Annotated in this window: 56 protein-coding genes and 1 pseudogene (2 of these 57 cut by a window edge); 44 read left to right on the plus strand and 13 right to left on the minus strand. The window is 36.8% G+C overall.

The features are described 5' to 3' along the window. From C4B60_RS19295 to C4B60_RS19305, 3 genes are all read left to right on the plus strand, one after another. Nucleotides 1-89, plus strand: partial view of an enoyl-ACP reductase FabI gene (locus C4B60_RS19295; protein WP_104059679.1) — the final stretch only. Its footprint begins 682 nt before the window's first position; the window shows 89 of its 771 coding nt (coding positions 683-771); the start codon falls outside the window, past its left edge; the stop codon is at nt 87-89. Between the two features lie 2 nt (nt 90-91). After that, complete coding sequence (gene acpS / locus C4B60_RS19300) at nt 92-499, plus strand: holo-ACP synthase (RefSeq protein WP_104059680.1); 408 nt, start codon at nt 92-94, stop codon at nt 497-499. A gap of 123 nt (nt 500-622) precedes the next feature. Beyond that, nucleotides 623-1,006 carry a DJ-1/PfpI family protein gene (locus C4B60_RS19305; protein ID WP_280632289.1) on the plus strand — a complete coding sequence of 128 codons (384 nt, stop codon included), beginning with the start codon at nt 623-625 and terminating at the stop codon, nt 1,004-1,006. Nucleotides 1,007-1,406: 400 nt separating this feature from the next. On the opposite strand, the gene C4B60_RS19310 is transcribed toward C4B60_RS19305, so the two are convergent. Then, the gene (locus C4B60_RS19310; protein ID WP_104059682.1) at nt 1,407-2,018 is read right to left on the minus strand and encodes a recombinase family protein; all 612 of its coding nucleotides are present in this window, start codon (nt 2,016-2,018) and stop codon (nt 1,407-1,409) included. Between the two features lie 277 nt (nt 2,019-2,295). Here C4B60_RS19310 and C4B60_RS21770 point away from each other — a divergent pair, with 277 nt between their 5' ends. The 9 genes from C4B60_RS21770 to C4B60_RS19355 all read left to right on the plus strand — a co-directional run bounded on the left by C4B60_RS21770 (nt 2,296) and on the right by C4B60_RS19355 (nt 12,241). Further along, nucleotides 2,296-3,282, plus strand: a complete 987-nt coding sequence (locus tag C4B60_RS21770) for a CHAT domain-containing protein (protein WP_245154059.1) — start codon at nt 2,296-2,298, stop codon at nt 3,280-3,282. A gap of 332 nt (nt 3,283-3,614) precedes the next feature. Continuing rightward, nucleotides 3,615-4,892, plus strand: a complete 1,278-nt coding sequence (locus C4B60_RS19320) for a hypothetical protein (RefSeq protein WP_104059683.1) — start codon at nt 3,615-3,617, stop codon at nt 4,890-4,892. Next, nucleotides 4,885-5,976 (plus strand): hypothetical protein, encoded by a 1,092-nt coding sequence (locus C4B60_RS19325; protein ID WP_104059684.1) that lies wholly within the window; start codon nt 4,885-4,887, stop codon nt 5,974-5,976. The genes C4B60_RS19320 and C4B60_RS19325 overlap by 8 nt, the downstream gene beginning before the upstream one ends. Before the next feature lie 170 nt (nt 5,977-6,146). Continuing rightward, nucleotides 6,147-7,271: a protein kinase family protein gene (locus C4B60_RS19330; RefSeq protein ID WP_104059685.1), complete on the plus strand. Its 1,125-nt coding sequence runs from the start codon at nt 6,147-6,149 to the stop codon at nt 7,269-7,271. Nucleotides 7,272-7,636: 365 nt separating this feature from the next. Next, nucleotides 7,637-8,275 carry a potassium channel family protein gene (locus tag C4B60_RS19335; RefSeq protein ID WP_104059686.1) on the plus strand — a complete coding sequence of 213 codons (639 nt, stop codon included), beginning with the start codon at nt 7,637-7,639 and terminating at the stop codon, nt 8,273-8,275. Nucleotides 8,276-8,293: 18 nt separating this feature from the next. After that, nucleotides 8,294-9,373, plus strand: coding sequence for a DUF4236 domain-containing protein (locus C4B60_RS19340; protein WP_104059687.1), 1,080 nt, complete (start codon nt 8,294-8,296; stop codon nt 9,371-9,373). After that, complete coding sequence (locus C4B60_RS21920; RefSeq protein WP_280632288.1) at nt 9,370-10,551, plus strand: thermonuclease family protein; 1,182 nt, start codon at nt 9,370-9,372, stop codon at nt 10,549-10,551. Before C4B60_RS19340 ends, C4B60_RS21920 begins: the two co-directional genes overlap by 4 nt. A gap of 835 nt (nt 10,552-11,386) precedes the next feature. Beyond that, complete coding sequence (locus tag C4B60_RS19350) at nt 11,387-11,965, plus strand: lasso peptide biosynthesis protein (protein ID WP_167578715.1); 579 nt, start codon at nt 11,387-11,389, stop codon at nt 11,963-11,965. 18 nt (nt 11,966-11,983) lie between these two features. Continuing rightward, nucleotides 11,984-12,241 (plus strand): hypothetical protein, encoded by a 258-nt coding sequence (locus C4B60_RS19355; RefSeq protein WP_104059689.1) that lies wholly within the window; start codon nt 11,984-11,986, stop codon nt 12,239-12,241. A gap of 227 nt (nt 12,242-12,468) precedes the next feature. Here the strand turns inward: C4B60_RS19355 and C4B60_RS21785 are convergent. After that, nucleotides 12,469-12,781 (minus strand): annotated as a pseudogene (locus C4B60_RS21785) (recombinase family protein); the annotation flags it as partial. A gap of 145 nt (nt 12,782-12,926) precedes the next feature. Between C4B60_RS21785 and C4B60_RS19365 the strand changes: the two are divergent. Both C4B60_RS19365 and C4B60_RS19370 read left to right on the plus strand, forming a co-directional pair. After that, nucleotides 12,927-13,208, plus strand: coding sequence for an AbrB/MazE/SpoVT family DNA-binding domain-containing protein (locus C4B60_RS19365; protein WP_425331182.1), 282 nt, complete (start codon nt 12,927-12,929; stop codon nt 13,206-13,208). A gap of 25 nt (nt 13,209-13,233) precedes the next feature. Beyond that, nucleotides 13,234-13,653, plus strand: coding sequence for a type II toxin-antitoxin system death-on-curing family toxin (locus C4B60_RS19370; protein WP_104059706.1), 420 nt, complete (start codon nt 13,234-13,236; stop codon nt 13,651-13,653). 290 nt (nt 13,654-13,943) lie between these two features. Here the strand turns inward: C4B60_RS19370 and C4B60_RS19375 are convergent, their stop codons facing one another. The 3 genes from C4B60_RS19375 to C4B60_RS19390 all read right to left on the minus strand — a co-directional run bounded on the left by C4B60_RS19375 (nt 13,944) and on the right by C4B60_RS19390 (nt 16,676). Next, nucleotides 13,944-14,579, minus strand: coding sequence for a DUF6088 family protein (locus C4B60_RS19375; RefSeq protein WP_104059690.1), 636 nt, complete (start codon nt 14,577-14,579; stop codon nt 13,944-13,946). Nucleotides 14,580-15,958: 1,379 nt separating this feature from the next. Then, nucleotides 15,959-16,174 (minus strand): helix-turn-helix domain-containing protein, encoded by a 216-nt coding sequence (locus C4B60_RS19385; protein WP_104059692.1) that lies wholly within the window; start codon nt 16,172-16,174, stop codon nt 15,959-15,961. Between the two features lie 10 nt (nt 16,175-16,184). Continuing rightward, nucleotides 16,185-16,676, minus strand: coding sequence for a DUF2975 domain-containing protein (locus tag C4B60_RS19390; protein ID WP_104059693.1), 492 nt, complete (start codon nt 16,674-16,676; stop codon nt 16,185-16,187). 1,035 nt (nt 16,677-17,711) lie between these two features. Here C4B60_RS19390 and C4B60_RS19395 point away from each other — a divergent pair. Together C4B60_RS19395 and C4B60_RS19405 are read left to right on the plus strand one after the other, a co-directional pair. Beyond that, complete coding sequence (locus tag C4B60_RS19395) at nt 17,712-18,551, plus strand: ArdC family protein (protein WP_104059694.1); 840 nt, start codon at nt 17,712-17,714, stop codon at nt 18,549-18,551. Between the two features lie 1,321 nt (nt 18,552-19,872). Next, nucleotides 19,873-20,142 carry an AbrB/MazE/SpoVT family DNA-binding domain-containing protein gene (locus C4B60_RS19405; RefSeq protein WP_104059696.1) on the plus strand — a complete coding sequence of 90 codons (270 nt, stop codon included), beginning with the start codon at nt 19,873-19,875 and terminating at the stop codon, nt 20,140-20,142. Here C4B60_RS19405 and C4B60_RS19410 read toward each other — a convergent pair. The 4 genes from C4B60_RS19410 to C4B60_RS19425 all read right to left on the minus strand — a co-directional run bounded on the left by C4B60_RS19410 (nt 20,139) and on the right by C4B60_RS19425 (nt 24,048). Continuing rightward, nucleotides 20,139-20,354, minus strand: a complete 216-nt coding sequence (locus C4B60_RS19410) for a hypothetical protein (protein WP_104059697.1) — start codon at nt 20,352-20,354, stop codon at nt 20,139-20,141. The genes C4B60_RS19405 and C4B60_RS19410 overlap by 4 nt on opposite strands. An 878-nt stretch (nt 20,355-21,232) precedes the next feature. After that, nucleotides 21,233-22,660: an alkaline phosphatase family protein gene (locus C4B60_RS19415; protein ID WP_245154060.1), complete on the minus strand. Its 1,428-nt coding sequence runs from the start codon at nt 22,658-22,660 to the stop codon at nt 21,233-21,235. A 287-nt stretch (nt 22,661-22,947) separates the two neighbouring features. Continuing rightward, nucleotides 22,948-23,223 carry a hypothetical protein gene (locus tag C4B60_RS19420; protein ID WP_104059699.1) on the minus strand — a complete coding sequence of 92 codons (276 nt, stop codon included), beginning with the start codon at nt 23,221-23,223 and terminating at the stop codon, nt 22,948-22,950. Between the two features lie 633 nt (nt 23,224-23,856). Then, nucleotides 23,857-24,048 carry a hypothetical protein gene (locus tag C4B60_RS19425; RefSeq protein WP_104059700.1) on the minus strand — a complete coding sequence of 64 codons (192 nt, stop codon included), beginning with the start codon at nt 24,046-24,048 and terminating at the stop codon, nt 23,857-23,859. Between the two features lie 426 nt (nt 24,049-24,474). Between C4B60_RS19425 and C4B60_RS19430 the strand changes: the two genes are divergently transcribed. The 7 genes from C4B60_RS19430 (at nt 24,475) to C4B60_RS19465 (ending at nt 32,497) form a co-directional block, all read left to right on the plus strand. Continuing rightward, entirely contained in the window at nt 24,475-24,816 is a 342-nt protein-coding gene (locus C4B60_RS19430) for an AbrB/MazE/SpoVT family DNA-binding domain-containing protein (RefSeq protein ID WP_245154061.1), read from the plus strand. 977 nt (nt 24,817-25,793) lie between these two features. Then, on the plus strand, nt 25,794-26,258 hold the full coding sequence (locus tag C4B60_RS19440) for a JAB domain-containing protein (protein ID WP_104059625.1): 465 nt from the start codon (nt 25,794-25,796) through the stop codon (nt 26,256-26,258). 423 nt (nt 26,259-26,681) lie between these two features. Then, on the plus strand, nt 26,682-28,004 hold the full coding sequence (locus C4B60_RS19445; protein ID WP_104059626.1) for a hemolysin family protein: 1,323 nt from the start codon (nt 26,682-26,684) through the stop codon (nt 28,002-28,004). Nucleotides 28,005-28,074: 70 nt separating this feature from the next. Beyond that, nucleotides 28,075-29,076 (plus strand): sodium:calcium antiporter, encoded by a 1,002-nt coding sequence (locus C4B60_RS19450; protein WP_104059627.1) that lies wholly within the window; start codon nt 28,075-28,077, stop codon nt 29,074-29,076. Nucleotides 29,077-29,357: 281 nt separating this feature from the next. Next, on the plus strand, nt 29,358-29,765 hold the full coding sequence (locus tag C4B60_RS19455; RefSeq protein WP_104059628.1) for a MerR family transcriptional regulator: 408 nt from the start codon (nt 29,358-29,360) through the stop codon (nt 29,763-29,765). 38 nt (nt 29,766-29,803) lie between these two features. Then, nucleotides 29,804-31,114, plus strand: a complete 1,311-nt coding sequence (locus C4B60_RS19460) for a hemolysin family protein (protein WP_104059629.1) — start codon at nt 29,804-29,806, stop codon at nt 31,112-31,114. A 75-nt stretch (nt 31,115-31,189) separates the two neighbouring features. After that, nucleotides 31,190-32,497 (plus strand): hemolysin family protein, encoded by a 1,308-nt coding sequence (locus C4B60_RS19465; protein WP_104059630.1) that lies wholly within the window; start codon nt 31,190-31,192, stop codon nt 32,495-32,497. A 777-nt stretch (nt 32,498-33,274) separates the two neighbouring features. Here C4B60_RS19465 and C4B60_RS19475 read toward each other — a convergent pair. Further along, entirely contained in the window at nt 33,275-34,075 is an 801-nt protein-coding gene (locus tag C4B60_RS19475; protein ID WP_104059632.1) for a DUF2935 domain-containing protein, read from the minus strand. A gap of 311 nt (nt 34,076-34,386) precedes the next feature. Here C4B60_RS19475 and C4B60_RS19480 point away from each other — a divergent pair, with 311 nt between their 5' ends. The 4 genes from C4B60_RS19480 (at nt 34,387) to C4B60_RS19495 (ending at nt 36,383) form a co-directional block, all read left to right on the plus strand. After that, entirely contained in the window at nt 34,387-34,767 is a 381-nt protein-coding gene (locus C4B60_RS19480) for a hypothetical protein (RefSeq protein WP_104059633.1), read from the plus strand. Nucleotides 34,768-34,980: 213 nt separating this feature from the next. Next, nucleotides 34,981-35,376 (plus strand): DUF6075 family protein, encoded by a 396-nt coding sequence (locus C4B60_RS19485; RefSeq protein ID WP_104059634.1) that lies wholly within the window; start codon nt 34,981-34,983, stop codon nt 35,374-35,376. Nucleotides 35,377-35,400: 24 nt separating this feature from the next. Continuing rightward, nucleotides 35,401-36,162 carry a hypothetical protein gene (locus C4B60_RS19490; RefSeq protein WP_104059635.1) on the plus strand — a complete coding sequence of 254 codons (762 nt, stop codon included), beginning with the start codon at nt 35,401-35,403 and terminating at the stop codon, nt 36,160-36,162. Next, a complete protein-coding gene (locus C4B60_RS19495) occupies nt 36,162-36,383 on the plus strand; it encodes a hypothetical protein (RefSeq protein WP_104059636.1) in 222 nt (73 codons plus the stop codon). Before C4B60_RS19490 ends, C4B60_RS19495 begins: the two co-directional genes overlap by 1 nt. Before the next feature lie 188 nt (nt 36,384-36,571). Here the strand turns inward: C4B60_RS19495 and C4B60_RS19500 are convergent, their stop codons facing one another. From C4B60_RS19500 to C4B60_RS19510, 3 genes are all read right to left on the minus strand, one after another. Next, the gene (locus tag C4B60_RS19500) at nt 36,572-37,138 is read right to left on the minus strand and encodes a MerR family transcriptional regulator (RefSeq protein ID WP_104059637.1); all 567 of its coding nucleotides are present in this window, start codon (nt 37,136-37,138) and stop codon (nt 36,572-36,574) included. 251 nt (nt 37,139-37,389) lie between these two features. Continuing rightward, complete coding sequence (locus C4B60_RS19505) at nt 37,390-37,821, minus strand: CopG family ribbon-helix-helix protein (RefSeq protein WP_104059638.1); 432 nt, start codon at nt 37,819-37,821, stop codon at nt 37,390-37,392. Beyond that, nucleotides 37,793-38,587 (minus strand): ParA family protein, encoded by a 795-nt coding sequence (locus tag C4B60_RS19510; RefSeq protein WP_245154055.1) that lies wholly within the window; start codon nt 38,585-38,587, stop codon nt 37,793-37,795. The genes C4B60_RS19505 and C4B60_RS19510 overlap by 29 nt, the downstream gene beginning before the upstream one ends. Nucleotides 38,588-38,988: 401 nt before the next feature. Between C4B60_RS19510 and C4B60_RS19515 the strand changes: the two genes are divergently transcribed. The 17 genes from C4B60_RS19515 to C4B60_RS19595 all read left to right on the plus strand — a co-directional run. Beyond that, nucleotides 38,989-39,480, plus strand: coding sequence for a hypothetical protein (locus tag C4B60_RS19515; protein ID WP_104059640.1), 492 nt, complete (start codon nt 38,989-38,991; stop codon nt 39,478-39,480). 213 nt (nt 39,481-39,693) lie between these two features. Next, on the plus strand, nt 39,694-40,680 hold the full coding sequence (locus C4B60_RS19520) for a Kiwa anti-phage protein KwaB-like domain-containing protein (protein WP_167578709.1): 987 nt from the start codon (nt 39,694-39,696) through the stop codon (nt 40,678-40,680). An 18-nt stretch (nt 40,681-40,698) separates the two neighbouring features. Then, entirely contained in the window at nt 40,699-41,370 is a 672-nt protein-coding gene (locus tag C4B60_RS19525; protein ID WP_104059642.1) for a hypothetical protein, read from the plus strand. A gap of 437 nt (nt 41,371-41,807) precedes the next feature. Next, nucleotides 41,808-42,638: a ParA family protein gene (locus tag C4B60_RS19530; RefSeq protein ID WP_104059643.1), complete on the plus strand. Its 831-nt coding sequence runs from the start codon at nt 41,808-41,810 to the stop codon at nt 42,636-42,638. Then, nucleotides 42,631-42,996: a DUF5388 domain-containing protein gene (locus tag C4B60_RS19535; RefSeq protein ID WP_104059644.1), complete on the plus strand. Its 366-nt coding sequence runs from the start codon at nt 42,631-42,633 to the stop codon at nt 42,994-42,996. Before C4B60_RS19530 ends, C4B60_RS19535 begins: the two co-directional genes overlap by 8 nt. A gap of 870 nt (nt 42,997-43,866) precedes the next feature. Further along, nucleotides 43,867-45,252 (plus strand): primase C-terminal domain-containing protein, encoded by a 1,386-nt coding sequence (locus C4B60_RS19540; protein ID WP_104059645.1) that lies wholly within the window; start codon nt 43,867-43,869, stop codon nt 45,250-45,252. A 582-nt stretch (nt 45,253-45,834) separates the two neighbouring features. Continuing rightward, the gene (locus C4B60_RS19545; RefSeq protein WP_245154056.1) at nt 45,835-48,468 is read left to right on the plus strand and encodes a helicase HerA domain-containing protein; all 2,634 of its coding nucleotides are present in this window, start codon (nt 45,835-45,837) and stop codon (nt 48,466-48,468) included. A gap of 11 nt (nt 48,469-48,479) precedes the next feature. After that, nucleotides 48,480-49,370, plus strand: coding sequence for a replication-relaxation family protein (locus C4B60_RS19550; RefSeq protein WP_104059646.1), 891 nt, complete (start codon nt 48,480-48,482; stop codon nt 49,368-49,370). A 28-nt stretch (nt 49,371-49,398) separates the two neighbouring features. Continuing rightward, the gene (locus C4B60_RS19555; RefSeq protein ID WP_104059647.1) at nt 49,399-49,734 is read left to right on the plus strand and encodes a hypothetical protein; all 336 of its coding nucleotides are present in this window, start codon (nt 49,399-49,401) and stop codon (nt 49,732-49,734) included. 11 nt (nt 49,735-49,745) lie between these two features. Next, a complete protein-coding gene (locus C4B60_RS19560; protein ID WP_104059648.1) occupies nt 49,746-50,657 on the plus strand; it encodes a conjugal transfer protein in 912 nt (303 codons plus the stop codon). Between the two features lie 23 nt (nt 50,658-50,680). Next, nucleotides 50,681-50,902 (plus strand): hypothetical protein, encoded by a 222-nt coding sequence (locus C4B60_RS19565; RefSeq protein ID WP_104059649.1) that lies wholly within the window; start codon nt 50,681-50,683, stop codon nt 50,900-50,902. 3 nt (nt 50,903-50,905) lie between these two features. Continuing rightward, nucleotides 50,906-51,334: a conjugal transfer protein gene (locus tag C4B60_RS19570; RefSeq protein ID WP_104059650.1), complete on the plus strand. Its 429-nt coding sequence runs from the start codon at nt 50,906-50,908 to the stop codon at nt 51,332-51,334. Further along, nucleotides 51,312-53,885 (plus strand): ATP-binding protein, encoded by a 2,574-nt coding sequence (locus C4B60_RS19575; RefSeq protein ID WP_104059651.1) that lies wholly within the window; start codon nt 51,312-51,314, stop codon nt 53,883-53,885. Before C4B60_RS19570 ends, C4B60_RS19575 begins: the two co-directional genes overlap by 23 nt. After that, nucleotides 53,882-54,319, plus strand: a complete 438-nt coding sequence (locus C4B60_RS19580) for a hypothetical protein (RefSeq protein ID WP_104059652.1) — start codon at nt 53,882-53,884, stop codon at nt 54,317-54,319. The genes C4B60_RS19575 and C4B60_RS19580 overlap by 4 nt, the downstream gene beginning before the upstream one ends. After that, entirely contained in the window at nt 54,312-56,714 is a 2,403-nt protein-coding gene (locus tag C4B60_RS19585) for a CD3337/EF1877 family mobilome membrane protein (protein ID WP_209020117.1), read from the plus strand. The genes C4B60_RS19580 and C4B60_RS19585 overlap by 8 nt, the downstream gene beginning before the upstream one ends. Before the next feature lie 11 nt (nt 56,715-56,725). Beyond that, nucleotides 56,726-57,352: a hypothetical protein gene (locus C4B60_RS19590; protein ID WP_104059653.1), complete on the plus strand. Its 627-nt coding sequence runs from the start codon at nt 56,726-56,728 to the stop codon at nt 57,350-57,352. Continuing rightward, nucleotides 57,339-57,671: the 5' portion of a bifunctional lytic transglycosylase/C40 family peptidase gene (locus C4B60_RS19595; protein ID WP_104059654.1), read on the plus strand. It continues 861 nt past the right edge of the window; the window shows 333 of its 1,194 coding nt (coding positions 1-333); it begins with the start codon at nt 57,339-57,341; its stop codon lies beyond the right edge, outside the window. Before C4B60_RS19590 ends, C4B60_RS19595 begins: the two co-directional genes overlap by 14 nt.

Genomic DNA, 57,671 nt, shown 5'->3' on the forward strand with positions numbered 1-57,671 from the left:
CAGCTTTATTTTTAATAAGTGACCTTTCTAAGGGGATAACTGGCCAAACAATTTACGTTGATCATGGTTTTAACATTGTTGGTGTGTAATCATGAAGATCGGTACAGATATTGTTAATATTAAAAGGTTTGAATCTCTTTTAAACAATAGATTGTTTTTAGAAAAGGTTTACTCTAACCAAGAACTCAAAAATATTTATAGTCAAGGTAATCCCCAAAGGAAGTTAGAGCTACTAGCCGGTAGATTTTCGGCAAAGGAGGCATTTCTAAAAGCTATAGAGATTGGAATTATGAGTGGTATTCCTCTTAAAAATATAGAAGTCTTATCTACAGTAAGCGGAAAACCTTATATTAGTTTAGATAAATCTACTCTAATGTCATTAAAACAAAAAAATATTTTAATCAAAAATTTGGACTTGAGTATATCACATACTAAGGAAACAGCATTAGCAGTTGTTATATTAAATTTAGAAACGCAAAACCCGAAGGGAGCTGCTTAATGAAAATTGGAATAATTGCTTTTTCTGGTATTACTGTTTAAACTTTATAGGATTTCATGACATTCTTCTTCGAATTAAAGAAAAAGGATTCTTGATCATTATGAAATATGCAGTCGTGAAAAAATCTGTAAGACTTCTAACATAACTATCAGAATAGACAAGACAATCGATAGGTTGGATAAATTCGATTTATTATATGTACCTGGTAGCACAGTGGTTTGCTCTCTTAAGCAGGATGAAACCTTTATTAATTGGCTTCGTACCGGAAAGGAGGTCACCTACAAATTTTCTGCTTGTACTGGATCATTATTGTTGGGAGAAGCAGGATTCTTAATTGATAAGAAAGCAACCACTCACTATAAGCACCTCAGTAGCCTTACACCATATTGTAAAGTGGTTTCAAATGAAAAGATAGTTGAAGATGGTAATGTCGTGACTGTTGGGGGAGTTACTTTTTCAATTGACTTAGGCTATATTTTGCGGAGAAATTTTTCGGAAAAGGTTTAAGAGATGAAGTTCAGGAACATCTTGAGTATCATCCCACTTAAAGGAATTATACAATACTATAATTTCCTTTCCTAATCAACAGTCCGAGAACTTTAATCGGTTTTCGACCGCTAATCCTCAAGGGTTGCATAAAAATATCTAACTAGTTAGATATTTTTCAAAGCGCTGTTGATCCTTTTTGGTTGTGAAGGAATATACAAAAGAGCAACACGTCAAGGTGCTGCTCTTTTGTATTTTATAAATCTTTTCTTACTCTTGTTTGATAATCTAGGAGCCTCACGGGAAAATTTCTTGAACAGAGATAATACAAATTATAACTGTTCTTAAAAACATTTATTTTTTATCTTATTTATCTATAATAAGTGGGTTTTTTACCGAGTTTCTTCTATTATAAATAAACTTATTTTAATCCTTCTTTCTCATATTTCCTAACCAACTTATAAAAAGTAGTTTTCTTCAGGTTTAATTCATCCATCGCTTTGACTGCAGTCAATTCTCCAGTCTTCCAACGATCATATATATGCTTAAACTCTTCTGTGATTATGGCTTTTGGTCTTCCAAAGGCAACCCCGTTCTTTAATGCCATATCAATTCCTTCACGCTGCCTCTTTCGAATGCGTTCTCTTTCCTCTTCGGCCATCCAGGAAAGAATCTGTAATACAAGATCCGCGATAAATGTTCCTAAACTATCTTTGTATTGAGTTGTATCTAGTAAAGGCATATCCATTACGACGATATCAGCTTGAATATTTTTCGTCAGATCGTTCCACTCCTGGAGGATTTCTTCTTTATTTCGCCCAAATCGATCAAGTGAATGGATATAAAGAATATCCCCTTTTCGGATAATTCTTTTTAGCAACTGATAATGAACGCGTTCAAAATTTTTACCACTTTGTTTATCCATGAAGATATCTCGTTCATGAATTCCCATTTTTTTCATCGCTTCAAGTTGACGGCCTTCATTTTGATCTTTGCTGCTGACTCTAATATATCCAAATTTTTTATTATCCATTTATTTACTCCTCGTTTTATTGTTCTTTCTTTTATTCTACCAAAATAGTTCGTAAAAGTATTAACAAAAAGTTGAACGTTCGTAAAATGATTTAGTGTTTTTGCGAACTGAAAAAAAGATTAATTAGTATAAAATTAAATAGTTCGTAAAAGTACACTTTTATGAACGTTAATTTTAATTGAAAAGTTCAAATGTAATAATATTCAAAATATATTTGAGGATTTTGATATACATGTTAAAATTAAAGGAACAAGTGTTCTTTTAGGGGGGAGAGGAAATGAGTATTTCAATGTACAGAAAAAAGATTCAAAATTTAGAAAAAGTTTTGGCTGATTTTGATAAAGGAATAAGTAAAGAACAGAAAAATATAAGTGATGCTATGAAAGCCATCAGTAGGACCAAGAATCAAAGTACTATAAGGATTAAACAGAAAGCTGTTTTAAAAGCCCAAAAAAAGATTGGTGACTTGAGAGATGATAAAGCTAAAGCAATGAAAGCTTATAATGTCACTTTAGGGAATTTGCAGACTCTTGAAAAAAGAGAGAAGAAAAAGGTGAACCGTGAAGAACTAAAACACGTTAAGGCTATTACCTCTGAGCTCTCTAAACAAGAAAGAATAGGACAAAGTTTGAATAACACTATAAATGTCAATTTTCAGGATGTACCCGAACAGATTAATGTTCTTTTCTTAGCTTCAAACCCTGTCGGTGAAGGGCAGCTAAGATTAGATGTAGAAATACGTTCGATTCAAGAGAAAATTCGTGCTTCTCAATACCGTGACTCAATTACTTTACATTCTCGTTGGGCTGTAAGGTCTAGTGATCTTCTTCAAGCAATTAATGAAGTAAAGCCTCATATTATACATTTTAGTGGGCATGGGTCACCGGATCATGACATCATTTTAGAGACAACTGAGGGTGGGCTGAGTTTCTTATCTAAAGAAAAGGTAGCTCTATTGATGAAAACTATGTCTGCCTCAATTAAATTAGTGGTTTTTAATAATTGCTTTTCTAATGGACAGGCTGAAATGGTGACAGAGCATGTAGATTTTGCTATTGGAATGAATGAGGCGATCCTCGATAAAGCAGCTGAAGCATTTGCAGCACAATTCTATTCTGCTCTTGGATTTGGGTATTCTGTCCAAAAATCTTTTGAACAGGGTAAACTTGCTCTAAGCTTGGAAGGAATTGAAGGTCATGAAATACCCGAAATTTATTCAAAAAAAGGATTAAATGCTAATGAGTATATTTTGGTAAAACCTTAACATCATTATTAGAACAACATTAACATATATGTTGATGTTGTTTTTGTCTTATGTGTTAGTAATGTACGTTTAAGATATATAGTTTTTGAAATAAGTTTTGATAGAAAAATTAATTAAAAAGAAGAAGGTTTTCACCTTCTTCGATTTAAAATCAGAAACCATCGTTTTTGATAAACTAATTTCGATTACTATTAAGCTAGATGGTAATAATCATTAAGAGGAATATAATGTAATTATTTTTATGTATTCAATACACATAAAGAGTATAATTAACTATGTAGTAGATCCTTAGACACATAAAAATAATTTATTCCTAGAGGTGATTAAAAATTATGAATAAACGTGAAAAATTAGCACTCAGAAGTCATGATATAACAATTGGTTTAGGCAACAAACAAGTTCCTGAGTTTGAAATAATAACAGAGATAGGAAATATGATTAAACTGGCATTAAATATACGGGGGCTTCCAATGATCCCTTACGAGACTCTAAAAATGGCGGCATACCATTTTTTAGATATTACTCCTCATATGTGTAAGAGTATAGTGGAGAATCTAGGAGAGATTGAGTTTGTAAAGATATCTTCAGAAGGAAAAGAAATTAAAGGCGTTTTACCTACTGTCCCTTTTTATGATGATATATATGAGGGCGTGGGCGAATTTGCTGAAACAAAAAAAATTAATGAAACAGAACAACTCGCAGTAACTATACTTGAGAAGCTAACAACCTCTCCAGTGAGCTCTTCTACAATTTATGAACTTGGCGCTGAGAGAAAGTTAGTGCAACGTAATTTATATATTGGTGAACAAGGAAACTATATCATTAATAAGAGAAGTAGAGGAAAGGATATATTATTAAGCCCCGTATATTTTTCGGAAAATGCCGATTTATTCTCTGATCTTGTTGCAAAATCCGGTGCGAAGAGTGTCCAAAAGATATTAAAATTAATTAAACAGGCCCAGGGAATTCCTTTACATATTGTTGAACAGCAGAAAGAAATACAAGGAGTTAAACTTACTGAAGCTGAAATAAATCTTTTAAAGAGTTTGGCTCACGATAGTATTATAAAGCCACCATCGATAAAAACTTCTCATGCAGGTCAGAATTATTTCCTGTTTACTCCTAAGCCGGGGAATGCTCGTTTAAGTCCAACAAAAAGAGAAGTCTACGAAAGAGCAATGGCACTTGTGTCAGCAGTAAGACAAGGACAATACCTACCAAAGAAATTTGCTATTAGAAACCCTCCTGCTATACTCAGGAAATTAAAAAATGATTATGAAATTGGTGCAAGTACTGAAGCGCTTGAACAATATAGACAATTAACTGTATTAAGAGTAGGAAAACTTGTAACTACCCCATCTGGATGGCACAAATTTAAATTAATTGATACAGAAGAAAATATTGAAGCTATAAATTTGGCTTTAGAGCTAGTATCTGTGGGTGAAGGCCAAGGACTAGAAGTTGATGATCAAATGAGGCTGGCAATAAATCAAGGTCAGACATATGTTGAATCATTAATAAGTGCAGTTAAATTAAAAGAAAGTACGAATGTAGCACTTTCTGAAGAACATCAGGAAGAAGTAGATAATATATTTTTAGGTGGTGTTTAAAATTATTAAAGACAAGGGTTTGAAACTGAAATTGTTAAAGTACTATGTAGCAAATGAATGGTTCCCTCATATGGAAGCAGAAATTTATTTTGAAGAGGGTGTATCTTTCAAAAGGAAGGTAGTAACTGATCTCGATACAGTGGCATTAATACCATCTAACTTTGGAGAACTTAGTTTTTTAATAGGAGATTGTAAAACACTTAAAAATCAATCTCCTATTACTAGGTCTCTTTGGCTAAGTGGACTTATGGGATTACTAAATGCCGAAAAAGGGATAGTTCTTCTCACTAAAGAAATTGAAAGAGACCATAAACAATTATCTTCTAATATGAATGTGAATTTACTGTCCGAAAAGGATTTTGAAATTCTTTCAAATAAAACATCTCCAAATTATAAATTAGTAAACAGTGCCTTATGTGATGGTGATATTTGGGATAAATATTTTGATTTACATAAGAGGTACCCAAATCTAGAAAAAGCAATAAAATTTGTGAAAAATGAGTTTTGGAATATTTCAGATGACAAATTAAAACTTAGAAAGACACTGTACAAGATTAGGGAGATTCGAAGAGAACTTAATCCAGATAATTCTGAGCATGTAGCCCTTCTCATTGATTTGATTTCTCTATTTTCAATAGCTTTAAATAGGGTTACTTTGGATATTTTTAATCAATACCTTCTTCCGGAAACTAAGGAGAACTTATCGAGAGAATTAAAAATATGGCTATGGGGAGGGATGGATCAATATTTATATTGGAATAAGCTATACCAAATAGCTAGCAATAAAGGGAATGATGATGAAATTGAACTTCCAGAATGGGAGGTATTTGTCCAATTAATTAGGCAATTCTTAGAAGAACCTTATTCAACTTCAAGAGTCCCTTTGTTACTCAGAGAATTAGCCTTTGAAACAATGGCTACAGATAAAAGTACTTATGAATTGTCTAGACAATTAGCCAATAAATATAGTCAATCTGGTAAATTCGCCATAATGATTGCTTCATACGTGTGTAAGGCGGCATTGTTACCAAAGGATTTTGATTTAATTATAGGTGAAAAATTAATGAAACTTCAATCTGTTTAAATAAAGATTACAAACGAATTTTGCTGGCCGAAAAACCAATAACACACTTCTGATTTGCCTATCACATTACAAATATCTGAGCGATTTACTGTATATTCAGAATGAAACAACCATTCTCATTTAACATTACTAAAATATAAATTTAAATATATTTATTAGGAGAATCGTTAATGGCAAACCTTGTTGAGTTTGAAGCAATTAGAAAACAATTTATACTTGTTAAGTCTTTGGGAAGTGGCGGTACTGGGGATACATTTCTTTTAAAAGATGAAACAACCGAAATGCTTTTTGCATTTAAAAAATATGTTCCTAAGGATTCGAATTATATAGATGAATATTATGAACGCTTTGTTGATGAGATAAAAATATTATTCAGTCTATCTCACCCTAATGTAGTTCGAGTTTATAATTATTATCTGTATCCTCAAAAGAAGTCAGGCTATCTTCAAATGGAATTTATAGAAGGACAATCAATTGATGAATTTGCACCAGACCCATTTGGCGGCAAAACATGGTCAGAAATTTTCATTGAAACAATAGCTGCTTTTGAGTATTTAGAATTAAATCAAGTCCTACATAGGGATATTCGGCCTGCAAATATTATGATAGATAAAGATGAGAATGTTAAGGTTATTGATTTTGGGTTTGGTAAAAAGTTGGAAGGGTTATCTCAAGATGCTAAGAGTGTTCTTTTAAATTGGCCCGTAACTCAATTGCCAAATGAAACAGCAGATGAAAGTATATATAATCATAAAACTGAAATTTACTTTGTTGGTAAATTGCTTGACAATGTAATTGACCGGAGTATAACTGATTTCAAATTTGAACACATTATTGAAAAAATGATTCAACTGGATCCTAACAATAGATATGATTCATTCGAAGATATATCTATTGAGATTTCTCAAGGTGTTCTTGGGGAGATTGACTTTACAGAAGAACAAAAAGAAATATATGTAAACTTCGCGAACGCACTTTCTTGGTCTATTTTGTTTTTTCAGGAAAACTATTTTCCAATCCGTGACGATAACGAAGTATTAGGTAATCTTGCCAATTTAATAAGAATAAGTTCGTTAGAGAGGATTATTCAAGACAATGCACAATTAATAAGTTGTTTTGTTAATAACGGATACAGATACAGTAACAAAATGGATATTGAAGTAACAGTAATTGTAAATTTTTACCGTCTGATGGACAGCTTAAATTCATATAAGAGAAAAATTGTGTTAGATAACATAGATGCTAGATTATCTAATATAAAAGTAGAGATTAAAGAAGACGATTTACCTTTCTAATTTATAAAATATCATGGATACCTATTTAATTATTGTTTTGAAAGCGATATTTCATTAGCTAATTTCAGCTTATTGAAGTATCGCTTTTTGTCATACTTTATTTACTTTTAGAAAATAAAAATGCAGCGGTTAATAAAGGCGATTACAAAGGAAGATTTAATGGAATAAACAAAAATAGATGGTAAAGTATTACTTTAAATTGTTATAATATAACTAGTTCATAAAGAAAATAATCTGGGAATTAGTTGGTGATGTATGTTTTCTAAAGTAAGAATTTATTATGAAATTTTTCTGCTTGCCCTTATTGTTACCTCTACTATTCTTGTAGTTGTCAACATTGACTATAAAGTATTCGACCAACTCGTATGGGGGGTCCTTTTTTTGATGTTCTTCTACGACTCCTCTTTTTAAAGAATAAGAAAAAATATATAAAAAATAATCCATTTGATTTTATTGCCATCATTCCTCTGGACTCCGTTTTTCAATTTGCTCGATTTTTAAAAGTGCTTCGCCTAACGGTCCTCTTCAAAAAGACACCTGTATTTCATATTTTACAAACGAATGGGTTAAATAAGGTTATTACGATGATGGTTATCTTGATCATTTTTTCAGCTATCCCAATTACAGTTCTCGAACCTGGCATTCAAACCTTTACAGATGGCATATGGTGGGCTGTAGTGACTGCAACGACGGTGGGTTATGGTGATATATCGCCTATTACTACAACCGGAAGAGTTATAGCGGTTTTATTAATGATTTTTGGTATTGGTCTGATCGGTATGGTGACGAGTTCGATTGCTACCTACTTTATAAAAACGAACGATTCTAAGGAGATACAGCCCCCTAATCCTAATCCAACGGTGGATTATGTGAAAGGACAACTAGATAATTATCAAAACTTATCAGACCACGACTTCGAAAGGCTATTATTTCTCGTTAGTTCACTAAGAAATGAAAATAAACTTACTCAAAACAAGTCATGGGAAAGAGTACTAACTCATTAAAATTTAGGGGGAATACTATTGGCCATACGTTTTAGAAAGAGTGTAAAATTAGCGCCTGGCGTGCGTATGAACATTGGAAAGAAAGGTGTGGGCTTCTCTACAGGAGTAAAAGGTGCCAGCGTAAGTACAAGTGCAAGAGGCACAAACCTTAACGTTGGTATTCCGGGGACTGGTCTATCCAGTTCTCATAGGATTATGGGGAAGAAAACCACAAGACCACAGCGAGCAGAGTATGATCGTATTCAAGCACAAAAAGAAAAAGCAGCTGTCGCCGACCATGCAAGGCTTCAAGTTGAGGAATATCAGGCCCACGTGAACATGCTTACCTCTATGCATATTGATTCTACCGAGCCAATTGACTGGGAAAAACGAGCTCTTTCTCCTCTTCCGTTTTCTGAAAAAGAATCTGGACCTTCTTATACAAAAGCCCTTGAAACCATTAAACAATACAAACCAACCGTACGAGATCGCTTGTTTAACAGAATTGAACAAAGAAAAGAAGCTCTTCAAGCTCTTTTACTTGGAGCTGCAGCTGAAGATCAAAAGAGCCTAGACAATCATCATCAAGTGATTGGACAAGCTAAAAGAGTTTTAGCAAATGATCCGAATGAATGGTCTCATATTATAAACGTTCATCAGCCGTTTGAGGATATTGAGAAATTACATGGCAAAGTGACGTATCAAGTCATAAAACCAGGAATCATAGTGGCAAATTTAGAGATTGAATCTGAAGAGACCGTTCCTCAACATGTATTGAGCTTAACGAAAACTGGGAAATTATCAGAAAAGAAAATGGCTAAGGGTAAATACCTGCAACTCTATCAGGATTTTGTTGCTAGTGGAATGCTAAGAATTGCCCGAGAATTCTTTGCCCTCCTTCCTGTAGAAACGGTGATCGTTCATACGTATGGTTATAGCCAGGCTACAGAGCCGGCTGAATATGGTTGTCTTCTCTCCATGAAAGTACAAAGAGGAGAAGTAGAAAACATTGAATGGGAACGTATTGACTGTTCTGATACAGTAGAAAGATTTGAACACAACATGAAATTCTTAAAAACAAAAGGCTTCAAATTAGTACAGGAGGTTCATTTGCCATGACATGGGTGTTAATTATTGGTGCAATCGTGTTGCTCATTCTTTTGTTTCAATATCCACTCTTCATTATTGGTGTAGGAATTGCAATTTGGGCGGCATATGAGTGGAACGTCAATAAAAAGCTACAAGCAAAATCAAAGAAACCGGCAGCCATCCTATCCTTTGGGCTTGTCATGGCTTTAACCGGATGTATCATGACGGTTACTGAACCGGTCGAGGACATAGCCAGCACTGACCTTGAAACCACTGAAGCCTCAGCTGAAGTAGCAAATGCTGTGGATGAACAAGAAGAAGAGGCTAAACAGGAAGCTGAACGCTTAGAAGAAGAAAAGAAAAAAGAGGAAGAAGCGAAAGCAGTAGCTGCAAAGAAAGAGGAAGAACAAAAAGCTGCTGAAGAAAAAGCCAAGAAAGAGGAAGAGCAAAAGGCTGCTGAAGAAAAAGCCAAGAAAGAAGAAGAGCGAAAAGCTGCAGAACAAAAAGCCAAAGAAGAGGCTGAAGCAGCTAAAAAGGAAGAAGAGGAAAAAGAAGCTCTAAAAACTGCAGGTACGACCGACTTAATTCCAGTCACCCTTGTTCGAACAGTCGACGGGGACACCGCAGTGGTCAATTATGAGGGACAGGAACTTACAGTTAGATACCTGTTAATTGACACCCCTGAAACAAAGCATCCGCAAATGGGTGTGCAGCCTTTTGGACCTGAAGCGTCAGATCGAAATAAACAGTTAATTAATTCAGGCCAACTTTCCATTGAATTTGATGTAGGTGAGCGTACAGATAAATATGATAGGCTACTTACCTACGTTTACGTCGATGGAGTTTCTGTTCAAGAAACATTAATAAGGGAAGGTTTAGGCCGTGTAGCGTATGTTTATCCTCCCAATACTCGACACTTAGACGCTTATAAAGCTGCCGAAGCAGAAGCGAAAGCAGCAGGTCGAGGAATATGGTCAGTAGAAAATTATGCGACTTCAGAAGGTTTCAATAGTGATGTGGTAGTTGTAGAAGAACCAGTCGAAGAGGAGGCACCAGCTGAATCTTCTCCACCTCCAGCTCAAGAACAAGAGTATTTTCAAAATTGCACAGAATTAAGAACGGTTTATCCAAACGGAGTTGCATCTGATCACCCAGCTTATCAGCCTAAAATGGATCGTGATAAAGATGGCTGGGCGTGTGAAAGATAATATCATTTCTCGACGTAAACGATTAATACGTCCTTTGGATACTACGTATGTTAACAATAATTATGTTGTTATTATTAACATATGTTTTAATGTTAAATATTAATTTAAAAAAGAGATAATTCTTAAGCTATTTAAGGCTTCTGAATTGTCTCTTTTTTTTACATAAAAATTACTTGAAAAGAATTTCTCTATAAACTTGTGCCCCATTAATTAATCGACTGTAAGTAAAGATAAACTCCAAAGACCAAACCCTCCATTCCTTAAGACGGCAGCACTAACGGTCTGATCTAAAAGCAAAAAGCGCTTTTTGTCAGTCCGTAAGCGTCGCTGTGGTATTAAAGGGCTCGATAACCAAGGGCTGTACGGCTTATGCCTACAGTCCGTTGGTTCCTGATCCCTTTGCCTTCGGCCCATCCCCCACCAGCCGAAAACCGTCAATTCAAGATTAAATCCCATCAAACCCAATCGGAAACCAGCCTGACGGCTGCTATTGAAGAATAGTTGCCCTTTTGTCTTCCGAATCGTAAGACAGAGCAAGGGCTCTACTTTTCCAGCCGGTAGGACACCCGAACCTTTCCGGCAGGAAACTAAGAGCCCTAGGCAGACAGTAAAGGGGCAAAAAACTTTTTGCTTTTTCTATCCTTCTGGAGGAAGCAAAACCTTTTTTATGCTTATCCCTTGACCGCCTGCCTATGCTCGTCTTTCGTAATCTTTGCAAAAAGGGATAAATCTCTTTTTGTCTTACCTTTTTTATCAAAAAAAATAGTATAATATACTTATATACAATCACCGCGTTTTTTGGCGGTAAGTGAGAGTTGCAAAGGGGAGAAATCATGTGAAAAAAGAAGTAATACAAAGGAAATCACTCCGAATAGTTGCTAGTGAGACTCCATTTGAGCATGAACAAAAAGATAAAATTTTCAGTGCTTATTTCGCTATCACCGATTATTATAAAAAATATCCTAATCCCGGAGCTTGTCACCTAATCTCTAGTGTTTTTTATGTTCTTTTAAATGAACAAGGGATAGACAATGATTTATGTATTGGAGAAGTTAAGACAGGCGATAAATACTTTGACCATTCATGGATTGAAATTGGAGGAAAAGTTTTTGATATTGCAATACAACATACCTTAGACGAGTCTAGAAATGCCCCAGTTTACGGAGGATACAATCTATCTACGGGCCATCCGCATAATAGGGTTTATGGATCCCCTTCTCCTAGTGGATTTGATCGAGATGCAAAAAAAGTTTTAAATACTCCTTTTGTAAAATATATGGATGCATACCCGCATTTTAAAGAAGGAGCATGGAAGATTGTCAAAGTGATTGGTAAAGAGCTTCGACTTAAACTAGATTTAAAAGAACTTAAACAAACTTACAGGGATACTGAGCGCAAATTAAAATTGAAATAAAAAGGGAGGATTCTAACAATGACAAATTCTAAAAAAATAAAAGATGATATTTCTAAAACAGATTTTAAAACAGGAAAAACAAATTTTAAAGTAGAATTTGAAGGGATGTCTGCTATTCCTTTCTGGAATGATGATTTAAAGGCGAAAGCTGCTATTGCTTTATTAAAATCAATAGACATTCAAAACTATGTTAAACATAATATGTATGAACAGGCTGAGGAAGACTATCAGGAATTAATAACACTGGTCAATGCAGCCTACGGGAGAGATTTATAATACAGAAGAGACCTTCATACTTGTGGGAATGAAGGTTTTTTTGATTATTTTGATGAAACTCAAATTCAAGGATCTATACAGTTTCTTGTTGAGGTAGAAAAACGCTCATTTGTAAACTTCTAATTCGTAATACTTGTACGAGAAATAGTGTAGTTCCATATTTTGATTATAATTTATAAATAAATTTGAACTTTCATCCTTTGTCGAGTTTCTTCTATTATATATACCTATTTGAGTAACTCTCTTTCGTACTCCCTAACCAACTTATAAAAAGTAGTCTTCTTAATGTTCAATTCCTCCATTGCTTTGACTGCAGTCAACTCTCCAGACTTCCAACGATCATAGAACAATTTAAATTCTTCTGTAAGCACTGCTTTCGGTCTCCCAAATGTAGTTCCGTTCTTTAAGGCCACATCAATTCCTTCTCGGCTGACGTTTTCGAATACGTTCTCTTTCTTCTTCAGCCATCCAGGAAAGAATTTGTAATACAAGATCGGCGATAAACGTTCCTAAACTATCTTTTTATTGAGTTGTATCCAGTTGTAATGAAAGCTATGGTTTCTGTCTGGATCTCTTGCTAAGAATAAGAATGAATATTATAATTGTACTAATAATAATAATAATATATATGTACAGAGTTTGGAATGGATCATTTCTGTACAAACTGAAAGGAGAATAAGGAGAAATGAGCGTGAATGCGATGATGGGTAGAGAAAAACGCCATACACGACGCTTAAGTCAGGTCGGCAATAGTTTATCAACGGTGATTCCAAAAGAAATTGTGGTTGAGATGCAGATGAATAAAGGCGATGAGATGGAGATTTTTTATGATGAGGAAAGAGGCGAAATTGTCATGAGAAAAGCAAATCGTTCCATTCCAAAAGGCATTCGGCCAGACGTCTTAAAAGCCATGAATCGAACCATTACCAAATACGATAATGCATTACGAAATCTACGAGATCGCTAGTCATGGGGAGTGAAATGCATTGTCGGTGAATTATTTATCTGCAGAGGAAATTCTCTTTATCCACTACACCATGATGGATTTTTATGAGGATAGCGACCAGGCAGGGATTAAAAATCAGGACCGTTTTGAAGGAATGGTCGCAAGACCAAAGACCACCTTATATGGAGTCGAAACCTTTCCGACTGTGATTGAAAAGGCTTGTTGCTATTATCATTCAATCGCTAGAGGCGGCCATATTTTTCAAAACGGAAATAAGCGGACCGCTCTTACGGTACTGGAAACGTTTTTAAATATTAACGGGTTAGAGCTCATCTGGAGCGAACAACAAGCAGAAGATTTTACCGTGTATGTAGCGAATGATGACCGATTTAAAGATAATGACTGTATCCATTTTCTAAAAGAAGAACTGGAAGCATTCATTCATCCTTTAAAGGATCCATTATAATTTTAGAGATTTCTTTCGCTAATAGGAAATCGTTTATAAAGAAAGTATTATTTAATCAAACGGGTCGTTTGGAACTCACTAAGTTCCAGACGACCCGTTTTTTATCTTAAAAATAGAAATCTTTTAGCCGGAAGAAACTCGTTTTTAGGTGTAGCCTAACAGCTGACTAGAAGGTCAAGGGTAGTTCCATATAAGCAGATGTGTTATTTGTTTCCTGCAGTAGCTGCCATGTTCATCTCAAGTTCATTTAGAGGGGATACGTGTGGACAAAAAAACGAATCAATGCTTCTTTATCTTCGTGTAAGTTCATCCCATAACCCACTTTCATATAACGCTAATTTGGTTTTTTGCGGATAGCTTTGGATACAGGCTTGGATTTCCTGTTGATCCATGTCCCCTGGGGCCAGATAATCGATGATTCGTTGTTTGGCGGATTCCAGTGGTTTTTCACTGTACTTATCGTAATTCGTGAGTAAGTCCAGGACTTGAAGAAGCTTATAATTATTTTCCGTTACGGTAATGCGCGGTTTCCTCAAGATGACCCGTCTGTTTTTTAAATTAACCACTCTTTTGATATTCGTTTCTTTATTGGTGATGATTTCAATCATGCCAGGTGTTTGAGTCGTTAACTGTAAATCATTCGCAAAAGCGAGTCCTGTTCGATACCCAATCAGTTGATCTTCCTTATACAAGTATTTTTTCTTAATAATTTTATTAACACTTAATGATTTCTTTTTAAGTAAAGAGTCAGGTCTTGGGATAAAGTAGATCCCTTTATCAAAACGGATAATCTGTTCACGATCTGTCAGTCGTTTTAGATTTTGCCGTAGGGTTGTATCTTTCCCCATCATTTTATTGCGGAGATCTTCAGGGAAAATGGGTTCATTATACCCGTAGTTATCAAGTAAATAACTCAATAAATCCATTTTGCTTCACCTCCTGATTACAGTATACCATATTTATATATAATATATATAAAAACGTTACACTTGCTGTTAAGTATAGTATGTCCAGGATACACTTTATTTATACATTTTTTCTGGCTTAGAGTTTCTGGACATAGTTACGAGATTAGCTAAACGATAAATTAAACAAATCAGGAAAAATTCTATGAAAATAGTACATAGTCTAATTACAGTAGTTGTGAGGGTCAAGCGTTCCTCATGAAAAGTACACCAATAAAAAGTGCACTCTTAAATTAGGTCGATAGAAGAAAATCGAAGAAATAGAGGAGATCATTCATTCTCAATGCAGCAGGGTGGCTTACTTAGAGTGAAAAGGGAAAGAGAGGTCCATTGATTATTTCTCTCTTGAGTTTTAATTAATGGATTGTTAACTAGTGAAGACGATCACACCTTTGTATCTTCTTTTAAACCTGTTTTAATTATGCGTAGCCCCCTTTTAGTATTGAAGAGGGGCTTTATTCGTTACATATTTTTATTCCTAATATTGGACTTGGGATCTTTAGTTGAGGTGATTAACATTAATTTTAATGTTAACAATAACAACGTTGTTATTGTTGTTGTTAACATATGTTTTTTGCTAATCAAATCACTGCAGCATCGAGTCTACAAGCACGATAAAAATTTATTAAAAAGTAAAGGAAAAAGTATCATAAACGACGGAAAAATAGTGAAATTATCAAAAGGGCTGTATCCCTCTGGAGACCAGGAATTCTATCGTTATTAGTTCTTACAGGTCTTTGTTGCTTGTATGTTTAATTTTATAACACTTCCATGATACCTTTTTTACTAATACATCCAATCGCCCATTGCTAATGGAATCTATTGGATAGGTATGTCAAGTGTCGAATACAGCTATATTGGGAAGTTTATTTCTCTAACTGTTCAATTATTAAATCTGATGGGCGTTTCCTTGTACCTAGACTTCATGTTTCCCTAAAATGATCCCGTTACCTTTTTCAAAATTCCAAGTGATTTAAGTATCCTGAAGAAAGGGATTCAGCGTCTGTTGGAGAAATAGATCAACCTAGAGAAAACTAATTCATTCACAATACCCTCAAACATTTAATCCTTAGCCAGGTGGCAACACTAATGGTCTTATCCCTCTGCCACCGGCTCATCCTGTACGAGCTGTGAAGCCCAGTTTCAAATTTAAAACCCTAAAACCCAAAAACCCAATTCCAGTCGGAAAGCTGCTTCTGAAAAATAGTTGCCCTTTTTCCTTTCGTGAACGTAAGACTGAGCAAGGGCTCTACGTTTCCAGCCGGCAGGATACCCGAACCCCTCATAGCTGTACTCCCTTAATACTATCGAAGCCTTCGTCCGTTTTGAAATCTCTTGTATTAACTTTTGTCATCACTTTTGTATTCCAGAAGATCTCCAGGCTGACACTCCAATGCTTTACAAATAGCCTCTAAAGTTGATAGCCTGATCGCTTTCGCTTTCCCATTTTTTAATATTGAAAGATTAGCCATCGTGATTCCAACTTTCTCGGAGAGTTCTGTTACACTCATTTTCCTTTTAGCCAGCATCACATCAATATGAATTATAATCGCCATTTTATTCACCTCAGACCGTTAAATCATTTTCCGATTTTATGGTAATTGCTTCTTGTAAAAGTCTTTCGAGAACTGCAGCAAAGACGGCAATGACTAATGAAGCACCCACAATGACCAATCCCATAAGTACGAGACCTGGTGCATCATCCCATTCCGCTATGATAAAAATGAATGGAAGGACCACTACATACAACCCACTGATGATGAGGGCACAAATTTTGATCTTCTTGAGAGATATCACGGAGAGCTCTGTGAACGCCTGACTATTGTCAATATAACGCAGCAGCACTAAAGCTTGATATAGCGCAAAGTAAAAAGGAATGGTCGATACATACATCACGGTTAGTACGCCTAAAATCATATAAGCAAGCTCTGCGCCCGGTTGTATATGCCCAATGGCTTCTTTTATTACCTGCGGCAACCCAAAAACACACAAAGCTAGAACAGGAATTCCCATAAGAATAACAGCTGTCCTCAAGAAGAATGTTGATCCTCGTTTCATAAATAACACCTCACTAATTTATTGTATTTAAAAATTTACCACGTTATTTATCGTTTTACAATAAATATTTATTATTTTATATTTATCTTTTATTCTAAATCAATATTATTTTCATTTCTTAACATAACAAAAAGAGCATCTCATTATTAGGAAATGCTCTTGAAAAATTGAGGATATTAAAATCTTGTTGCTTATTAGCCTAAGGTGGATCCTAATAAAGCTGGCCGGGCATGTGAAAGATACGATCATTTCTCGATACGACTAACTAACACTTATCCTTTGAATAGGATATATGTTAACAATAATCATGTTGTTACTATTAACATATGTTTTAATGTTTGGTATTAATTGAAAAAAGAGATCATTTTTAAGCTATTTAAGGCTTTTGAATGGTCTTTTTTTTGTTGCATAAGAATTTCTGAAAGAATTTCGCCATATACTTGTGCTCCATTAATAAAACCCCTGAAAGTAAGATAAACCCCAAAGGCCACCCTTTCATACCTTAAGACGGCAGCACTAACGGTTTGAGCAAAAAACAAAGGCTAGTTTTTGTCAGTCCGTAAGTGTCGCTGTGGCATTAAAGGACTCGATAACCACGCGCTGTACGGCTTGCGCCTACAGACCGTAGGTTCCTGATCCCTTTGCCTTCGGCCCATCCCCCACGAGCCGAAAACCGATAATTCAAGTTCAAACCCATCAAACCCAATCGGAAACCAGTCTGACGGCTGCTTTTGAAGAATAGTTGCCCTTTTTCCTTCCGAATCGTAAGACGGAGCAAGGGCTCTACGTTTCTAGCCGGTAGGACACCCGAACCTTTCCGGCCAGACACTAAGAGCCCTAGGCGGGCGGTCAAGGGGCAAAAAACTTTTTGCTTTTCTATCCTCCAAGAGGAAGCAAAAACTTTTTATGCTAATCCCTTGACCGCCCGCCTATGCTCGTCTTTCGTTCTCCTTGCAAAAAGGGCAAAAATCATCCTTTTCAGGACTGAATCGCTTCGGAAGGAAAAAGGACAAAAATTCAAAGGAGGAAAAGAAAATGACAAAAAACGTTTATGAAATCGTTACAGACAAGATCATTGAAGAACTTGAAAAAGGAGTGGTCCCGTGGCGTAAGCCGTGGATTAATGGGGGAGCTGTCAATTGGAAAACACAAAAACCTTACCGAGGAATTAACACGTTTTTGCTGAGTGGCGGTGAATATGCAACCTTTAAGCAAATCAAAGAAGCCGGGGGGAAAGTCAAAAAAGGGGAAAAAGCTCATATCGTCGTCTTCTGGAAATTGCTCGAAAAAGAAGGAAAAGATAGCGACAAAACAGAAAAGGTACCGTTACTTCGCTATTACAAGGTGTTTGAAATTAATAATCAGGTAGAAGGGTTAAACAGCAAACGGGAACAGAAAACCTTCAACCATGATCCGATTGAAAAAGCAGAAGAAATTTATAAAGGATATCTACATTCACCCGACTATACGTTTTATTCCGGTAGAGCTGTTTATTCACCTTCGATGGATCGAATCAATTGCCCACCGTTAAAGGATTTTACGAAAGCTGAAGAATACTATTCAACACTTTTTCATGAAATGGTTCACAGCACCGGACATAAATCACGGTTGGCACGTTCAGGAGTGACAACGCAAAATGTTGCGTTTGGGGATGAAGTTTACTCGATAGAGGAATTAGTCGCTGAAATGGGAGCCGCCATGTTATGCGGCATGGCAGGGATCGAAAATCAAACCATAGACAATAGCGCAAGCTATATTCAATCTTGGCTCAGGTCTTTAAAGGAAGATCACAAGTTAGTTGTTCGAGCAGCTGGACAAGCTCAAAAAGCCTCTGATTTCATTCTAAATATTAGGTTTGAAGAAAACAAAGACTAACCTCCAACAACACAAGCACAAAATCGCCGAAGATCAAGCAGCTGTAAGCCGCAGCTGCTTGGACCCACGAAAGGAAGAAAAGCATTCGCTTTTCCTGGTTATTAAGCAGGCATCGAGCCTGCAAGACCGCTGCTAAAGCAGCAATCAAGAAAAAAGGACATTATCTGCTTCACAAGACAGGACCTAAATCCAAAGCATATGCATTAACTCCATTGAAGTAATGGTATACCTCTTGTTCGTCATCAATATTTCTTAAAGTAGACCGATTATTGAGATAATCCAAGTGTTCTCTAGACCTTCATGGACTTTATTACTCATCATCGAAAATTTGTCGCTTTCTTGCTTTATTCAATACACTTACATTACTCTCATTATTAGTGATCCATCTACTGACCCCTTCTATTATAGATTCACTATATATTCGCTTGCTTTTCATTATATTGTTTTCCTTCTAGTGAACAACAAATTTCTGGTAATGTAAGTGAACCCATCATGGATAAAATCCAGTTTTCTTCTTCGATCCTCTTTTTAATTCAAGAACAATATGGTTCTTATAAATTTTTTAGTTCTATTCTAAATCTCCTTATTCTAGTCTCTTTCATACTTCTTTTTCATTTTTCCTCTAAATTAAACACTTAGTAACACGACAATAATTTTTTATCGCTTTTTCAATAGTTCCCAAAATTTACTGCCCCTCTCTTACCTTCTGTTTGGTACAAGGAGATAATTTCTGTTTTCTGAATGTTACTAATAAACACTGGCCTAATAATTTTGATAAAAATAGTATTAAATCAGTTATTTATTAAGATGTGTGGAAATAATGACTATTGGAGGTGTGGTATAGCCATGTTAAAATTATTTTTTATCTACATATCACTTTTTGTATTCATATTTATTTTTGTTATTGGATTGTTATATTTGATAGTAGGGATAGATTCCTGATAGCACTCAATGTTTCCTGCAGCAATCTCTTCCCTCAGATATGTGTGAGCCCCCTTTTAGTATTGAAGAGAGGGTTTATTCGTTACACCTTTTTTTATTCCTAATTTTGGCCTCGGGATCTTTAGTTGAGGTGGTTAATATTAGTTTAACAATAACAATATTGTTGTTGTTAACATATGTTTTACTTCTAAACAAATTACTGCAGCATCGAGCCTATAGGTTGCTTTATAATAAAAAATCTATTAAAAATTAAAGAAAAAGTATCATAAAAGACGTAAAAGTATTAAAATTATCAAAAGGGCTGTATCCCTTAATAGTTGATAAAGTAAAAATGGGGAAAGATATTCATTAAGCAAAAGAAGAAAGGAGTTTTGATTTATTGAAAAGCACAGGTGTAGTAAAAAAAATTGATCCAATAGGGAGAATAACAATCCCTAGTAAATTGAGAAGAGCAATTGATGTTGAATTAAAAGATCCGGTGGAACTTTATACTGAAAAGGATATAATTATTCTCAAGAAATACGAACCTATACATACCTGCATTATTACTGGTGAAGAGTCAGAGAAAAACCTTAAAATATCTGATGATGTTATTTTGAGTCCAAAAGGGGCTAGCATAATACTTGAAGAAATAAGAGAACGTTTTTAAATCCTAAGGCGCTTTCGAACAACAGTATGTTCGGTAATTCTTTGTTGTTGCTCCATTTCAAACGCCAAAGGTGGGCTCGCCTTCTCTAATTTGGTTAAGCAATTAGACATTATTTCTTTCTTTTGTTTAAATGTATAATTTTGGTTTTGGCTCATCTCTTTTAAGGTACTGCCAACAGAAGTAAATACGCTTAAATAGCTTTTTATGTCCATTTAATCACATCCAATACATTTGATCATATTGTATATGAGTAAAAGGCTGCAAAGGTAGCAAAAAAAAAAGCCCAGGAGTGGGTAACACCTGGGTAGGTCGGAACAATTCCTAATGAAAGGAATTGTTAATATATTTTAACATAATTTAATTATAATTTGAAGAATAGACGGTATGCTTTTTGGGAAATCGCAAATAATAAGGTTATGCTTCTTTTACCTCCCCCAAAAGAATGCGTATACCTGTCATTAAAATAATTGGTTTCTGCCTCCAATCCTAGAAGCCTTAAAGGCGTCAAAATAATTTTCTTTAGAAAATTATTTTGACGTTAAATTTGTGTCTTTTACACAATGGGGAGTTTGCTACGAAAGTATTTACCTATCAGAGGCAGCCATGACTACATCAGACAGCGGTTCTTCATCATTTGGAACAAATGCATCTCTTTGAACCGTGTACATAGCGATTTTGTTTTCACCTTGTTTAATGTTAATTGAAACGGTCCTCGCACCTTCAATATCATCTTGCTGAAGGAAATCATAGGTTTTGGTTTACAACATGTTGGGTGGCAAGTCTAGGTAGTAATTCTTCGCTCATATGTACGAATACCGTCAGTTACGCCTACTTATAGTATTTCCTGATTTGTTTTTATTCTTTCCCAAAGGTAAAATTGAAATGATGTACTTAGCTTGATGGAGTTTTAGTATAAAAAAGTTGAAGGGTTATTTAAATATAGCCCATTTCTTTTAAGTAGATGGTGCTTTTTATTGATGGCTCCTTGTCAATTGTGTTCCCGCACCCAATCGGAGATTTGATGGTTTTTCGCTTCAAAACATTAGCTCAGACCTCCTCTTTCTATAGGGGTCTGGGCTAATTCGATTTATTATTTTGTTAATTCTATAAGCCATTTTTTAAAATCCACCAACCGATTATTTTCAGGTGTTTTTTCTGTTCCTGCGATGATAAGAGGTACTAAAGAATCCAATTTGTGCAAAGACCCGTGAGCCCCTCCTCCTACATGGTTAGGACTATGTGTGCCAATAAATTCATATCCAGGTTTTGCATCCACGATTATAAACTGATCATTGTGAGAATAAAGAGCTCCATAAAGCCTTGAAAGAGCATCTGGATACTCATCATACATAATTTCATTTTGGTTGTTTACCGTTAAATCCAAAACGGCTGGATTTCCATTTATTGACCACGATTGTTTATATTTATCCTTATAAGAACCATGAGGTGAGAAGGTGAGAATTTCATCAGAATCTGTGGACATTACATGGGCAATTTTATTAACTTTCCATGCAATAAAACCAATTCTGGATTCTTTTTTTAATTCAGATATAATATCTGCTGCTTCAATGGTTTCAGCTTGTATATAAATGTATGCCATCCTTTCATTGACTGCTAAAGCAAGCTCTTTGCTGGCGGGGTTATCAAAATCCCAAAAAGTATACTCATTCAATAGTGAATTTAAATCAATCAAGGCCTCATCACGGTTATCAATCACATCAGATTGTCCGCTGTCTCCATGCACAATCCATATAGCTTTATCAATCGCATCATCCCATGAAGAATACGTATTTAAAATTGTTTGAATTTGCTTATCCACTTCCTCAATTTCTTTTCGCTCTTTTACACCATGTTTATGAACTGGACGATCCAGATTCGGGAAATAGGCAAGAGTAAAAGCAGGCAACTTATCTTGTTGCAAAAGATAGTTCACCTCATTTGTCGTGAATTGATCATTCATTCCAAGACCTTGCCAGGCATTCGCAAATCGATCATTTTTCGGGTTAATTTGTGAAAGGCTTCCTAAGGAAAGGACATCTGGGCCGTTTATTTCAACATTACTCGATAGTACATTCACCCCTGATATAAGCTTTGGAATCGTCAAAGAGTGTATATGTTCACCTCGATAGACCAGACCATTTATAGAAGCGGATTGAATGTCACTTTTCGTCAATTCCTCGTAAATAGTGGGTGTGAATGGATTTAAATGAGAGTGATTTAACTGGATTAAACTATTATGAGCGACTTCACTAAACCCGGCATTCCATATTTCACTAAATCCGCCTCCATATATAACTAATCGGTTTTCATCTTTTTTAAACCAGCTGAGTCCGGGGATTTTATGCTTATCGGCATACGTACCCGTCAGCAAAGTGCTGTCTATTGTCACAGACATTGTAGGATAAGAGCTGACCACGTCTGAATGGTACTGTCCATGTTCTAGTAAAAATTTGAGCGCCGGCGCTTTTCCTTCATTAATTGTTTTTTGCAATGGCTCATCCATTAACGAATCGATCACGAATAATATTACGGGCTTATCCGTTTTATTAATAAGGATGTTATCTAAGTCTTTTGCAGGAGTTAGTAAAAAATACCAGCATATTAAAACGATCATCGATATAAAAATTACGACTGATAACAGGATTTTACGCACCATAAAAATCACCCTTTACATTCAATCTTAGTAGTATGGGTTAAAAAAGAAAGAGAATACTTCATAACAAATAAAAGCTCATAGCAAGACCTTGATGCGGGTCCTGTCTATAAGTTTTTACTTGTCTTAACGGGGATTTTCTTTTTAAATGGCTATTGTTGAGAGTTGTTATTTTGCTTCTTCATCATGCCTTGAACCGAATTTGGGGTTTTTTGTAATCCTGCTTCGTTCATCATTCCTTGTTCACTCATCATACCTTGTACAGCGTTAGGCGCTTTTTGAGCTGCTGTACCCCCAAACATTGATTTAATGTTATTAAGCATCGGCTGGAAAGTTCCGTTGCGCAACCCTCTTGTTACTCCAAAAATAGCTGCCCCTACTGCACCAAGAGACAACATTGAGCCGAAGACACCATTTCGTTTATTCATAACGTACCCCTCCTCACTATTTTTAAGAGCATTTTTAGTATGTTGAAGCAAGGTCTGATTATACTGGAGATTATTGTTATTTTTTTGTAACGTAAAATAAAATGACCTCTGGTCTACGATCCTATATACGGCGAATAGTTGGTAATACACTCCATAAAAATTTATGCATTAGTAAAAATGAGCTAAATTAGTTATGAAATGATTGAGTAAGAACCATCTTTATAACTTGAGTAGTGAACTTTGCTTTTAATTGTAATGGCTGAAGTGCTTATTATACTAATAGGTATAATTAAGTTATTAGAAAGATTATTTCAGGGAATTAATAAGTTGGCTGGACTTTTTCTAACGTTCGGCAAACCTAGTCAAGCCTCTCCTTGTACCTCGGTACACCCCTGGGATTTACTCAGGGGATTTTAACTTTAAGGAATATATGAGATTGGTCTAGTCAGATTCCGGGCAACCTTACTTAAGATGAATCCTCTTTGTTTTTAAGAGATTCAATATTTAAACCTTTAGGTTTAACGGCAAGATCGAACGAATATTAACTCAGAAGGTATTTGATATTTACATAAAAAAATCTCCCATAAACTATGGATGGGAGAATTTCTGGGATAAATGCTTTGGGTATCGTTTCTAATCCTCAGGATTTAGATCATTTTCATCTACTCCATCATTGTCTGGATCCTCGAATGGTTCTTCAACTTCTTCCTCAAACTCTTGAACGTTTCTCTCCGCATCATTTGCATCATCAGTGTCGTTGTTACATCCGACTAGTGCCGCTGATAACAATAAACCCGTGAACATCGTAAGCCACTTTTTATTCATGAAATAGTAACCTCCTTTCTCTCTGCTATTATTGTTACCGTTTCCCTTTAAAGTATGTACCTTGAATTTTTATGGATATGGATATAATTATGCTTCAATTATTTTGGTGGGAGCTTACCTTTGTATCTTTTCTTTTGGCCTCGGGATCTTTAATTGAGGTGATTAATATTAATTTGAATGTTAACAATAGCAACATTGTTGTTGTTGACATATATTTCTCTACTAAATACATTACTGCAGCCTCGATCCTATACGCAGCTTTATAAAAAATTTGTTAAAAATTAAATAAAAAGTATCAGAATGTACGAAAAAGTATTAAAATTATCAAAAGAGCTGTATCCCTCTGGAGACTAGGAATTCTATTGTTATTTCCACTTTTTAAGGACCTTATCGTTAGAAAGACTTTTAATAGTTGCTGAAGTAGAAATGGGGAAAGATAAAATAAAAAAGTCAATGTCATTAGAAACCGAAGCAATAGGAGAAGGGAGTATTAATTTATTGAAAAGCACAAGTGTAGTAAAAAAAATTGATCCAATAGGAAGAATAACAATCCCTAGTGAATTAAGAAGAGCAATTAATGTTGAAGTAAAAGATCCGGTGGAACTCTATAATGAAAAGGATTTAATTATTCTCAAGAAATACGAACCTATACATACCTGCATTATTACTGGTGAAGAGTCAGAGAAAAACCTTAAATTATCTGATGATGTTATTTTGAGTCCAACAGGGGTTAGCATACTACTTGAAGAAATAAGAAAACGTTTTTAAATTTAAGACTTTTCGAACAACAGTTGTTTTTAAAGTCTTTGTTATATGGCGAATCCTATAATCATTTCTTATACATAATACCTTTTTTGCATATACATCCAATCGCACCCTGAGAAGAGTATTGATTTACCGTATTCTAGCCGATAAATGGAACAGGTCCCTTTTATCGGCTGGAAATTTGTTCTGAGACGTTACATGTTTTTCAAAAAGCAGTATTAGAAGATCTTCCGGAAGAATGGGATTCAAATTATTTTTATCGTTTACTGGAAAAAGGAGAATATCTTAAAGCCCAAAAATAAAATGCCCCTATTTGTAATACCCTTAACTTGGCGGCAGCACGAACGGTCTGAGCAAAAAGCAAAGACCGCTTTTTGTCATGCCGTAATTGTCGCTGGGGCATTAAAGGGCTCGATAACCACGGGCTGTACGGCTTGCGCCTACAGACCGTAGGTTCCTGATCCCTTTGCCTTCGGCCCATCCCCCACGAGCCGAAAAGCGTCAATACAACGTTTTAAACCCAATCGGAAAGCAGCCTGAAGGCTGCTATTAAAGAACATTTGCCCTTTTGCCTTCCGAATCGTAAGACGGAGCAAGGGCTCTACGTTTCTAGCCGGTAGGACACCCGAACCTTTCCGGCTACAAACGAAGAGCCCTAGGCGGGCGGTCAAGGGGCAAAAAACTTTTTGCTTTATTTATCCTCCAAGAGGAAGCAAAAACTTTTTGTGCTAATCCCTTGACCGCCTGCCTATGCTCGTCTTTCGTTCTCCTTGCAAAGAGGGCAAAAATCATCCTTTTCAGGAATGAATCGCTTCGGAAGGCAAAGAAGCAAACGAAAAGAGAAAATACTCAAACACCTAAATCTTTTAAATAGTGTCTAAACGGAATAAAAATGAAAGGAGGTGAAGAAAAGAAAGAAGCGTTGAACTGATCATTCAACGGGTAACATACAAAATCCCAATTATAAAGGAGTTTTAAAAGTGGAGAATCCGAAACTAACACCAATTTTTGAAGTAGTAAAAATTAAGCAGGTAGTAAAGGAAACGAACGCACCGTTTGAAAATTTTCCTGTTCGCTCTCCAGAGGATGTAAACAAAGTAGCTTCCGCTCATATCGCAGACGATGACCGAGAAGTCTTTCTTGTAATCGTACTCAACACTAAAAATCAAATTATTGCTTTGCACCGAGCGCATATAGGCTCCATTAACGCCAGCATTGTTCACCCAAGAGATGTACTAAAAGCTGCCATTTTAAATAATGGAGCCTCTATAGCCGTCAGCCATAACCATCCTTCAGGAAACAGTCAGCCAAGCGCTGAAGATATTTCAGCTACCAAAAGGCTTTATGAATCTTGTGAGCTTTTGGGAATTGATCTTTTAGATCATGTAGTCGTCACCCATACAGGGCAATATTCAAGTATGAGGGAATTAGGCTATATCTTTTAAAAACGGGCAGGAGGGAGAAATCCCTCTTGTTTAAAGAAAAGAAAAGGGACCATCAGCTGAAAGGAGCAGCTGGTGATCCCGACGAAGGGAAGAAAAGCATTCGCTTTTCCTGATTATTAAGCAGGCATCGAGCCTGCAAGACCGCTGCTTATGCAGCTTTTAAAATATGTAAAGAAAGTATCTGCTTTAACAAATGCTTCTCTAGTGCATTAATTCATAGCCAATGTAAACACTCAGTCATATTATAACTGGGTTTATATTTTAAATAAAAATGGATAGGAAGCCCTAAGATGCTTTATTGCTTTCCAATGTTATTTATTGCTTTCCAGATTTTGAAGTGGGATTATTAAGAAATAAGTTAGTCATTGAACCAAAACAAGAACATGTTATCTCTATAAATATAAATGATGGAGGGTAATTCCTTTGACGATTGCGCTTGTAACGCTCGTTGTACTAATTCTGATCAATGCTTTTTTTGCTGCTTCAGAGCTTGCTTTGGTAAACCTGAATGACAACAAAGTGAAGCGGGCTGCAGATAATGGAGATGCAAAAGCTCAAACGCTATACAAACTCATTTCACAGCCAAGCCTTTTTCTGAGTACGATTCAAATTGGCATTACGCTTGCAGGGTTCTTATCCAGTGCATTCGCTGCAGATTTTTTCGCGGGTCCGCTCGCTGAAACATTGGTTAATTGGGGCGTTCCGTTGTCATTTGGTGTGCTGAACACCGTTTCAGTCATTACCATCACCATTATCCTGTCATACTTTACACTGGTTTTTGGGGAGCTTGTGCCAAAACAGCTTGCACTTCAAAAAGCTGAAGCCATTTCTAACATTGCAGCTACGCCCCTTTCTGTACTGGCGAAAATCAGTGCACCGATTATCTTTATTCTGACCATGTCTACTAATGCAGTCGTCCGCCTATTCGGTGTTGATCCGAATGCAAAAAGTGAAGAGGCTACTGAGGAAGATATCAGAATGCTTGTAGACGTCGGGCGTGAAAGAGGCACCATTAATCTTGAGGAAAAGATCATGATTAATAATATTTTTGAATTTAACGATACCATCGCAACAGATATTATTACTCATCGCAGAGATATATCTGCTCTCCCGATTGATGCAACCTTTGAAGATGTACTTTCATTAATAAAAGAAAAACGCTTTACACACTTTCCTGTTTATGAAGAGACAATTGATAATATAAAAGGAGTTTTACATTCGAAAGACCTTTTCCAGTACATTGGAAATGGCGAGCCTTTCGATTTAAAAGATGTTATTAGAAAACCGTTTTTTGTATTAGAATCGCAGCCCATTGATGTGCTGTTTGCTTCGATGCAAAAAAGTAACATGCATATCGCGATTGTGATTGATGAATATGGCGGCACGGAAGGGATTATTACAATTGAAGATGTTATTGAAGAGATTGTAGGAGAGATCTCAAGTGAAAGCCTGGAAACTTTGCCTGAGCAGGAAATTGTCGAACTGGAACCAGGTGTGTATATTACCCGGGGAACGGTTAGGCTTTGGGAGCTAGAAGAAGCAATTAAGGTCAGCCTGCCATCAGGGGAGCTTGACACAGTCAGCGGTTTTATTATTCATGAGCTTGGCTATATCCCAAATGAATTGGACAAGCCTTTTGTTCCGTATAAAAACGTTGTGTTTAATGTACTTGAAGTATCCGAGAACAGAATCGAACGGGTGAAGATCCTTGTCAATCAGTCTGAAGACTCCGAGCCTGAAGAATAATGTAAATTAGGCTGCTGTTTTTAAGCAGCCTTTGTTGATTTTCCATCCATACGAAAAGAGGTAAATACATATGGCATTTATCTGGTTTATTCTGGCTGCAGTTGTGACTGTCTATGCAGCGATGAAGCTTTCAGCCTATGCAGATGTTATCAGTACAAAAACAGCTATGGGCGGCTTGCTCGTGGGAACGCTTTTACTAGCAGGCGCGACCTCCTTGCCGGAAGTAACAACCAGCCTTTCCGCAGTTTTAATCGGAAACAATGATATTGCAATTGGAAACGTGCTCGGATCAAACTTATTTAACATATTTATTCTTGCCTGCTTTGACCTTTACTACAGAAAGAAAAAGCTTTTTTTACAGGCAAGCAATGATCATCTATACACCGCAGGACTTGGCTTGCTGCTCACACTGCTTGTTATGGTAGCTTTAACACTCCGGATTGACTATACCATTCTTGGTCTGGGGATCGATTCTCTGTTGATTGTCGTTATTTATGGCGCAGGGATTCTGATTATTGGGCGATTATCAAAAACTGATCAGGTAGCACCGCAGACAGATGACCACATCATGACACCTAAAGAGTCCGTAGAGTCTGCGTTATCTGTTAAACACGCAGTGATCGGATTTATCATTGCAGCAATCGTCATCATGGGGGCAGGTACAGTGCTGTCCATCATGGGCGATCAGATTGCCGTCATCACAGGGCTTGGTTCAAGTTTTATAGGAAGTTTCCTGGTAGCTGCTACGACCTCACTTCCTGAAGCAGTGTCTGTACTCGTTGCCCTGCGTTTGAAAAATATTAACCTAGCAATGGGATCGATTCTCGGCAGTAATATTTTCAATATGCTTATCCTTGCAGGATCTGACCTGATCTATAGGGAAGGTGCCATTATCACAACGGTCTCAGAGTCTCACTTAACGACCGCAATCGGTGTAACTATTCTTTCAGTAATTATGATTTTGGCTGTTCTGATGAAAAAAGCAGCATCTTCTTTTACCTACATGATGCCCTCCCTCTTAATTACAGTCATTTATTTTGTCACTTCTTATTTAATTTTTGTGAACAGTTGATCTTTCCACTCTAAAAAGCTCCTGCAAAAACAGGAGCTTTTTAGATTTTAAACATGTTTGATCCAAAGATATACGTTTATATCTTTTCGCTCTGTTATTATCTATGCAACGCGTCCTGTGTGCTTCGTTCCCAAGGTTTTGTGCTGCTTCCTCATTCAGACCTTTCACTAAAATTCGTCACATTAATTAATTTGACACATTTAAAACACTATATCGTCACGTTATACTGTATAGTTTTGTAAAAACCATGATATATTTAGAGTACAAATATTAAAGGAGGTATGCCCCTTGGGAAGGAGCTGCTAAAGATAGGTCAAGTCGCTAAGCTAAGTGGGTTGTCTTCACGTACGATTGATTATTACACACAATGTGGTTTATTATCATTTGAACGCTCACCATCTAACTATCGTCTTTATGATGAAAGTGTCCTCCATACACTTGAGCGCATACGGCTTTTAAAAAAACAGCGAATGTCTCTTGATGAAATTTCTGCATCATTACAATTGCCGTATGATGAAAACCATGAGCCTCTCCTCAACGAGGTTCGAGAGGAAATTAATAAACTTCAAAAGAAAATGGTTTCCCTTGAAGAAACAATGAAACATAAACCCAAAGAAGAAAAAGCACGAATTTATCAAGATTTATCCAACAAACTCGCTGTTATCACGCAACTTTTAACGTTATTATAATTCTCGCGGAGGTGAATCCCTCACTATGAGGGAATCTATTGGATAGTATATTACTTTTAAACTTGGCCTTGGTCGCCATTTTAATCGCATTAACAGCTTTTTTCGTAGGTTCAGAGTTTGCTGTTGTTAAAGTTCGACTTTCACGCATTGACCAGTTAATCGATGAAGGAAATAAAAAAGCGATCGTCGCTAAAAAGCTCATTACCGATTTGGACTATTACCTTTCGGCCTGTCAGCTTGGGATTACAGTGACAGCACTTGGACTTGGTTGGTTAGGGGAACCGACTGTCGAAAAAATATTACATCCGTTTTTTGAAAATTTTGATATCCCAAGTTCTGCGGCAGCGATTATTTCATTCGCATTAGCCTTTTCCATCGTAACTTTTCTTCATGTAGTAATTGGAGAACTTGCTCCCAAATCATTAGCAATTCAATTTGCTGAAAAAATGACCCTTTTGCTAGCAGGTCCTCTATATTGGTTCGGGAAAATAATGTATCCATTTATATGGACATTAAATGGTTCAGCTCGTATTTTGCTGCGGACTCTTGGTGTTCGACCAGTTGGCCATGAACAAGCTCATTCAGAAGAAGAATTAAAAATTATTATGGTACAAAGTTTTGAGAGTGGTGAAATCAACCAAACCGAGCTCTCCTATATGGAGAACATCTTTGCTTTTGATGAGCGAGTGGCAAAAGACATTATGGTACCTCGCACCCAAATGGTTACCCTGATGAAAACAATGACCCAAACCGAAGTTCTAGAGATCATTAATAGTCATCCCTATACACGATACCCTGTAACAGAAGCTGGTGACAAAGATCATATTATTGGATTTGCCAACGTAAAAGAAATGTTGATTAATTACGCAGTTGGTCGAAATAGAACGCTGGAAGACAGCATGCATGAATTAGTGCTAATTCATGAGACCACTACTTTACAAAACGCCTTATTAAAAATGCAAACCGAGCGAGTTCATGTGGCTTTGGTGATTGACGAATACGGGGGAACAGCTGGCCTTCTAACTATGGAGGATATCTTAGAAGAAATCGTTGGAGAAATACGAGATGAGTTCGATACAGATGAAACACCCGATATTGAGACTGTAAGCAAAAGAAGATACCTTTTAAAAGGAAGGGTTCTGCTCGAGGATCTTACAGAACAATTTGGACTAACATTTGCAAATAGCGAAAATGTAGACACCATTGGCGGATGGTTCCAACTACAAAACACTGAAGCAATGCCGAATGATTCTATTGAAACTGACGGTCATCTCTTTACGCTCTTAGAAATGGATAACCATCAAATTATTCAGATTCAGCTTGATCTGCCTGCAAAAGAAAATCATTAAACTGTAAATGCAAAAAGACAGTTAAAGAGACTAAAAATTTCTCGGAGGTGAATCCCTCGTTTTTGAGGGTGAGTATTGGATCCCATAATCATTTTGAATTTAAGTTTGCTTGTATTATTGATTTTTTTAACAGCTTTTTTTGTAGGTTCAGAGTTTGCGGTGGTAAAGGTAAGGATGTCTCGAATCGATCAATTAATTTCAGAAGGCAATAAAACAGCTGTCATTGCTAAAAAATTAATCCATGACCTAGACTATTATTTGTCTGCCTGTCAGCTTGGGATCACCGTAACAGCCTTGGGACTCGGCTGGTTAGGAAAACCTACCGTTGAGCGCATTTTATATCCAGTCTTTGATCAGTTTGATGTCCCTTCTTCTATTTCTGCACCATTATCATTTATTATCGCTTTTTCTTTTGTAACCTTTCTACACGTTGTAGTCGGAGAACTTGCTCCTAAGACACTGGCGATTCAATATGCAGAAAAAATGACCTTATTATTAGCACGTCCTCTTTACTGGTTTGGTAAGCTGATGTATCCATTAATTTGGACACTTAATGGGTCTGCCCGATTATTATTGCGAGCTTTTGGGGTGCAGCCTGCAGGCCATGAACAGGCGCATTCGGAAGAAGAGCTGAAGATTATCATGAGTGAAAGCTTCAAGGGGGGAGAAATTAATCAGAATGAACTCTTGTATCTAAATAATATATTCACATTTGATGACCGCGATGTGAAGGATATTATGGTCCCCCGCATTCAAATGATCACAATTGATCAAGATATGGGTCGTGATGAGATTATTAGGATCTTTGACGAACATCAATATACACGTTATCCTGTTACTGAAAAAAAAGATAAAGATCGCACCATTGGATTTGTGAATGTGAAAGAAATGCTACTTCGATTCGCAAATGGTGTTCAAAGTAACGTAACAGAGATAACTCACGATTTGATTGTCATTCATGAAAGTACCTCAGTTAAGGAAGTCCTTCTGAAAATGCAGACTGAAAGAGTACCCATCGCTTTAGTAATCGATGATTTTGGAGGGACTGCCGGTCTTGTAACGATGGAAGATATTTTAGAGGAAATTGTTGGAGATATCAGGGATGAGTTTGATGGTGACGAACTGGCAGAAATCCAAAAAATAAATGAAACAACCTATCACCTTCAAGGACGTGTTTTACTGGATGAACTTGAGGAGCAGTTTAATGTTACATTTGAAAATCGTGACGATGTAGATACGGTTGGCGGTTATATTCAGCGTTTTAATGAAGAAAATTCTCCTGCTTTTACAATTAAGCATAACTCCTACCTGCTGACTGTTTTAGAGATAGAAAACTATCAGGTTCTGAAAGTCTTATTAGAGTTATTGCCTGAAAAAAAATAAAATTTTAAGACTACCAGTAGCAGACTCCTCCTGGTAGTTTTTTATTTTTCGCCTGATTGCTCAACTGTTTTAAAAACCTAAAGTTTTTTCCGCTTTTTCTTCTAATTCCGCCGCAAAATTCCCTCCAGAAGCTGCAAGAAGTTAATCGAGAAGTAGTAGAAATTAAATTAAATTTAAATAGGGTCCTCCCCGTTACCAGCAACAGATATTTCAAAAATATAAGAAAATAAATCTTTCTCTTTCAATCCTGTTCCAGGACGGCAGCACTAACGGTCTGATCAAAAAGAAAAGACCGCTTTTTGTCATGCCGTAAGTGTCGCTGGGGCATTAAATGGCTCGATAACCACGGTCTGTACGGCTTGCGCCTACAGGCCGTAGGTTCCTGATCCCTTGCCTTCGGCCCATCCTCCACGAGCCGAAAGCAACAAGTTCAAGCCCATCAAACCCAATCGGAACCAGCCTGACAGCTGCTTTTAAAGAATAGTTGCCCTTTTTCCTTCCAAATTGTAAGACGGAGCTATTCTTGTCTTTTCGTTCTCCTTGCAAAAAGGGCAAAGATTGTCCCTTTTCGGGGCTTAATCGCTTCGTAAGGAAAAAGGTTAACAACTAAAACAAGAGGAGTAAAGGCAAATGATCATAGAAGAGGATGGAAGTAGTTACTACAAGGTGTAGGAGCAAGCTCGGCTGAGTAAACAAGAATGCCCCCACGAACACAAATTGTTCGTAGGGACATTATTGTTTTGCTCCTTCATATACACCCTGCGCTGGGATAATTTTTTATGTTTCCCTTTGCTGGCCTGTGAGACTGGCTTCAAATAAATCAATGATTTCCAAAAATCGTTCAGCTTCTCTGAAAGTATGATCTGCCAAGAGTGGATGAATGTTACTTTTAATTCTGCATGCTTCAATAAGATCCCTTGCTGTCTTCTTAAAATCCCTTAGTGAAGCAACCGAAACTTTGTTTTGGTTTAGAAATTGACTTTGAAGAGGGATCGTTTCAGATTGTGGCCGCATTGAATCTAAATCAATTGCTTGAAAAAGAAGTTGATCAAAATCATGACTAAATTCTCTCGCCTGATCTACTAACCTTCTCTCGGAAGGATCTAAAAGATGTCCAATAAACTTAGCATGATCAGCCATAATCCTTAAGAAGAATACATTTTCTTGAATGACAGCATCTGGCGTTGGTGCTAACTTCCCTTCGTTTAGTTCTTTTAATCGATTAGCAAAGTAAGCTGCTTCTCTGCTTATATGATCTACTAATAATGGAAAATTGTTCGTGCGAATCTCGCAGTGCAACGTTAAACCTAATACCTTTCGCTTATAAGACCATATTGCCACTGCAGCTTGGTAAACTTCGGAATTAAAGGCTTGAACCTGGCGTAGATCTGAATTTACTGTAAATCGGTCTAACCTTTCTTCAATTTTTTCAAACAAAGAGATAAATTGTTTTGCCTCATCAATTAATTGTGTCTGTTCGTATGTAAACCCCAAGCTTAAAAATAAGGCATGCTCTTTCATGATCCTGGACCAGAATTTAATTTCATCCAAGGATCTGGCTACAATCGGGTCAGCCAATTTATACCCTCCCTGCTGAAGTTTTCTCCTTTCTCAATATATTTTCAAACTGTATTATTATTCTTATTTTTCATTTCATCTTCGATGAACAGCTGATTACATCATACATAAGGTTAGAGGTATTTATTTTAGTGTCTATATGGTATAATAAAAGAAAAATTTAAAAAGCTCATTCAATTGTAAGGTAGCTTCTATATGTGCATCTTATGGAAAAAGGAGTGTTTAGATGGATCCTTCTTTTTGTACATGTCCGTATTGTGGATGCGAGTTAGAAACCCAGGGACAAAATTTTTCATTGTGATTTTTGCGTAATGCGTGTGCCAGCTAATATTGCGCAGCGTAATCATGAACGAATTGCTGTCAGAGTGAAAGAATTTGTACTGGAATCGTATCTTGATAAGACCACACCGGAATTAATGATTCTTTCAACGTTTGAATTGCTCTCCCTTTTAAAGTCTGTACGGGCAGAAAGAACGGCTATGTATGAATTAATGAATACCTTTTACAAAGCAAGGACCAATCTTTCAACATCTGATTTTAAGGAATCTGAACAGTTTTCAGGAGAAGAGTATGAACGCATTTCCCGAAAAATGTTTGTCGTAGAAAATATCCTTAAGCTACGCCTTGGTTATGTGCCAACAAGGATTACGGAACATTATTTGGCCATATTTGGAATCCATCAAGAAGGATAAAAACAAGCCGATGATGATTCAACAGTAGCGAAAAGAAAAGGATACTGTCGGACAGTAAGCCTTTTAATCAATGGAGCAGTCGGGTATACTTTACGTAAATACCTTTGTGCTTGGGTATTGTATGTTACTTTTTGCTCCGGCCTGATCACCGGAGTCTTGTTTAATAGTTATTAGTGTCTACATGGTATAAAATAAAATCAGGAGGGGATGAAAATGAATTTTTCATTTTTGAATCGGGAACATCAAGAACGGTTTCAGGAGATTAGGGAAACCATGCCGATTCATACACGCAGGGATAAAGAATATCTCTCCCTTGTCTTTGTTATGACGGGTGATGATGAGCTGTTTAATAAGATGATTCCTTACTTTAACAAGCAGGATTGCACCTTATCTTCAACGGAATTATTTGAGGAACAAGATTTTAGTTCAGGCATAAATGTATTGGCCAAGCTTGGTGTTCATTTGTTTAATAATAACGTATCAGTTGAACCACTGGATTTTATGTCTTTAGACGAACAGAGAATGGCTTTAGCCATGAATGCTCTTTTGATTCGTCGTTATGGTCTCCCTTCTCCTTATGAGGAAACGGAGGAAAAGCTTTATTCTTAATCCATTACCAATAGGAGCGTTTTTATGAAACGAGTTTCTTTTTCTTTAGTGCCAGGACAAGTTGAACAGTATAAAGCGTTAGTCGATGCTTCTTTACAATCACGGATTCTTCGAAATTATATTTTAAATGAATACCAATTACCGGAGGACTTACGTGATATAAACATAGGTGACCGGCAAGGACTCAAACCACTCCCTTTTCACTTTGATGAATTTACGGATGAACGTGTCAATGAACTGGTCAAACATATTCAAAAACATGGGTGTAAAGCGAATCGATCCACACTTATGTCTCATATTTTAACCCAACTAATTCAGAAGCTATCCCTTCAATCGCAGGGGCTCCCTAAAGATCGCGTGATGCGTCATTCGAGTTTTTACTTTGAACGTGGGACACGGGAGCTCATTGAGAAGTTTATCCCCTTCCGGGATCGAAACGCTATGATAGAACGATTTATCTTAGAGGATTATCAACCACGAAAACAAAATCCTATCCTATTCGATAAGCCTGTAGAACCGGAAGCAATGAGAATTAGTATTGCAGCTGAAGCCTTTGATAAGCTTGATCAAAAGGTAAGTGAAATTGGAACAAAAGCCGTGACCAGAACGTCGTTAATGCGAGATGTGATCGAGCAGCTCATTGAAAAGTTATCAAATTCAGATGCACGAAAATTGATTGCGGAAGTTCGATTGAAGCATGCTTTAGATGATTATAAGAGTCGTTTTGGTGAGGATGTTTTAAAAGAACAGCTGCAGCAGTACACGATTAAAGGAGAAGGGTCCTAATGGAACTGCATCAATGTGATTATTGCGCTAGAAGAGATTATAAAGAATACGTAGCCCGAGTAAAATGGGGTGTTGATCGGTTCGATCCAGACCGACATCCTAATTACTACTGCAGGAAGTGTTTAAATACAGTCATTGAAAATTCAAAAGGTGTTCCCCATATAAAGGAATATGGGTACGAAGTTGATTATCCATTTGCTAATAACATTGAAAAAGGATAAAAGTACTTATAGATAACCGGGAAATTTAAAGTAAATAGAAGAACATTAAAATTATATAGGTTGCTATGTGAAAAATAATCAAATGAGGAAAAGCTACTTGATATAAGTGAGCTTTTTCTTATTTAATTTTTGTCTTTTTTTTCCTTTATTTTTAGGTTTAAAGTATGTTTTATCAAATTAATATACGATTATTTGAACCAAGAAAAAAACCCTTTCTTTTTGGGAACATCTTCTTCAGGAATATTTTCTTGTTTTGTTTGTTTCTCTTTTATAACCATGAGTAATTGTTCGTCTCTTTTTTCAATCATTTCAGTAAGAAACTTTTGTTGACTATCCATATGCAATTGTTGTTTTTTTAATTGCTGGATCAATACTTCATTAAAGTCCTTCTGGAGATCAAGCTGCCTTTTTATTTCTTTTAAGTCGTCCAATATCAATAGAGATATTTCTTGTTTTGGTTCTGGCTTCGTTTTTTCTCCGCCAGTAGCTAAATAATATTCAATTTGTTTTAAAGAATAATTTTGGACCCGGTTTAATTGCTTAATTAACCGTAACCTTTCTAAAGCAATCTTATCAAAATAGTGGTATCCGTTTTCTCCAATAATCGTAGGGATATGTGTTTTTAATTCGCGCATCCAATTTCGTACTACGCCCGGACTCTCTTCTATGTGTTGAGCAGCTTCTTTAACTGTTAAGCGAAGATCACTTATGTTTTCATTCAGGTTTTCAGTACATTGGTTTTCAATTACGTTCATGTTTACATGCACCCTTTCAAGATAAGTGTTAACTTATGTGTGAAAACATTACGCTAAGAATAACTTGTTGCGTGGGTGTGTGACAAGAACCAATCAGGTATTCATGTAGGTTCCACTCTTATGTTAAAAGTTCGGTGTTCAATTTAAAATATCCTTTGACTTCATTTGTCTATTTTTGATACATAAGCAAAAAAACTCCACCTATGTGGAGTTTTAAATTAAGGTTAATAAATTTACTTCAGCTTTTGTAATTAGCTCTTATTGATTACTCCATACTCCTCTAACAAACTTCTTATACCCTGGTTAATCAGTCTTGATTTATCACCCTTTTCTCCCCTAGCTGCTATCTTATCTACTTCAGCAGCTAAATCTGGGTCCATATAAAAGGACGTAAAAACTTTTTTGGGTTTCTTTTTTATTGCTTTTTTTCCAGCAGCTAATTCTCTTAAATAATCATTGTCATCAACAACATCGTTGTCATTGACATATGTTTTGTTATTGTTAATTTCAATGTTTTTATTGTTGTTTGTATTATTATCTTTAACATTTATTTCATCAATCGTTTCATTATTATTATTATTGTTGCTGTCATTTACGTTTTCTTTCGTATCATATGAATTAAAGAACGCTTGAGGGGCATTCGGTTTTTTAATTTTATCCTTGAGGTTGTTTTTGTTCGACACGTTCTTTCAGCTCCTTTACAAACGGAATGTAATATTCTAAGGCATTTTTTAATTCTGGATTTCCATCAAATCCTGCAATCGGTAACCGTCTGGTAGACGCTTTTCTTTTAATAATGGTATCAAATTTTAAGTTAGGGTGATCTTCCTCGATGGACTCTAGCATCACTTCATTTTCCTTAGCTCTTGAATCTATCAAAGAGAATAAAATACCTGCAGTATTTAAGTTAGGGTTATATCGTTCTTTTGCTCCTTCAACCATTTCAATAAATTTAGGAATGGCATAATACGCAAACATGGACCCGTCGAACATAATTACTACATGGCTTCCGCCTTCAGAATATGTACTGAGGGGCAGAATGGTTTGTTCTGAAAGAGATGGCGGTGTATCGATAATGATCCAATCATAGTCCTTCATTACAGGTTCTAATGTCTTCTGGAGAGCGTTAAGCTTTAATCCTTTTGAGTACATATGTCTTGGCAACGTGGCGAGAAAATCATTAGAAGGAATTAAGTCAAGATTCTCTTGGATCCGAATGATATATGGTCTTGCGTCGCCTTCAATAATTGCTTCTAAAACCGTTTTTTCTTCAAATACATTGCATATGTCGTATTCTCCGGTTAAAAAGCTTGTAAGGTTTCCTTGGCCATCCATATCAATAGCCAGAACCCTTTCTTCTTGGCTTAAGAGGTATGATGTAATGCCGCTGCTAGTAGATTTTGAACAACCGCCTTTACTGATCCCAAATGTCACTATTGTTGCTGTCAATCTTGACACCCCTTTCAACGTATATAGTAATGTATATGATGCTACTACTCGTATCATTACTATATAAATGTAATTAATAAAGATAACCCTTTTATTATTGTCTTTAATACTAACATTAAAATATATGTCATCATATATTTTAATATATATATTAACTTTACGACTAATTTTATAGTCAAAAGAGCATTTCTTCTAATGAGGAAGGAAATTTTTATTTTCTGAATAAAGGGAATTAATGTTAAACTTAAGCGACAGTTTAATGGAATAACCAAAACCTATAGCAGGTGTAATCAAATAACAATATTATGGCAAGGATAGAGGGTTTTTGACTAAATCTAATAAGAACGCTCAAACATTTTCCTCGAGCCAAATTTATATAGATATTTAAAGGGGAGATAAAATTGGATATAAGGTTCTATGATGAAACTAGGCCCAGAAAAAAAAGAGATAATATTGATGATGATTTTGAATCACAATTCTCAGCAGCAACTGCTGTATTTTCTTTTTTTCTCTTCAAGGGCAAATCTAAAGAAAATATTAAACAAATTAATATTGATTGTAGAAAAAATATAAAATCTATTTTTTATCATGATGTTGTTGATGGATTTTGGGACATCGACGTTCCTTATGACCCCTATGTATTTTTATCTATTACTGAGGATGAACAAAAAAGAAAGGAGTTTCTAAGGGTTTTCAATGAAATTTTCGAACAAATCTTTGAACATAAAAATTGGGATAAGGAAGTCTTACAAAAAGCATTAGCCAGTTCTAAAGAAGTAAGTTTTAAAAGGGAATTTTTATTAAAAGGAACTCCTAAGAAGAATCCTAAAAAAGATAAGCTAGCGATAGTAAGATGTATAGAGGATATTAGAAGTTTTCAAATAATCTGTTAACATGGGATTTTAATTCAACTTTAACTTTAGAATCAGGTATTAGAAATTGGAAAAAGATAATTTTATTGGAAGAGAATTAATGTATATAAACTTTTGAAAAACAAGGTTAAATAGAATAGTTCTGTCGAAATTAGCACTTTATATACTCCTGAAGGGAAGTGAGTTTTTTTGGGTTTGAATAGCAACGGGAATTTTATTAATAGAATAAGTATGATGTCAGATGAAGAGCTGGATACTTTAGACTTGCAGGTGTATCTAGTTTCTAAGGCAACCCAAAGTGATGATCTATATTTTGCAAAAAAAGAGATATTAGATCCTGACTTGAGAATATGGTTAAAAAAGAGAATAAAGAAAGAATTGAATAACATAAAGATTGACAGCGCAGAAGGCAAAAAGTTTTATACCGCAGAATATAATCATGAATTAACAAAGGCTGATTATATTGCTAAATTAGTTATAGAGGATGATGAAGATTTAAAGGATAAACTTGCAAAACTACTTCAAGCTTTAAATCACAGTAACAGCACATTTTTAGATAAAGATGCAAAGTTTCAAGTGGTTAAAATCTCAAAAGACACCGAACACGCCTATTTTATTTTTTATCGAGGTGTAAAAATTTCTGCAATGGAACGAAGAAATGTCAGTAAACTCCCGACAGTAAGAGACAGAGAGCAGTTGGTTATTCAAGACAAAAATGTCATCGAGTTTGGAGGTAAGATTGAACTCTTTATTCACGAAGAAATGATGTACATTCTGAATCCAAGAACACTAGAATATACTTTTAATTATGATGATCATATTAAAAGGCAGCGGGATAATAACTTAGAAACTATTACTAATATGAGCTTTTTTGATGACGGGTCAAACACAACCAAGTTTAAAGAAACCTCTAGCCAGTATATTCTTTCTAGAGGTTTAGCTTCAATTAAAAAAGAAACATTAGACGCCTTAGAGGAAAGTTTTGAAGAAAGGTGTGAAGAATTAAATATGATTAAAAGTGATATACCTGAAAATGAGCCAGATAGAGAAGAATATCTTGAGAGATACAGTTCACTCTGGCCACTTTATGAACACATTGATGTCGAAAATCAGAAGGTAAGATTTAATCCGGATCATGAAGTAACACCGTTACTTCATTTTTTCTCTGATAAGATCGTAGAGTCGTTTCTTACAAAAAAATTCAAATCTCAAACTAATTAAAAAAGGGGTATTTAGACTATGTGGAGTAAATTTCAGCAAGCTATATTATGGATAATAACTTATTCTCCACTAGTCATTGTAATGGTCTTTAGATTTATTGCAGGTAATAAATACTTCGGGCTCGACGAGTGGTTGGTAAATCAAACTTGGGTAAATAAGAATAGTATCTTTGTGAGTTATTTGAGTGCAGAAGTTTATTTTATTATTGCAACAATAATTTATACTTATTTTAGCTATAAGTACACCATTAAATGGTTTATGTCTGGGTTTGAAGATAGAATAAGGGCAGGAGAAGATGGTCAGGACATGTATATAAGAAAGGCAGAGAGGTTAAGTGCAAATGATTATTCTTTCTTTTTGCTAACATTACTTATTCCCTTGGTGTCTCTTGACCACTCATCAGTGATTAACTTAGCCGTATCATTAATAATAATATTCTTTGTTATCGCAATCTATGTGAAAACAGATGCAATAAGTGTTTGTCCTCTACTCTTTTTTTCTGGAAGAAGTGTTTTTAAAGGAGTTATTTCTTTAGGGGAGAAAGAACAAGAGCCTAATGACAGTTCTCTCAGAAAAGATGTAATTTTCATTATGATGAAGGATAAAATAACATTTAATCGGAAAGTTCGAGGTGAGAGGCTAGTTAATGATGTTTACTACTTAACAAATAATGAAATGGATAATGATTAATCTTTATAGATAGGGTTCAAGAGGGCATCTCAACTGAGGTGTCCTTTCATTTTATCCAAATTGTAAAAGGCTTTCTCTTGTATAAGACTTAGATTTTACAAAATTTAATTCATCTTTATATTTTATCTATATATTTCGTTTATTAACTTATCTTTTAATTACAATATTAATGTTGATATTAAAATATATGTCAACATATATGTATTAAAATATGTTAGAACCCTTTGAGTATTGTTATCAAGGGATTATTTGTGTCTAATTGAGTTTAGAATTACGGTTAAAATACGAAAAATTTAAAAAAAAATGAGTTATTTCTCTGTTTAAGGTGGCAATCCTTTATTAGAAATGATACGTTTAAAGTAACATTTTTTCATTTGTCTACAAATCTACAAATCTACAATTGAAAATTTAATTTATGAAGTCAAAGGAGAATATCAATGGCAAATAACTCTTGTACAGTCGTTACCTTTGGTAATTTCAAAGGTGGGACGGGAAAAACAACTAATAGTACCATGATTGCCTATAGTTTAGCTAAGATGGGCTACAAGGTTCTTTTAAGTGATCAGGACCCACAGGCAAATGCCACCAGCCTCTATTTAAAAACAAAGGCTATTCTATCTGATGATATTGTTAGTTTTGAGAAAACACTTATGGCTGCTATTCAAGCTGAAGATTTATCTTCTATCGTAACGGAGATAAAAGACAACCTTTTTCTATTACCAAGCTTCAGTGACTTCGCCCTTTATCCTAAGTTTTTAGAGAAAAAGTTCCCTAACGATATTGACCGTGTTCAATACTTCTCAAGCCTTATTGAGCCACTAAAAGCCGAATTTGATTTTATTTTTATTGATGTACCTCCTACTATTTCTATTATTACGGATTCAGCTTTATATGCATCAGATTTTGTGGTTGTGGTGCTACAAACCCATGAACGCAGCTTACAAGGTGCTGAAGTATTTACGACCTACTTGCAGTCTTTAATTGATGAGTATGAGGCAGACATGGACATCCTTGGGATCTTGCCGGTTCTTTTAAAGAACGGAGCTCCAGTTGATGTGGCCACACTGGAAAATGCCAAAGAAATCTTTGGAGAACATAATCTTTTTAAGACTCTTGTAAAGAATATGGAGCGATTAAAGCGATTCGATATTACAGGCATCACAGAAGACGATATGCATGATAAACGAGTCATCACCAGTTATGATGCCGTAGCGAAGGAATTTTTAGAGCGTCTACAACTTACTGTGGGAGATGAGAAAAATGTCTGATTTGCTAAGAAAAAAATCAAAACAGATACTTGATCGCGGTGCGTCCATCCAACCAAAGACTACTTTTAATTTAGAAGAAGAAGTGAGGGAATCATCCTCTAAACAGAAGGGGACTTCAGAAGGCCGGGAAACAGGCAGAAAGAAAGCAGCTGCAAATTCCACCACTACTGTAAGAGTAAGTACATTGAATAAAGACAAATTAAATGCTTTGGTCGTGCTTGGGGTTGCTGATAATGTCGATAACCTCGTTGATATTTTGATGGATGAATACATATCCTCGATATTATCTAAAGATGAAAAAAAGCAATATTCACTGATTTTAGATGTTTATAATTTAAAAAAGAACGGGAAAAAATAGTCTTGCTTCTAAGCACCCAGTAACAGCCCGAGGTTTTAATTTTGGGCTGTTTTTTCTATTTAAAAACTTTTCTTGAAATCTTGTAGACTGATCTACATGTAGATCAGTCTACAAATCTACATGTAGATCAGTCTACAAGTCTACATGTAGATCAGTCTATATGTAGACTGATCTACAATGTGTAATTAATCACGTAATTTATTTTCTCCTGAAATGCTGTTATATCAATAATTAATAGAGTAAGAGAGATTGAAAATATTTATTGTAATGGTTATTATTAATCTACATGTAGACCAGTCTACAAGTATATTAGTCTACAAATCTACAAATCTACTTGTAGACTGATCTACAAATCTACAGCTTTTTGAATGGACGGCAAACCCTATTGTAATGCGGTATTTCCTTCTTTATACTTGGGGGCACAAGCAGCTGGATGGAAAGTATTAGTATTTCATCGTAATCAACCCAGCTGAAAAAGGTCAACAAATCATATATGAGACTGGAAGCTCTTGAAGCTTAATAGGTTATAAAATCTGTACATAATTATCGTTAATAGAAAACAAGAGTAATTATAAATTCTAAAAAAACAAAAAAAAGAGTGTTGCTGTCAACAACACTCTCTTTCAAAACAAGCTAGCTCCTGGCAGTCAACCAAACTAGCTTTAATAGGTCAATCATGATGCTGTCAACATCATGATTAATTCATATAATTATATGTACAATAAATCATATATTATGTGAATGGTTTTTACAATTATTTTTGCTAGACAATTTCTAGCAAATTGTGAAATTCCCTATTAGAGCAAAAGGTATAGATCGCTATGAGCATAAGCTTGTAGCGATCTTTTTTGTGTCGAAAGGGGAAGAGTAATGAACGTTTATCGGGCTATATATAAGGATCAATTAACAGAAACACCAAAGGTTCAGTCTGAAAAGCAGCAAACAGGCTACAGCAGCCATCTTGGTTGGATATTTGTTTGTAACGAGTTTCATGAAAAACCTAAATCTCTTCGAACCTATCATTCTTTATACGGAGCATTAGAAGCGTTTACCTATTACACGCCTAACACTTTTTATCGAAGAGATCAGCGCCATGCAGGAGCTTTACGCTGGCTTAATGCCATGGTCATCGATATTGATGTAAAGAATGCTCAAAATCAAGGATTAATTTTACCGGATGTACTAGATGCGATAACAGCTGCAGGTCTTCCAGGACCCTCCCTAGTTGTTTCTACTCCTTCAGGAGGATTTCACGTGTATTGGTATTTTAACCAAGCGAAAAGAGCCTTGCCGAAAGTAACGGACCACTATAAACGTATTCAACAAACCATCGCAGAAGTTATTCAAGGGGATCCACAAGCTGTCGGGGCAGAGCGATGGTTTCGTATGCCCACAAATGAAAATACTCTCTATCAAAGCGAGATTCGCGTTTCATTTGACGATTTATGTGATTGGTTTTCTATACATATTGAAGAACAAATTGAAGAGAGAAAAGCCGTTTGTGTTGATGTTGCGAACCTTTTGCATCACGCAGCCGTTCAAAAGCTCCTAAAAGGTGTTTCTAAAGGGCAGAGGGATAACACATGCTATACCCTTGCTTTAGCCTTTAAAGCAGCAGGTTTTACTGAAAGAGAAACTGAACACCGCTTGCATGATTGGAACCAAAAGAATGATCCAGCCATGAGCCAGTTGGATGTGAAACGCAAAGTAAAAAGTGCCTTTAAAAAGGATGCTCCACCTGGACCATCGGCTTACTGGATTCGAACCTTATCGGGTATGACCTTTACATATCAAGTTTGGGAAGATGCTAAATCAAGGGAGGAACGAAAATATAGTCATTTTGATGAATGGGAGAAAGATGTCCTTCGCTACCTAAAACAACAAGGTGGCCAAGTTTGTGCTGCTCAACGATCGATTGCTCAAGCAATCAAATCGTCTTCAGATGATACGGTCTCCATTCCTTATTCTACGTTTAAAAAAATTGTTGATCATTTAATCCAAATTGGAATGATTATAAAAGACGTTAAAGGGAAAGGAAGGGCTGCTGTTACCATTTTAACCCTTAAAAAGAACTCAAAGGTTGTTCCATTTAAACGAAAAGATAAGCCGAAAAATAATGGGCTCAATTCAAATACATTTATAGATCTGGTGGTGGGTGGGATTTATTTATCCCTTATCTTTGACCGTTTTTTTACTCCTGGTGATGGCTTTTTTGGGGGTGTTATTTGTTCTTCGTCTCTTGGTGATATACCTTAATATACATATTTCCCTTTTGTAAAATTTAGAATATTTAGGTAAATACCCTTGATTATATTTCCATATATGGTAGGCTTGTATTGTAACTGATGTAGTAAAAGAAGTTGTAAATGATAGCTTCACCACCACCAACACCTAATACAAGTGTAGATACGTGGAATATGCCGCCCGGTCCTGCTAAATGGTCACGGCTCTCCATACTTCTGTTCCGTGACCATTTAGCAGGACCTTAGCTATATAATCCACTTACCCGATCAAATGAGATATGTGAGTGTGTGGGTGTTGGTGGTGGTGAAGTGTTAGAGAGTGTGGAGAGAGTAGAGTAGTGAGTGAGTATAGAGAGTGAGTAGTGTGTGTGAGTGAGTTGTGGATTGAAAGAGTAGAGAGAGAGTAGAAGGTAAGTAGAAGTAGAGAGAGTAGAAGTAGAAGATAGAGGTTGGAGTTTGGTTAGGTAGTAGAAGTTTTGTTGGATTGGGGATAGGTTGTGTAGTGGTGGATCGGGGAGAGTGTGGGTTTGGGTTTTAGTGTAGTTGAAAATTGATTGTATTAATTGAGAATGGTTTTTCGGGGGAGGGTGAGAGGATGAGGTATCATTTTTTGCCGTTTTTGATTCCGAAAGAAGGTAGAGTTTATGAGTTGAAAACAACGATGGATTCGAAGATTTTATATTTTAAAGATGAGACAGCCTGGGCGACAATGTTGAACTTTTTGGATCGACCTTGGTATAGAAGATTATTCAAAGATGAATGGATCAGTTGGGAAGTTGTAGCGACTAAAGATGATATACGCTATTTTGTATGGGTGCCAAATGAGCATATAGGAAAGGTGTTTAAAAGCAAGTACTATTCAGAGCATCCGCAAGTGGAGATTGTAGAGGTCGAGGATCCTAACATTGATTTTTCTCGTCCACATGCAGGGACTAAGCTTTTCACCGAATCCCATTGGACCATTCCTATTAAGACATACCACAATGAAGTGGTTGATACGCAAGCTGAATTGATTGAGTTTTTAGACGGGTTAGAAGATGGCCAGGAAGTTCATATGCAATTCCTGTTAAATACAGCTTACAGAACTGAACGAAGTTTTAGAGGGATATTCCGACAATTTCATCGAGAAGGGGATTATGATGAAACGCTTGATAAAGATAATGAGCTTTATTTATCAGCGATTGAAGGGAAGTCCACAAGAATGTTATCAAGGATGAATATACGCGTTGTGGCGTTTGGCAAGGATCCATTAGATTCTAAAGAGTTAATAAAAAGTGCAAAGGGATCCATCGGGACATTCTCCAGTGGCCGTTTGAATCGTTTAAGAGGTCGGGAGTGGTGGTGGTTTCGCACATTCCGTCCTCTTTTTCGTTGGGAATTCAAAAAACGTATCTTTTCTATGGAGCGCATGAAAAAAAGGATTGTTCTTGGCACAGAAGAAATGGCTGCTATCATGCGGCTGCCGAGTGAGCGAGTCCAAAATAATAAGTTAAACCGATTAAAAATGCGGTCAACACCTATCCCAAAAGAAGTAAAACATGCTCAGTTTGATCCGGCATTTGCTATTCCATTGGGTGAGCATTATTACCATGGTCAGAACAATAAGGTGATGTTTGATTTAGCGACTTTGCGTTATCATGCAGCTTTTATTGGCATGTCAGGTATGGGGAAATCAACCGCCATGTATAACTTAGTCGAGGATTTACTGCAATTAGATGGAGCTGGTGAGTCGATTGGGGTAACGGTCATTGATCCTCACGGTGATTTATGCCAAGACATTGCCGCACGAATCCCCCCGAAAAAACAGCATTTAGTTCGGTATTTCAAGTTTTCAGAAGGCGAGATGCCTTTTAATGTTTATGATGTTGATTTTGCGACCAGTGAAGATAAAATTGCTCAGACTGTGGCCGATGTTCTAAAGCGAACGTGGAAGGATTTTTGGGGTCCGAATATTGATGATAACTTTTTGAATGGTGGTATTGCATTACAGCGAATAGGTGAGGCGAGTTTGCCGAATCTACAACGGTTATTGAGCGATATTGACTACCGTGAAAGTGTCCTAGAACGATTAGACCGGCAAGACCCCATAGAAAATGATTTATATTTATATTTTGCTAATCTTCATGAGCTGAAGGATCGTGAATTACAGCAAAAAACCAATTCAACACTAAACAAACTTCGAAAAATAACGTTGTCCGGTGTTATGGGGAAAATGCTTCGTGCCAAAACAAACGGGTTACGTTTTAGAGAGAGTATGGATCAGGGAAGGATCAACCTATTAGATTTATCCGAATTAACAAGTGATGAAAAGAAGCTGATTGGCTCCATGTGTCTTACTTATTGTGAGCTTGCCGGTAAAAGCAGAGCTGATACGCCAGCTTCTGAACGTCATAAGCTGCCTTACCATGTGGTGATAGTGGATGAGTCGCCAACCTTTATGGAACACAGTACAGATGCCATTGAATCTTTTTCATCTGAATTACGGAAATATCGAACATCTATTGTATTAGGGATGCAGGGGTTAAAAGGTCAGGTGCCAATGAACGTGTCTGACTCGATTTTTCGGAATTTTGGGACTTTTGTTTCTTTCCGGTTAGGAAATTATGAAGATGCTCAATTGGTCAATAAATCATTGCCATCTGAAGTGTTAACGGAAAATGATTTTTTGAATGTAGAACCCTATCACGCTTATGTAAGGATGCAAGCAGGAAATGAAAGATCGAGACCATTTTTAGTCCGGATGAAAGAGCCAGGACCGGCTGCATTTCAAGATGCTATTCCTTCCATCAAGGAAAAAACGGTTTCTGAAGCGATTCAACTTGAAGAACAAGCCATTTCGAGCCTTTCAGTGGCTGAATCACAGAAAAAGGAAGCTGAAGTTCAAGAAAATGATGCTTATTTTGATGATCCTGAAATTGATTCAACCGAAGATATTGAAGGACCGGTTGCTGCTGACCAGGATAAACCTCACGTAGATCAAGCTGTCGATTCTTTTTTTGATGAAGCAGCTGCTTCATTAGATCCATCAGATGATGAGGAACATTCAGCAACAAATGAAAGTAAGGAAGAAGATTTTTTTCCGATTGATGTAGAAGAATTTAAAGAAAAACAGGAGCATCATGCAGCTGAAGTCACGTGTCAAGATTCTGAAGAATCTTTCAGGGAGGACGAGAAAGATGAGAAAAAGAAGCGTGAAGAAGACATGTCTATTGATGATTTCTTGGTTTAGGGGGATTTTAAATGCCAAAAAGAATTGGCGAGATCGAAGAAGGATTATTTGTTGCATTACATGACCTGGTGTTTGTGGATGTAGAGTATTTAGAAAAATATCTGTATGTACATCCTGATGGAAAGCCATACAGCAGATATTGGATATCAAGGCAAATGAGAGCGTTGGAATCAGAAGGGTATATAAAGTCCTTTCCAGTTGCAAAAGCAACTGTACGAGGCGGTGATCGCTTAGTTTATACATTGGATTCAAAAGGTGTTCAGGAAGTCAAAGAGATACTTGGAGATGCTGATTGGGATACAAGGTGGGCGCAGCGTACGCCTACTTATGTTTTTCATTCATTACGCATGTCACATATTCTTTCAACTTATGCAACCAAACAAGATGAATCAGTCACTTTTAAAGAATATTTTTCCGAAAGACGGGCGTTTCGAAATTATGGTGAAGTAACCAAAGATACGTTAGGAAAAAGTAGACAATCAGCTGCTACAGTCATTCGTCCGGACGGGGCGTTTGTACTGGAAAGAGAATTGAAAGAGACAAAAGTACAGTTCTTATATTTTGTTGAATTGGAACGAAGCAGACAACGGATAGACGTCACGTTGAATAAGGTTAGACGATTTAACGAGTATGTCAGGAAAAAACATTTTGCGGAAGATGTTATTTTCGGAGATTCGATTAAAGTGGTAAGAATTTTGTTTGTCTCAAACAATGAGACCGAACGAAACAAACTGATGGAAAATGCAAAAAAAGCTGATGCACGAGAGATCGAAAAGATCGGTGGAGCTTTGTTATTTACTACCTATAAAGAATTGTGTGAAGACCCATACGGAGAGATATGGAAAGCAGCTCATTCAAGCGAACCGAACCGACTATATAGACTCCATAGTCGCATCGAGTAATGAACGCATTTTGAAAGGGGGTGAAAATTTGGGCTATAAGGTGAAACGAGGATCGTCGTCTACTGATAGCGGCATTAAGGATATGTTTCATGGTTTTTTTAGAAGATTGATTGTGACTCTCGTTATTTTCGCTTTGATCGTTGTAGCCGGTTATTTTGCCTTTCAGTTTGCATACGATCGTTTCTCTCCTTTTGCTGCAGCTGCTGATGATGTTTTAGCGTGGATCAAGGTCTTTTATGCAGAGCATGGTGTTTGGGCTACTCTTGGGCTATTTGCAGCTGTTTGCATCGGTGTATGGGCCATCGGGGAAGAATCCCGGAAGAAAGATCGGCGTAAGCAAGCCGTGAACGAAATGATGAAGTAAGGAGGTAAAAAATGAAGAAGCGTGAATATCCAAAAACCGTATTCAGGAAAAAGGTTTTCAAAGGAGCTTTTTGGACCGTATTTTCATTGGCATTGTTCCTATCAGTCGTTTCGATTATCCGAGTTGCCAATGCTACTGAAGGCAGCGCAGCTGCAGATGAAGAAACGGTTGTTGAAGAAGAAGGCACCAATCATGCTACCGGAGTAGGCGCTCAGACTTTTGCTCAAAATTTCGCTGAAAATTACTTCATTTGGGAGAATACAGACGAAGGGAAGGAAGATCGGGTAGATAGGCTTTCGGAGTACCTTGCTGCAGGATTAGACTCTCACGCTGGATTGGGATTTGAGGGCATGGAATGGGATAGCAGGATAAACAAAACGCAAATTTGGAGCGTTGAAGAAACAGGAAATGATAGTGCGGTTATTACCTTACGTGTGTTGCAAGACTTAAGAAAAGGCAAAGAAAAAGCAGGACCCTATGAAAAATATTTTGCTGTACCAGTAAAAACAGATGGCCAATCTTTTGTCGTCAATCAAACTCCTTATATTGTCCCTGCTCCGGAAAAACCGGAACTAGCAGCCGAAAGTTCGATAGATGATAAAGGAAGGGTTAACGATTCAGCGTTGCACTCAGAAGTAGAAGGGTTTTTGAACACATTTTTCAGAGTTTATGCGAATGGTGAACAAAATGAATTGTCTTATTACACTGAAAGCAATGATCTTCAAACAATGGACGGAGCATTGACGTTTAAAGAAGTGCAAAAAGTCGTGGTTAAACAAGGCGAAACGAACGAAGAATTTTTAGTCGAAACCCTGATTGGTTTTGAAGAAAAACATACAAAAGCATCAATGGCTTATCCATATGAATTAAGGATTTTTAAAGAAGATGGCCGTTGGATTGTACGGGATATTAAAAACAAATAACACTAAAAAGGAGAGAAAAAATTATGAACTTTGGAGAAAATATTCAATCTTGGTTTGGCGTACAAATTGGAGCGTTATTGTTAGTGGTTATCGGGGCAGTTGCGATCTATTTCTTGATGAAAAGAGAGTTTTCTAAATTTGTCGGTTTTGCTGTATTTTCAATGATTGTCGGAGTGTTTGTATTCTCGCCTGATAACGTGGTAGGACTTGGAGAAAGATTGTGGTCAACAGTATTTGGGGGGTAAATTATGAAGCCGAAGATATTGCGAACTTACAATAGTGTTTGGAAAGTAGAGAAGGTTTTGTACGGTATTCAAGACATCCCATTGCCGATACCCTTATCGTATCGGCAATTAGGATTCTTTGCGGGAGGCATAATTCTAGTTTGGATGCTGAATCACTTCCCACCTTTAAGTCTAATAGATTTAGCTTTAATTGAATACATCTTTTTGCCGGGATTATTCGCATGGTTTTTCACCAAACAATTATTAGATGGGAAAGAGCCGCATCGTTTTTTAGTAAGTGTTGTTCAATTTCATCTGTCTCCGAATTATAGAAATCGTTATAAAGAAGTGTCAGACGTAAAAAAACCTTATCAATACACTGGTAAGGTTGGCTATCGCCAGTTGAGCTACCATGAAAGGAGGAAACCTGATGAACATAGAATTTCCGATTAACTATTTTGAAGGGAATTTAATCTTTTCTGAAGATGGATCCTGTTGGGCATATTATCAACTAGCCGGTTACAACTATGATTTTCTAGCAGATGACGAAAAAGACTACATTTTCACCAAAATCAAAGCCTTCTTTTGGCAAATCAATTTAGAAACTCATATGCTTGTTGTTCCGAATTTTCAATCTATAGAAGAAAAGCATGAACGGTTTAAAGAAAAATTGAGTGGACCCTTGAAGGATGCAGCTGTGAAACATACTGATGATGCTGCCATGCAGCTTGAAAATATTCTTGGTAAAGAAGGTACGGAGTATCGTTTCTTTCTAGGTGTTAAACTCCCAAAACCGGAAAACAAGAACAAAAACAATTCGTTCTTTAAGGATTTAAAAGAAGCATGGAAAGAGTTTATAGGGGGCGTTAATACCGCAAGTGGGCTAGATACTCCGGAGATATTAGAAGAAGAAATAGAGCGTTATAGAAGAAGCGAAAGACGAATTTTCAATAAAGTCCATTCTCGTATAAAAGCTGATCCAGTAAATGAAGAAGCCATTCAATGGCTGATCCGTCGCAATTGGTATCGAGGAATAGGGAAGGCTCCAATTCTTAAAAATTGGAGCCCGGCCTATTCCGTTGATTATAAAGAGTTTGAAGATAATGAAGTATTGGTGCGAAGACCCTTGTATCATGACGTTCTACGTTTAACGGAGGGATTCGTAGATGATTCGCCTAAAAGAAGCTTGGTTCTAAAGCAGATGTATGAGGGTGATGAAGTAGAAGGTCATGTTGCTTTTCTTACCGTTGCAAACGTTCCATATGAAATTGAGTTTCCGGGAGAAGAGTGGTTATATATCATTCAAAATCTTGATTTTCCCGTGGAAGTTAGTATCCGCACTGAAACAATGGATAATCGCAAAGCGTTAAATGCTGTTCGAAATAAGCGAAAAGAATTAAAAGATCAAGATCGCCATGCACAGGAAACCGGAAATGAAACGAATTTGAATGTTTTATCTGGAAAACAAGAAGCGCATGAATTGGAAGCTCATTTGCAAAAGTCTAGAATGCCGTTAATTAAAACCTCTATCGTGCTTGCGGTATCGGCAGAGGATGAAGATGAGTTGAAACGTAGGTGTGATACCGTCAAGGATATGTACCAAGATATGATGTTTCAGGTAGAACAGCCTTATGGAGACCAATGGTTAGCCTTTAATGAGTTTCTTCCCGGAGCCAAAAGGTATGTGAAAGATTATGTGCATTTCATGGAACCGGCCACAGTAGCCGGAGGAATGTTCGGAGCAACAAAACAATTAGGTGATGGAGAAGGTTTCTTTATCGGTTCTACTGGTGTTTTAGATCAACCTGTTTACATTATGCCGAACCGGGCAGCGCAAGGGATTCGAGGAACGAAAACCAATGCTTTATCTGCAGCCTTTCTTGGTTCTCTAGGTGGGGGTAAATCCTTCACCGCAAACCTTATCACATACCTTTCGGTTCTTTCAGGTGGTAAAGCTCTTGTAGTTGACCCTAAAGGAGAGCGTGGGAATTGGGGTGACGATCTATACGAATTAAAGGAAGAAATCAACATTGTATCCCTTTCCACACAAGAGGCAGATCGTGGGCGTTTGGATCCTTTTGCTATCCATCAGGATGTGAAAGAAGCCGAAACATTAGCTCTTGATATTTTGACCTTTTTAACAGGTGTTCGTTTAGGTGATTCAGAACGGTTCCCTAAATTAACGAAAGCTGTACGTGAAGTCGCAGAGGGAGAAAAGCCTTGTTTAACAAAGGTTCTTGAGTATTTAGTTGAAAGTGACGATACGGTTTCCAAGCAGCTTGGCGAACATATCCGGTCCTTTAGTGAACTATCTTTTGCGCAGCTTTTGTTTGGAGACGGAGAAAAACAATCTTCTATCAGCCTTGATAATGCCTTAAACGTGCTGCAGATTCAAAATCTTGAATTGCCAGCTCCGGACACAGACCCGGATAAATATAACTTATCTGAAATGCTTTCTGTGGCCATGATGCTCCCTATCTCATCTTTCGCCTTAAAGTTTATCCATAGCGACCGTAGCATCTTTAAAACGGTTTTACTGGATGAAGCTTGGGCTGTCCTTAACACTAGCCAGGGAAGCCATTTAGCGACCCGTCTTGTTCGTGCCGGTCGAGCCATGAACGCAGGTATTTATTTTGTTACTCAAAATGCGGATGATCTACTAGACGAAAAAATGAAAAATAATATCGGGATGAAATTTGCTTTTAGAAGCACCGATCCTAAAGAAATCGAAAATGTCCTTTCTCTGTTAAATCTGAAGCATACCGAATATAACGCTTCTACCTTGCGAGAACTTCAAAATGGCCAATGTTTATTCCAAGATATAACCGGTCGTGTCGGGGTTGTTTCCATTAATGCTTTATTTAAAGACTTATTCGATGCATTTGATTCCCGTCCTCCTGCAGAGAGGTTAGAAGTTTCAGAGGAAGAAATTGTTCCAGATGGAGAAGTGGATGATTTAATCGAAGAAGAACCAGAAACAGCACGATCGGGGGTGTATGTATGAAAAAATTAATAACCCTTATATCTTTTTCCGTCCTTCTTTTTGTTGCAGCTGCTTGCGGAAACGATGAAATCAATGGTCAAACTCCTTCTGATATTCCAATAGAATGGGCAAATGCCATGATTCAAAGAGATCAGGCCACAAGAGCTGAATTGCTTCAAAACCCATCAGAGGCTTTGGATCTATCAGAAGGTCCTCAAAATGATGAGGAACTACAAAATTATAGACTGGAAGAATGGAAAGCTTCAGATGATAAATACTTTTACGAAATTAAATTTACTGATCCCGTTAGTAATGAGGGCAGAACTCAAACTATGGAGATCAGAAGAACAGACGAGGGATGGAAACGAACTCAACTTCTTAACCTTAAAAACTTTGATACCTTAGTTGAGGGGCTAGATGGAACGGTTTTAAGGGAGTTGCATGAAGATGACTAAAATAGGACGTACTTTGCTCATTGCAATGGTCCTAGTATTGTCTATGCACATTCCGGCATCTGCAAATATTCAAGACAACTTAGTTCCCCAAGATCGAGAGGGAAGCACGGTTGGAGAAGTCGAATTAACGTATAACGAATACCCACAGCACCATTACAAGTTAGATACTTATGTAGATACTTCAGGTGATTGGCTTCCTTGGAATTGGGCAGAGGGGATTGGGAACGAACTGTATGTTGCATTAATGGAAATGGTTAATGCCATGTGGCAAATGAACGTTCTATTAGCCAACTTTACAATGCTTATTGTTCAAGAAGCGTTTGAATTAGATTTTGTATCCGGTGTAGTCGATGAAATAGGCGCAGCCATTCAAAACATTGCCGGTTTTGGCCAAGGTGGATTTATGGGAAATGGTCTTTGGCCGTTGCTTATTACATTTATCATTTGCTTAGTTGGTGCTTGGGCAGCTTATGTAGGAATGGTTAAAAGAGAAAGCAGCAGAGCATGGGGAGGGTTGATATCCTCTTTAATCGTTTTTGTCTTTTCTCTAGGTTTTTTCTCCAATGCGAGTCAAATACTAGGGGGCGTTAATCAGTGGTCAAGCGACCTGCAAGGAAACATTCTTGCGGTTACAGCGAATATAGTGACTCCTGGTGCTTCTTATTCAAAAGACGAAGGCATTGCATCTATACGAAATCAAATGCATGAAATCATGGTTCAAAAACCATACCTTTTAATGCAATACGGTACGACTGATGTTGAAAGCGATAGAGTAAACGATTTGCTTTCGATTGATCCAATTGCGGATGCTGAAGATCGTCAAGGGGTAGCAATGATAGAAGTTGAAGATCAAAACAATACAATGATGTCTACCAGTGGAGTATCAGATCGAGCTGCTTTTGTCCCGTTGTTATTTTTGGGGAATTCCATCATTGGAATATTTTTATTGCTCATATCTGGATCCATTATCTTATACCAAATTATTTTCATGGTTTTGGCACTTTTTGCCCCGGTTCCTTTGTTAATGGCGTTAGTCCCTCGATGGCAGCAGACAGCCGTTGAATGGGCGAGCAAACTTATCCATGCGCAGCTGATGAAAATCGCTATTGCCTTGCTTTTAACCATTCTCTTTGGCGTATCGGCTATTCTTTACCGGGCAGCTGATGGTACAGATTTAGGATATGTAGGGATGATGGTATTACAAATCATTTGTTTTGTTGGTATATGGGCTAAACGGAAAGACCTGTTTTCGATGGTTTCAACAGCTTCTAATAATATTCAAAGCAGTACAGGACAGACCCTACAAAACTATCGAATGAGATATAACAATGCCCGGAACAATGTCAGGCAAGGACAGAACTTTCTTACCAATAGAAATAGCTCTATGAGAGATCAGCCTTTGGCTAATCGTCAGGTTGCAAACGATTCTGTCAATCAGGAGACCCAAGGTGTAAATAAGAAAAAAGGTAAAAATCAAAAGATCAGTCATGCAAAAGCCGATGCAACTAACATCGCCCTCATGAATCGTGGGCAGGAGGAAGAAGCTAAAGTAAAAGCTCAAGAAGATAATGCTAAAAAGGTTCAGAATCGGGCGAATGTCGAAAATGCCCCTACTACTGATTCAGAAAAATTAATGGATCGGAAACGTGAAGACGGTAAAGATACTGAACGAACAGACGAGAAAAAAGAGGCTCCATCAAATGTTACGCATATTAATTCTTTGCGTGAGAGACGAATGGGAAAAGGCGAATTAGCAAAAGCGCCCCTTGCGGAGCGAGAAACCTTTAAGAACGACCTTAATGACACGGTACGAGACCTAGAGCAACATTCCAAAGAGCATCCTAACAGCAAGGATCATGAGAGTATTAACCAGCAACAGAGCGAACGCAATATCAATATGGTTAATCGCCAAGATCATCAAGATAAAATTAACGAAAAACAGACTAACAATCTTGCAGAAAGAAGGACGCTTGAAAAAGATGTAGACCGTGATATATCTACTGATTCTAGTAATCGGGAACAGACCAATGAAAGCACCAACCAAACTAATCTTGTCGATCGGACGACCCGGAACGTTACCACGAATGAAGGCCAAGAAAAGCATAGTAATGAGACGGTTAATCGAAATAACGTCTCCAATGAAAACACTGAAAGAACGGTTAATCATGTTACAGAGCGCAACCATAACAAGACAGAGAACAATCGAAACGTCCAGGACAGCTTCACTGAAACGGAAAATGTTTCTCGTGATATTACCAAACGTAGAGAGCAGAATGTGAAAGAGAATGTGAACACGATTAACAACGTTAATCGGGAAGAAAGAAATGAAACCACCAATCGAAATAACGTCAAAAAATCGGATAAAACGAATGATGTTAACCAAAGACGAGGATAGGAGGGAAGATCATGTTTGGATGGGATTTTGAGAACAGTAAAAGTGATCGAATTAAACTTTTTCTATTCATCCTTGTGATCTTCCTCGTCATTGGCTTCTCCACCACCTATGTATTGCGCAGCATTGGAAGCGAAGAAGCCGATACAGTCAACCAGTCAGAGGAAACACCTGAAGAAACCGAGGCTTTTGTTTCTTCTGATGAAGTTGAAAGTGAAGCGTCTTTGGAGGATGAAACCAACAAATATAATCAAACCGAGCATTTTACAGAGGAACAATTAGCCGAATCAAAAGAAGCAGCTGTTGAGTTTGTTCATGCTTATCACCCCTATAATGCCGAGGAACCAACCGAATATCTTGAAACGGCAAAACCACATATAACCGATTCTTTATATGGATCATTAAAAGAAGATGGCCGGAGAGAAGTGTTAGAGCGTTCGATTTTAACGGTTAACGATACGCAGGTGACAGAAGTCGTGAATCCTAGTAGTATTGTTGTCCGTTGGAATGTCATGGTTACGGGTGAAGCTCAATCCATTGATGGCAGCAAGACAGATACAGAGGATTGGTATTTAGTCGGATTGAGGGAAAGAGAAGGAGAATGGCTAGTAGAGGATGTGAGAATTAATGTCCCAAACTAACTATGATCCGAACGATTATGAACAGGAACCCACCCCTAAGAAGTCGGCCACTGGAAAGGCAGCTAAACATGTAGGGGAAAAGGTAGCGAAAAAAGCAGCAAAGGCAGCAGCTGCAAAAGCTGGAATCAGTATAGGTTGGCCCGTGATTTTAGGGGTAGCTGCAGTAGGCATTATTGCTGTTGGTTTAGCTGTTTCCCTTGTCATGATTGTGGCTTCCACTTCTACTTCAGAGGAAACCAGTTATGAAGGTGGTTTAGGGTTTTGGGGCGGTGAAATTTCTGAAATTGGCGCAAATGAAATTCCTGCAGCCTTCATTCCC

Origin of the sequence: Jeotgalibacillus proteolyticus (assembly GCF_002926065.1) — a bacterium.
GTDB classification, from domain to species: Bacteria; Bacillota; Bacilli; order Bacillales; family Jeotgalibacillaceae; genus Jeotgalibacillus; species Jeotgalibacillus proteolyticus.

Coding starts and splice junctions, on each gene's coding strand:
- C4B60_RS19540 (WP_104059645.1), top strand. CDS start 43,867: ATGAACGTTTATCGGGCTATATATAAGGATCAATTAACAGAAACACCA.
- C4B60_RS19385 (WP_104059692.1), bottom strand. CDS start 16,174: ATGGCGATTATAATTCATATTGATGTGATGCTGGCTAAAAGGAAAATG.
- C4B60_RS19560 (WP_104059648.1), top strand. CDS start 49,746: ATGAAGAAGCGTGAATATCCAAAAACCGTATTCAGGAAAAAGGTTTTC.
- C4B60_RS19450 (WP_104059627.1), top strand. CDS start 28,075: ATGGCATTTATCTGGTTTATTCTGGCTGCAGTTGTGACTGTCTATGCA.
- C4B60_RS19575 (WP_104059651.1), top strand. CDS start 51,312: ATGAACATAGAATTTCCGATTAACTATTTTGAAGGGAATTTAATCTTT.
- C4B60_RS19455 (WP_104059628.1), top strand. CDS start 29,358: ATGCCCCTTGGGAAGGAGCTGCTAAAGATAGGTCAAGTCGCTAAGCTA.
- C4B60_RS19520 (WP_167578709.1), top strand. CDS start 39,694: ATGTCAGATGAAGAGCTGGATACTTTAGACTTGCAGGTGTATCTAGTT.
- C4B60_RS19390 (WP_104059693.1), bottom strand. CDS start 16,676: ATGAAACGAGGATCAACATTCTTCTTGAGGACAGCTGTTATTCTTATG.
- C4B60_RS19495 (WP_104059636.1), top strand. CDS start 36,162: ATGGAACTGCATCAATGTGATTATTGCGCTAGAAGAGATTATAAAGAA.
- C4B60_RS19525 (WP_104059642.1), top strand. CDS start 40,699: ATGTGGAGTAAATTTCAGCAAGCTATATTATGGATAATAACTTATTCT.
- C4B60_RS19365 (WP_425331182.1), top strand. CDS start 12,927: ATGAGCGTGAATGCGATGATGGGTAGAGAAAAACGCCATACACGACGC.
- C4B60_RS19570 (WP_104059650.1), top strand. CDS start 50,906: ATGAAGCCGAAGATATTGCGAACTTACAATAGTGTTTGGAAAGTAGAG.
- C4B60_RS19375 (WP_104059690.1), bottom strand. CDS start 14,579: ATGGATTTATTGAGTTATTTACTTGATAACTACGGGTATAATGAACCC.
- C4B60_RS19410 (WP_104059697.1), bottom strand. CDS start 20,354: ATGGACATAAAAAGCTATTTAAGCGTATTTACTTCTGTTGGCAGTACC.
- C4B60_RS19355 (WP_104059689.1), top strand. CDS start 11,984: ATGACAAATTCTAAAAAAATAAAAGATGATATTTCTAAAACAGATTTT.
- C4B60_RS19420 (WP_104059699.1), bottom strand. CDS start 23,223: ATGAATAAACGAAATGGTGTCTTCGGCTCAATGTTGTCTCTTGGTGCA.
- C4B60_RS19425 (WP_104059700.1), bottom strand. CDS start 24,048: ATGAATAAAAAGTGGCTTACGATGTTCACGGGTTTATTGTTATCAGCG.
- C4B60_RS19330 (WP_104059685.1), top strand. CDS start 6,147: ATGGCAAACCTTGTTGAGTTTGAAGCAATTAGAAAACAATTTATACTT.
- C4B60_RS21770 (WP_245154059.1), top strand. CDS start 2,296: ATGAGTATTTCAATGTACAGAAAAAAGATTCAAAATTTAGAAAAAGTT.
- C4B60_RS19335 (WP_104059686.1), top strand. CDS start 7,637: ATGGGGGGTCCTTTTTTTGATGTTCTTCTACGACTCCTCTTTTTAAAG.
- C4B60_RS19530 (WP_104059643.1), top strand. CDS start 41,808: ATGGCAAATAACTCTTGTACAGTCGTTACCTTTGGTAATTTCAAAGGT.
- C4B60_RS19310 (WP_104059682.1), bottom strand. CDS start 2,018: ATGGATAATAAAAAATTTGGATATATTAGAGTCAGCAGCAAAGATCAA.
- C4B60_RS21920 (WP_280632288.1), top strand. CDS start 9,370: ATGACATGGGTGTTAATTATTGGTGCAATCGTGTTGCTCATTCTTTTG.
- acpS (WP_104059680.1), top strand. CDS start 92: ATGAAGATCGGTACAGATATTGTTAATATTAAAAGGTTTGAATCTCTT.
- C4B60_RS19565 (WP_104059649.1), top strand. CDS start 50,681: ATGAACTTTGGAGAAAATATTCAATCTTGGTTTGGCGTACAAATTGGA.
- C4B60_RS19485 (WP_104059634.1), top strand. CDS start 34,981: ATGAATTTTTCATTTTTGAATCGGGAACATCAAGAACGGTTTCAGGAG.
- C4B60_RS19535 (WP_104059644.1), top strand. CDS start 42,631: ATGTCTGATTTGCTAAGAAAAAAATCAAAACAGATACTTGATCGCGGT.
- C4B60_RS19545 (WP_245154056.1), top strand. CDS start 45,835: ATGAGGTATCATTTTTTGCCGTTTTTGATTCCGAAAGAAGGTAGAGTT.
- C4B60_RS19550 (WP_104059646.1), top strand. CDS start 48,480: ATGCCAAAAAGAATTGGCGAGATCGAAGAAGGATTATTTGTTGCATTA.
- C4B60_RS19500 (WP_104059637.1), bottom strand. CDS start 37,138: ATGAACGTAATTGAAAACCAATGTACTGAAAACCTGAATGAAAACATA.
- C4B60_RS19490 (WP_104059635.1), top strand. CDS start 35,401: ATGAAACGAGTTTCTTTTTCTTTAGTGCCAGGACAAGTTGAACAGTAT.
- C4B60_RS19590 (WP_104059653.1), top strand. CDS start 56,726: ATGTTTGGATGGGATTTTGAGAACAGTAAAAGTGATCGAATTAAACTT.
- C4B60_RS19580 (WP_104059652.1), top strand. CDS start 53,882: ATGAAAAAATTAATAACCCTTATATCTTTTTCCGTCCTTCTTTTTGTT.
- C4B60_RS19585 (WP_209020117.1), top strand. CDS start 54,312: ATGACTAAAATAGGACGTACTTTGCTCATTGCAATGGTCCTAGTATTG.
- C4B60_RS19320 (WP_104059683.1), top strand. CDS start 3,615: ATGAATAAACGTGAAAAATTAGCACTCAGAAGTCATGATATAACAATT.
- C4B60_RS19430 (WP_245154061.1), top strand. CDS start 24,475: ATGGGGAAAGATAAAATAAAAAAGTCAATGTCATTAGAAACCGAAGCA.
- C4B60_RS19395 (WP_104059694.1), top strand. CDS start 17,712: ATGACAAAAAACGTTTATGAAATCGTTACAGACAAGATCATTGAAGAA.
- C4B60_RS19480 (WP_104059633.1), top strand. CDS start 34,387: ATGCGTGTGCCAGCTAATATTGCGCAGCGTAATCATGAACGAATTGCT.